Annotated in this window: 51 protein-coding genes (1 of these 51 only partly in view); 20 read left to right on the forward strand and 31 right to left on the reverse strand. The window is 61.9% G+C overall.

The window, feature by feature from the left end; genetic code table 11:
* A protein-coding gene (locus PRZ01_RS10535) for a tRNA-uridine aminocarboxypropyltransferase (RefSeq protein ID WP_273596742.1) crosses the window boundary here: on the forward strand, window positions 1–591 show its 3' portion. The gene continues 45 nt to the left of window position 1, outside the view; only the last 591 of its 636 coding nucleotides appear in the window; its start codon lies off the left edge, out of view; its stop codon occupies window positions 589–591.
* Here PRZ01_RS10535 and PRZ01_RS10540 read toward each other — a convergent pair.
* The 3 genes from PRZ01_RS10540 to PRZ01_RS10550 form a co-directional block, all read right to left on the reverse strand.
* The gene (locus PRZ01_RS10540; RefSeq protein ID WP_273596743.1) at window positions 572–871 is read right to left on the reverse strand and encodes an addiction module antidote protein; all 300 of its coding nucleotides are present in this window, start codon (window positions 869–871) and stop codon (window positions 572–574) included. The two genes, PRZ01_RS10535 and PRZ01_RS10540, sit on opposite strands and share 20 nt — an antisense overlap.
* A gap of 141 nt (window positions 872–1,012) precedes the next feature.
* A complete protein-coding gene (locus PRZ01_RS10545) occupies window positions 1,013–2,890 on the reverse strand; it encodes a B12-binding domain-containing radical SAM protein (protein ID WP_273596853.1) in 1,878 nt (625 codons plus the stop codon).
* Between the two features lie 229 nt (window positions 2,891–3,119).
* Window positions 3,120–4,358 (reverse strand): TIGR03790 family protein, encoded by a 1,239-nt coding sequence (locus PRZ01_RS10550; RefSeq protein ID WP_273596744.1) that lies wholly within the window; start codon window positions 4,356–4,358, stop codon window positions 3,120–3,122.
* Between the two features lie 758 nt (window positions 4,359–5,116).
* On the opposite strand from PRZ01_RS10550, the gene PRZ01_RS10555 reads away from it, so the two are divergent.
* Together PRZ01_RS10555 and PRZ01_RS10560 are read left to right on the forward strand one after the other, a co-directional pair.
* Window positions 5,117–5,878, forward strand: coding sequence for a sulfite exporter TauE/SafE family protein (locus PRZ01_RS10555; RefSeq protein WP_273596745.1), 762 nt, complete (start codon window positions 5,117–5,119; stop codon window positions 5,876–5,878).
* Between the two features lie 137 nt (window positions 5,879–6,015).
* The gene (locus PRZ01_RS10560; protein WP_273596746.1) at window positions 6,016–6,834 is read left to right on the forward strand and encodes an HDOD domain-containing protein; all 819 of its coding nucleotides are present in this window, start codon (window positions 6,016–6,018) and stop codon (window positions 6,832–6,834) included.
* A gap of 47 nt (window positions 6,835–6,881) precedes the next feature.
* Here PRZ01_RS10560 and PRZ01_RS19250 read toward each other — a convergent pair whose 3' ends face one another.
* The 10 genes from PRZ01_RS19250 to recA all read right to left on the reverse strand — a co-directional run bounded on the left by PRZ01_RS19250 (window position 6,882) and on the right by recA (window position 16,263).
* Entirely contained in the window at window positions 6,882–7,994 is a 1,113-nt protein-coding gene (locus PRZ01_RS19250; protein ID WP_273596747.1) for a GGDEF domain-containing protein, read from the reverse strand.
* Window positions 7,995–8,114: 120 nt separating this feature from the next.
* Window positions 8,115–8,780, reverse strand: coding sequence for an FHA domain-containing protein (locus tag PRZ01_RS10570; protein WP_273596748.1), 666 nt, complete (start codon window positions 8,778–8,780; stop codon window positions 8,115–8,117).
* Window positions 8,781–8,925: 145 nt separating this feature from the next.
* Window positions 8,926–9,714, reverse strand: coding sequence for a Stp1/IreP family PP2C-type Ser/Thr phosphatase (locus PRZ01_RS10575; RefSeq protein WP_273596750.1), 789 nt, complete (start codon window positions 9,712–9,714; stop codon window positions 8,926–8,928).
* On the reverse strand, window positions 9,711–10,784 hold the full coding sequence (locus tag PRZ01_RS10580) for a serine/threonine-protein kinase (protein WP_273596751.1): 1,074 nt from the start codon (window positions 10,782–10,784) through the stop codon (window positions 9,711–9,713). The genes PRZ01_RS10575 and PRZ01_RS10580 overlap by 4 nt, the downstream gene beginning before the upstream one ends.
* A gap of 11 nt (window positions 10,785–10,795) precedes the next feature.
* Window positions 10,796–11,518: a TerC family protein gene (locus PRZ01_RS10585; protein ID WP_273596752.1), complete on the reverse strand. Its 723-nt coding sequence runs from the start codon at window positions 11,516–11,518 to the stop codon at window positions 10,796–10,798.
* A 137-nt stretch (window positions 11,519–11,655) separates the two neighbouring features.
* Window positions 11,656–12,549 (reverse strand): succinate--CoA ligase subunit alpha, encoded by an 894-nt coding sequence (sucD, locus tag PRZ01_RS10590; RefSeq protein ID WP_273596753.1) that lies wholly within the window; start codon window positions 12,547–12,549, stop codon window positions 11,656–11,658.
* 33 nt (window positions 12,550–12,582) lie between these two features.
* Window positions 12,583–13,743, reverse strand: a complete 1,161-nt coding sequence (gene sucC, locus PRZ01_RS10595) for an ADP-forming succinate--CoA ligase subunit beta (RefSeq protein WP_273596754.1) — start codon at window positions 13,741–13,743, stop codon at window positions 12,583–12,585.
* A 25-nt stretch (window positions 13,744–13,768) separates the two neighbouring features.
* The gene (locus PRZ01_RS10600; protein WP_273596755.1) at window positions 13,769–14,371 is read right to left on the reverse strand and encodes a DUF2889 domain-containing protein; all 603 of its coding nucleotides are present in this window, start codon (window positions 14,369–14,371) and stop codon (window positions 13,769–13,771) included.
* Between the two features lie 114 nt (window positions 14,372–14,485).
* The gene (locus PRZ01_RS10605) at window positions 14,486–15,130 is read right to left on the reverse strand and encodes a regulatory protein RecX (RefSeq protein WP_273596756.1); all 645 of its coding nucleotides are present in this window, start codon (window positions 15,128–15,130) and stop codon (window positions 14,486–14,488) included.
* 92 nt (window positions 15,131–15,222) lie between these two features.
* Window positions 15,223–16,263: a recombinase RecA gene (recA, locus tag PRZ01_RS10610; protein ID WP_273596757.1), complete on the reverse strand. Its 1,041-nt coding sequence runs from the start codon at window positions 16,261–16,263 to the stop codon at window positions 15,223–15,225.
* Between the two features lie 247 nt (window positions 16,264–16,510).
* Here recA and PRZ01_RS10615 point away from each other — a divergent pair, with 247 nt between their 5' ends.
* Both PRZ01_RS10615 and PRZ01_RS10620 read left to right on the forward strand, forming a co-directional pair.
* The gene (locus PRZ01_RS10615; protein ID WP_273596758.1) at window positions 16,511–17,182 is read left to right on the forward strand and encodes a response regulator transcription factor; all 672 of its coding nucleotides are present in this window, start codon (window positions 16,511–16,513) and stop codon (window positions 17,180–17,182) included.
* 45 nt (window positions 17,183–17,227) lie between these two features.
* Window positions 17,228–18,733, forward strand: a complete 1,506-nt coding sequence (locus PRZ01_RS10620; RefSeq protein ID WP_273596759.1) for a sensor histidine kinase — start codon at window positions 17,228–17,230, stop codon at window positions 18,731–18,733.
* On the opposite strand, the gene rodA is transcribed toward PRZ01_RS10620, so the two are convergent.
* From rodA to PRZ01_RS10645, 5 genes are all read right to left on the reverse strand, one after another.
* Window positions 18,727–19,881, reverse strand: a complete 1,155-nt coding sequence (rodA, locus tag PRZ01_RS10625) for a rod shape-determining protein RodA (RefSeq protein ID WP_273596760.1) — start codon at window positions 19,879–19,881, stop codon at window positions 18,727–18,729. The two genes, PRZ01_RS10620 and rodA, sit on opposite strands and share 7 nt — an antisense overlap.
* On the reverse strand, window positions 19,878–22,001 hold the full coding sequence (gene mrdA, locus PRZ01_RS10630) for a penicillin-binding protein 2 (RefSeq protein WP_273596761.1): 2,124 nt from the start codon (window positions 21,999–22,001) through the stop codon (window positions 19,878–19,880). The genes rodA and mrdA overlap by 4 nt, the downstream gene beginning before the upstream one ends.
* Window positions 22,002–22,042: 41 nt before the next feature.
* Window positions 22,043–22,564, reverse strand: a complete 522-nt coding sequence (mreD, locus tag PRZ01_RS10635; RefSeq protein ID WP_273596762.1) for a rod shape-determining protein MreD — start codon at window positions 22,562–22,564, stop codon at window positions 22,043–22,045.
* Entirely contained in the window at window positions 22,561–23,538 is a 978-nt protein-coding gene (gene mreC, locus PRZ01_RS10640) for a rod shape-determining protein MreC (protein WP_273596763.1), read from the reverse strand. The genes mreD and mreC overlap by 4 nt, the downstream gene beginning before the upstream one ends.
* A gap of 156 nt (window positions 23,539–23,694) precedes the next feature.
* Complete coding sequence (locus PRZ01_RS10645; RefSeq protein ID WP_058722426.1) at window positions 23,695–24,738, reverse strand: rod shape-determining protein; 1,044 nt, start codon at window positions 24,736–24,738, stop codon at window positions 23,695–23,697.
* 348 nt (window positions 24,739–25,086) lie between these two features.
* Here PRZ01_RS10645 and gatC point away from each other — a divergent pair, with 348 nt between their 5' ends.
* From gatC to gatB, 3 genes are read left to right on the forward strand one after another with little or no spacing between them, the layout of a single operon-like run.
* Window positions 25,087–25,386 (forward strand): Asp-tRNA(Asn)/Glu-tRNA(Gln) amidotransferase subunit GatC, encoded by a 300-nt coding sequence (gene gatC, locus PRZ01_RS10650; RefSeq protein WP_273596764.1) that lies wholly within the window; start codon window positions 25,087–25,089, stop codon window positions 25,384–25,386.
* Complete coding sequence (gene gatA, locus PRZ01_RS10655; protein WP_273596765.1) at window positions 25,386–26,897, forward strand: Asp-tRNA(Asn)/Glu-tRNA(Gln) amidotransferase subunit GatA; 1,512 nt, start codon at window positions 25,386–25,388, stop codon at window positions 26,895–26,897. The genes gatC and gatA overlap by 1 nt, the downstream gene beginning before the upstream one ends.
* A gap of 1 nt (window position 26,898) precedes the next feature.
* Entirely contained in the window at window positions 26,899–28,356 is a 1,458-nt protein-coding gene (gene gatB, locus PRZ01_RS10660; RefSeq protein WP_273596766.1) for an Asp-tRNA(Asn)/Glu-tRNA(Gln) amidotransferase subunit GatB, read from the forward strand.
* 66 nt (window positions 28,357–28,422) lie between these two features.
* Here the strand turns inward: gatB and PRZ01_RS10665 are convergent, their stop codons facing one another.
* From PRZ01_RS10665 to PRZ01_RS10675, 3 genes are all read right to left on the reverse strand, one after another.
* Window positions 28,423–29,124, reverse strand: a complete 702-nt coding sequence (locus PRZ01_RS10665; RefSeq protein ID WP_273596767.1) for a hypothetical protein — start codon at window positions 29,122–29,124, stop codon at window positions 28,423–28,425.
* A gap of 35 nt (window positions 29,125–29,159) precedes the next feature.
* Window positions 29,160–29,837 (reverse strand): orotate phosphoribosyltransferase, encoded by a 678-nt coding sequence (pyrE, locus tag PRZ01_RS10670; protein WP_273596768.1) that lies wholly within the window; start codon window positions 29,835–29,837, stop codon window positions 29,160–29,162.
* A gap of 105 nt (window positions 29,838–29,942) precedes the next feature.
* The gene (locus PRZ01_RS10675; protein WP_273596769.1) at window positions 29,943–32,198 is read right to left on the reverse strand and encodes a TonB-dependent receptor; all 2,256 of its coding nucleotides are present in this window, start codon (window positions 32,196–32,198) and stop codon (window positions 29,943–29,945) included.
* A 324-nt stretch (window positions 32,199–32,522) separates the two neighbouring features.
* On the opposite strand from PRZ01_RS10675, the gene PRZ01_RS10680 reads away from it, so the two are divergent.
* A complete protein-coding gene (locus PRZ01_RS10680) occupies window positions 32,523–33,323 on the forward strand; it encodes an exodeoxyribonuclease III (protein WP_273596770.1) in 801 nt (266 codons plus the stop codon).
* Window positions 33,324–33,720: 397 nt separating this feature from the next.
* Here PRZ01_RS10680 and PRZ01_RS10685 read toward each other — a convergent pair whose 3' ends face one another.
* Complete coding sequence (locus PRZ01_RS10685; protein ID WP_273596771.1) at window positions 33,721–35,187, reverse strand: coniferyl aldehyde dehydrogenase; 1,467 nt, start codon at window positions 35,185–35,187, stop codon at window positions 33,721–33,723.
* Window positions 35,188–35,284: 97 nt separating this feature from the next.
* Window positions 35,285–36,328 carry an AraC family transcriptional regulator gene (locus tag PRZ01_RS10690; protein ID WP_273596772.1) on the reverse strand — a complete coding sequence of 348 codons (1,044 nt, stop codon included), beginning with the start codon at window positions 36,326–36,328 and terminating at the stop codon, window positions 35,285–35,287.
* Window positions 36,329–36,468: 140 nt separating this feature from the next.
* Here PRZ01_RS10690 and PRZ01_RS10695 point away from each other — a divergent pair, with 140 nt between their 5' ends.
* The 6 genes from PRZ01_RS10695 to PRZ01_RS10720 all read left to right on the forward strand — a co-directional run bounded on the left by PRZ01_RS10695 (window position 36,469) and on the right by PRZ01_RS10720 (window position 42,157).
* On the forward strand, window positions 36,469–37,062 hold the full coding sequence (locus PRZ01_RS10695; protein WP_273596773.1) for an HD domain-containing protein: 594 nt from the start codon (window positions 36,469–36,471) through the stop codon (window positions 37,060–37,062).
* Window positions 37,063–37,092: 30 nt separating this feature from the next.
* The gene (locus tag PRZ01_RS10700) at window positions 37,093–37,998 is read left to right on the forward strand and encodes a sterol desaturase family protein (protein ID WP_276598216.1); all 906 of its coding nucleotides are present in this window, start codon (window positions 37,093–37,095) and stop codon (window positions 37,996–37,998) included.
* Between the two features lie 33 nt (window positions 37,999–38,031).
* Entirely contained in the window at window positions 38,032–38,805 is a 774-nt protein-coding gene (locus PRZ01_RS10705; RefSeq protein ID WP_273596774.1) for a class II aldolase/adducin family protein, read from the forward strand.
* A 148-nt stretch (window positions 38,806–38,953) separates the two neighbouring features.
* On the forward strand, window positions 38,954–40,468 hold the full coding sequence (locus PRZ01_RS10710) for a peptide MFS transporter (protein WP_273596775.1): 1,515 nt from the start codon (window positions 38,954–38,956) through the stop codon (window positions 40,466–40,468).
* Between the two features lie 247 nt (window positions 40,469–40,715).
* The gene (locus PRZ01_RS10715) at window positions 40,716–41,390 is read left to right on the forward strand and encodes a helix-turn-helix transcriptional regulator (RefSeq protein ID WP_273596776.1); all 675 of its coding nucleotides are present in this window, start codon (window positions 40,716–40,718) and stop codon (window positions 41,388–41,390) included.
* A 128-nt stretch (window positions 41,391–41,518) separates the two neighbouring features.
* Window positions 41,519–42,157 carry a Crp/Fnr family transcriptional regulator gene (locus PRZ01_RS10720; RefSeq protein WP_273596777.1) on the forward strand — a complete coding sequence of 213 codons (639 nt, stop codon included), beginning with the start codon at window positions 41,519–41,521 and terminating at the stop codon, window positions 42,155–42,157.
* A gap of 47 nt (window positions 42,158–42,204) precedes the next feature.
* On the opposite strand, the gene PRZ01_RS10725 is transcribed toward PRZ01_RS10720, so the two are convergent.
* Window positions 42,205–43,173 carry a M48 family metallopeptidase gene (locus PRZ01_RS10725; protein ID WP_409993833.1) on the reverse strand — a complete coding sequence of 323 codons (969 nt, stop codon included), beginning with the start codon at window positions 43,171–43,173 and terminating at the stop codon, window positions 42,205–42,207.
* Window positions 43,174–43,256: 83 nt separating this feature from the next.
* On the opposite strand from PRZ01_RS10725, the gene PRZ01_RS10730 reads away from it, so the two are divergent.
* A complete protein-coding gene (locus PRZ01_RS10730) occupies window positions 43,257–43,799 on the forward strand; it encodes a flavin reductase family protein (protein ID WP_273596778.1) in 543 nt (180 codons plus the stop codon).
* Between the two features lie 43 nt (window positions 43,800–43,842).
* On the opposite strand, the gene PRZ01_RS10735 is transcribed toward PRZ01_RS10730, so the two are convergent.
* From PRZ01_RS10735 to PRZ01_RS10755, 5 genes are all read right to left on the reverse strand, one after another.
* Window positions 43,843–45,690 carry a potassium transporter Kup gene (locus PRZ01_RS10735; protein WP_273596856.1) on the reverse strand — a complete coding sequence of 616 codons (1,848 nt, stop codon included), beginning with the start codon at window positions 45,688–45,690 and terminating at the stop codon, window positions 43,843–43,845.
* Window positions 45,594–47,168, reverse strand: coding sequence for a hypothetical protein (locus tag PRZ01_RS10740; protein WP_273596779.1), 1,575 nt, complete (start codon window positions 47,166–47,168; stop codon window positions 45,594–45,596). Before PRZ01_RS10740 ends, PRZ01_RS10735 begins: the two co-directional genes overlap by 97 nt.
* A 2-nt stretch (window positions 47,169–47,170) precedes the next feature.
* A complete protein-coding gene (locus PRZ01_RS10745; RefSeq protein WP_273596857.1) occupies window positions 47,171–48,049 on the reverse strand; it encodes an ABC transporter ATP-binding protein in 879 nt (292 codons plus the stop codon).
* 64 nt (window positions 48,050–48,113) lie between these two features.
* The gene (locus tag PRZ01_RS10750) at window positions 48,114–48,527 is read right to left on the reverse strand and encodes a GntR family transcriptional regulator (RefSeq protein ID WP_273596780.1); all 414 of its coding nucleotides are present in this window, start codon (window positions 48,525–48,527) and stop codon (window positions 48,114–48,116) included.
* Between the two features lie 90 nt (window positions 48,528–48,617).
* Window positions 48,618–49,403: a type 2 periplasmic-binding domain-containing protein gene (locus tag PRZ01_RS10755; protein ID WP_273596781.1), complete on the reverse strand. Its 786-nt coding sequence runs from the start codon at window positions 49,401–49,403 to the stop codon at window positions 48,618–48,620.
* Between the two features lie 169 nt (window positions 49,404–49,572).
* Here PRZ01_RS10755 and PRZ01_RS10760 point away from each other — a divergent pair, with 169 nt between their 5' ends.
* Window positions 49,573–51,360, forward strand: a complete 1,788-nt coding sequence (locus PRZ01_RS10760) for a PglL family O-oligosaccharyltransferase (RefSeq protein WP_273596782.1) — start codon at window positions 49,573–49,575, stop codon at window positions 51,358–51,360.
* 38 nt (window positions 51,361–51,398) lie between these two features.
* Here the strand turns inward: PRZ01_RS10760 and moaC are convergent, their stop codons facing one another.
* A complete protein-coding gene (gene moaC, locus PRZ01_RS10765; protein WP_273596783.1) occupies window positions 51,399–51,881 on the reverse strand; it encodes a cyclic pyranopterin monophosphate synthase MoaC in 483 nt (160 codons plus the stop codon).
* A gap of 105 nt (window positions 51,882–51,986) precedes the next feature.
* Between moaC and PRZ01_RS10770 the strand changes: the two genes are divergently transcribed.
* On the forward strand, window positions 51,987–53,624 hold the full coding sequence (locus tag PRZ01_RS10770; RefSeq protein WP_273596784.1) for a M48 family metalloprotease: 1,638 nt from the start codon (window positions 51,987–51,989) through the stop codon (window positions 53,622–53,624).
* Window positions 53,625–53,647: 23 nt separating this feature from the next.
* On the opposite strand, the gene PRZ01_RS10775 is transcribed toward PRZ01_RS10770, so the two are convergent.
* On the reverse strand, window positions 53,648–54,004 hold the full coding sequence (locus PRZ01_RS10775; RefSeq protein ID WP_273596785.1) for a phage holin family protein: 357 nt from the start codon (window positions 54,002–54,004) through the stop codon (window positions 53,648–53,650).
* Window positions 54,005–54,456: 452 nt separating this feature from the next.
* Here PRZ01_RS10775 and PRZ01_RS10780 point away from each other — a divergent pair, with 452 nt between their 5' ends.
* Both PRZ01_RS10780 and PRZ01_RS10785 read left to right on the forward strand, forming a co-directional pair.
* Window positions 54,457–55,422, forward strand: coding sequence for a TerC family protein (locus PRZ01_RS10780; RefSeq protein WP_273596786.1), 966 nt, complete (start codon window positions 54,457–54,459; stop codon window positions 55,420–55,422).
* 254 nt (window positions 55,423–55,676) lie between these two features.
* Entirely contained in the window at window positions 55,677–56,105 is a 429-nt protein-coding gene (locus PRZ01_RS10785) for an SWIB/MDM2 domain-containing protein (protein WP_273596787.1), read from the forward strand.
* Window positions 56,106–56,201: the final 96 nt, after the last annotated feature.

Genomic DNA, 56,201 nt, shown 5'->3' on the forward strand with positions numbered 1-56,201 from the left:
CCCCTGCCCGCCTGCTTGTGCGCCTGGGTGAGGCCCGTGGCCAACGAGGTGGAGTTGATCGTGCTGCAACACCCGCAAGAGCAGCACCAGGCCAAGGGCACGGTGCGCCTGCTGCAGCGCTGCCTGAGCCGCTGCCAGGTGCTGGTGGGCGAACAATTTGACGCGGCCACGCTGGCCCTCCTGCTTGGCCAAGGCGTGGCCCTGCTCTACCCCATGGATGACACAGCCCGGGGCGGCGCCAGCACCGGGCCCGTGCAGCGCCTGCTGTTGCTGGACGCCACCTGGCGCAAAAGCCGCAAGATGCTGCACCTCAACCCCCTGCTGCAGACCCTGCCGCGCCTGGCTTTGACCGAGCTGCCACCTTCCGGCTACGCCATACGCCGCGCCCAGCGGCCCGAGCAACGCTCCAGCCTGGAAGCTGCGGCGCTGGCCTTGCAACAGTTGGAGCAACTGGGTTCGTCAGAGGGTCATGTCTTGCCTGTGCTGGCCAAGTACCAGCCTTTGTGGGAGGCGTTTGAGGGGTTTGTGGGGCAGAGGCAAGACTGGGTGGTGGACCGGCAAGGCGCTCCGCTCAAACGGGTTGAGCCGTGAACTTGACGCCCAGCGCGCGAGCCACCTTCATGACGGTTTCGAAGCGGGGCTTTGCGCCGGGCGCCAGCGCTTTGTAAAGGCGCTCACGACCCAGGCCTGCGTCTTTGGCCACCTGCGCCATGCCCTTTGCGCGCGCGACATCGCTGAGGGCAAGAAGCAGCAAGTCTGGATCATTCGCTTCAAGTACCACGGTCATGTACTCGGCAATGGCTTCATCGTCGTCAAGGTATCGCGCAGCATCAAAAGCCACGAGCTTGAGCGGTGTCTTGGTCTTGCTCATCAATTGTCTCCAAGTTCGGAAACATCGCGGCTTCTGCCCAGCCCGGCTGAAGACGATGTTTGAGGCCGTGGTGAACGCGTAGCGGACGACCTCAAAGGCTCGAAAATCGCCAATGCCGTCGCTTCAATTTCCCGAGCCAATTCACCCCCGCTGCCCCAACGCCCTCGCAATCCTGTGCCTCGCCACCGTCGTCTTGGGCACCTTCATCGTGAACCAGCTGCGCACGTCTTCATCCAGGCCGATGCCGTGCATATAGTTGTAGATGGCTTTCTTGAGGCCCAGGCCCAGGCGATCGTGGTCAACGCCGGTGGGGTCGATGAAGCCGACATCGTTTTGCGCGAAGCCGCCGGGGGGGAGGTCGATCAAGCTAACGCCGTACTCTTGCGGGTTCTTACCCACGGGTGAATGCACGGTGCAGGCGAAGCGGTGGAAGAAGCCGCTTTGGATGCAGCCTTGCTCGAACAGCTGGCGCACATATTCCAGAGCATCGACGGTGTCTTGCACCGTTTGCGTCGGGAAGCCGTACATCAGATAGGCGTGGACCAGCACGCCTGCGTCGGTGAAGCTGCGGGTGACGCGCGCCACTTGCTCGACGGACACGCCTTTTTTCATCAGCGTGAGCAACCGGTCGGACGCCACTTCCAGGCCACCGGAGATGGCGATGCAGCCGCTGTCGGCCAGTTGCTGGCACAGCTCGGGGCTGAAGGATTTTTCGAAGCGGATATTGCCCCACCAGGAGATGTCCAGCTGGCGCGCCTTCAGCTCGGCGGCCAGGGTTTTGAGGGCTTTGGGCGGGGCGGCTTCGTCAACAAAATGGAAGCCGGTTTGGCCGGTCTCTTGCACGATGGCTTCAATGCGGTCCACCAGGGTGGCGGCCGAGGCGCCCTCGTAGCGGGAGATGTAGTCCAGGTTCACATCGCAGAAGCTGCATTTCTTCCAGTAACAGCCATGTGCCACGGTGAGCTTGTTCCAGCGCCCGTCGCTCCACAGCCGGTTCATGGGGTTGAGCATGTCCAGCAGGGACAGGTAACGGTCCAGCGGCAGGCCGTCCCAGGTGGGCGTGCCGACTTCGGCAAAGGCAACATCGGGCTCAACGAAGTTGACATAACGAACAATTTGATCGGTGTCGTCGCGCAGGAATGTGCGCACCAGTCGAGCTGCTGACCGTTTGCCTTGCAGGTGCTCCAGCAACGCGAGCAAGGGGCGTTCACCGGCGTCGAGGGTCAGGAAGTCAAAGTAGTCGAAGACGCGCGGCTCTGTGAGTTCGCGCAGCTCGGTGTTGACGAAGCCACCGCCCAGCGCAAGTTTGATGTCGGGGTAACGCGCCTTGAGCGTCTGGGCGATGCGGAAGGCGGCGTAGACGGCGCCCGGAAACGGCACGGAGATCAGCACCAGCTGCGGCTGATGTTTCTCAATGACCGCAAGGGTCAGGTCTTGCAGTGTCCTATCGACCAGGTTCAACGGTGCTGCCAGGGCTTGTGCCAGGGGTTCGAAGCTGGGTTGGCTGGTGGCGAGTGATTCGGCGTAGCGAACAAATTCAAAGCGCGGGTCCACGGCGTCTCGCAGCACGTCGGCCAGATCGTTCAGGTACAGGGTGGCCAGATGGCGTGCGCGGTCCTGCAGGCCCAGGGCGCCGAAGGCCCAGGCCAGGGGATCGCCGCCTTCGTCATCAACGTAGACATCCAGTGTTGCAAAGCGCGCACCTTCCGGCAGGAACTGGCGGGTGTTGATGCGGTGCGCCAGGGTTGGATCGCGCCCTTGCAGAAAGGCGATGGTGGGTGTGATGGTGGAGAGATAGCGGTCGAACTGATCGAGAAACGCTGTGATCTGGGGTGCGATTTGGGGGCTGGCGGCCACCTTGAGTTGGGCCTGTTCACGCAAGGCCTGGAGGCCCTTGCGCGAGAAGAGCGCCAACATCAGGGCCAGAGCCAAATCCTCTTGCACCGCATCGACGCTACGCGACCGCAGAAAACCCGTGAGGTAGGCGGTGGAGGGGTACGGCGTGTTCAGCTGCGTCATCGGCGGAATGATCGACAGCACGCGCAGGGCACCCGCGCCGGACAAGGGCGGCGTGGGCGCGAGAAAAGACAGGGGCGATGACATGGCGGCGCTGAGAGCCCCTTTTTGGGGGCGGGGGGCTTGAAAAGACGGCGCTGGGCGCTGGAGGCGCCAGGGCAGCGCGGTGCGCTATTTTGCCAGCCAAGCGATTTTCACGCTGCGCCCTGCAATTGCCGCAGCGTGCCGGCCTTCAACTGCTGCTCAAGGTGCACTGAAGTTGCGCGTTAGTGGCGCAGGGGCCGAGCCAGCGCAGCTGGGTTGCGGTAGCGGGCGGCAAGGGGGCGTTCAAGCTGGTCGGTGGCGTGGCACCCGTGCTGAAGTTGGCCAGGATGGTCCAACTGCCTGAGCTGCCAACGCGGTATTCCAGGGCGTAGCTGCTGTTGGGCCGCAGGGCGCGCGTGGTGATCACGTATTGCGTGCCTTGTAGTGCGATGCTGGGTTTGTCGGTGAAGGGTTGGGCCAGGGGTTCGCCCACAAACAAGCCTTGCCCCGGCCATTGCACAGACTTCCAGTAGGCTTCGAGCACCGTGGCGCCGCGGTAGTACTGGCCAATCAGGGTTGAGGCCTGCGGGAATTTTGCGCTGTAGTTGCAGGGCTCTTCCACGGTGCCATAACTGGCTGTGACGCCGGCGTTCAGCCAGTCCAAAACGGTTGTTTGCCCGGCGGAAGGGATCATGCCGCCAAAGGACGTGAGGTGGTCGGCCACTGCACCGGGCCGATAGCTGTTGCTGGCGATGTTGGGCACGGTCGCCAGCCCGGTGAAATAGAACAAGACGCCGGTTTTGCCGCTGATGGTTTCAGTGCTGGACTGCGCGGAACTTTCGATGTAGCTGAGCGTCAAGCGGCTCGCCCATGCCGCAGGCAGTCCGGCAAAGTCGGTATAGCGAATGTTGCGGGCGGTGTCTGTGGTGCGAATCAGGTAGCCGTCGCCCGTCGGGTAGCTGGCATCCGCCGCGACGCCGCGATCGATCAAGGTCTTGGCGGCGGCCAGGGTGGTGGCGCCCAGCAACATCGAGGGGCGCATCTTGAGATCGCTCCAGGGGCTTTGTGATTCCGAGTCGAAATAGGCGGAGGTGGCCGTGGCAACGCAACCGCTGCCGCAGTATTTGCTGTCGTAGCCAAAGGCCAGGGCGCTGGTGATGCTCATGCTGCAGGTGCCCACCACGCGGGTGGGTGCCGCCCAAGTGACCAGGGTAGCTTGCACGCTGGTGGGCATTTGAGCGTCGATGCTGGCCTTCAAGGTGGCGAAATCGCTGGCGGAAATGGCGGCAGCGCTGGTGTCTACCTTGACCCGCACGATATTGGCTGCCGGGATGCCGCGGGCCGCTTGGTAGTAGGTGGCGACCGCTTCTGACAGCGCGTCGCCGTCGGCCACGATCACGCCGAGCGTGCTGGCGCTCAGGCCCTGGTGCGCGAGGCTGAGCCCCAAGGTGGTGGTGGCGCTGCCTACGGGCGTCGGTGTCGTGGCCGTGCCGTCAGTGCTTGTGCTGCTCGTACCGTTCGCGCTCCCACCCCCACCGCATGCAGCAACACACAGGCAAAAGCACAGTGCAAGCGAGAGGCGAGGGAGGCGGGGGCGGGGAAATCGAAAGTGTTCAAACATGGCACGAAGTGTTCCATCCCGCAACACGGGTTGATGAGGTGAATTGATGGATCGGATTTGCACAGTTTTTCAAATGACTGGCACGAAATTCGCTCAGCTGACACGGGCAAGCCACAGACGCGTGCTGGCGACTTCGCCAAAACGCAACAAAAGTCCCGAATGTGGCAGCGGTTGTTGCGAATCCACATCGTTGCTTTTCTCCAAAAAAGTGCAAAACCACTTTGTATAACTTGCCACTTTTATGGGGATATACAGAGAGTGAGTACTAGCACTTGTCACCAGAACGGTGCAAATTGCCCGTAAAAACCCCAAGTGCGTGCACAGGGGGTCGGCCCCTACTATTCGTTCACGTTATGCCGATGTCGCGAAAGCGAATGGGCAAAGGCGGGCTGAGGAGACAAACTCAAGCGGTAATTCAAGACGAAAAAAGTGACACTGTCACAATCACGAGCGCCTGGAGCTATTCAGGCGCTCGTTTTATTTGTGGCTCACTTGTGGCCCGCCATCGCGCACGATCAACGTATGCTGACGCGGCTTTGTTTCTCTTCTGTTGCGCTGGGGTCCTCTCGCAGACTCCCTCCCCCATGCTTGAATTCGCTTTACTTGCACTGGCCTCCCTGATGGCCGGATTTGTTGACGCCGTGGTGGGCGGCGGCGGCCTTATTCTGGTGCCGACCTTGTTCAGCGCCTTTCCGCAAGCTGCGCCGGCGACCTTGTTCGGCACCAACAAGGCGGCGGCCAGCTGGGGGACGGCATGGTCCACCGCTCAGTATGTCAAGCGGGTGTCCTTGAATTGGCGAGGCCTGTTGCCGGCCGCCGCTGTGGGCGTGCTGGGCAGCTTTGCCGGTGCGTGGACGGTGACCCTGGTGGACGCTGGATTCTTGCGTCGTGCCCTGCCCCTGATTTTGCTGGCGGTGCTGGTCTACACACTCTCCCGTAAAGATCTGGGGCGACATCACGCCCCGCGCTTTACCGGCCGTGCTGAAACAGGCGTGGCGGCCGCGATCGGGTTGTGCATTGGCTTTTATGACGGCTTCTTTGGTCCGGGCACGGGCAGCTTTTTTGTCTTTCTCTTCGTGCGTGTTCTCGGTTATGACTTTCTGAACGCGTCGGCGACCGCCAAATTGATGAATTTGGGAACCAATCTGGCGGCGCTGGCCCTGTTGACGGCCAAAGGCCATGTCTGGTGGCAGATCGGGCTGATCATGGGCGCCGCCAACGTGCTGGGGAGCCTGGTTGGAACACGCATGGCGCTCGCCCGGGGCGCCTCTTTTGTACGCGGCATGTTCGTCTTGGTCGTGAGCGCCCTGATCTTGAAAACGGGGTGGGACGCGTTCTTGCGCTGATGGTGAGTGTGGCATCGGCGGCGTGCCGCGGCTATTCTTGGCCAGCCCGTCCGTCGTGTTGTCGCGTCATCCCGTTTTTCGACTGCCCTGCCTAGAGGCGGCGCGCTACTATTCAATTCTTGGAAGGGACTGTGACCATGCCTGTTGATCCGCAACTCCGTACGCTTGAAATTGAAATTCCGACGCAGCCTGAAGTGCTGGTCAAGTTGTCGCTGTTGATGGCGGCGGAAGACATTGATCTGCTGGCAATGTCCGCCTTGGTCGAAAGCGATATGGCTTTGGCCGCCGCGGTGTTGAAGGCGGTCAACTCATCGCTGTACGGTTTGCGCGGCAAAGTACAAACTGTGCACCAAGCCCTGACCTATCTGGGCATGCGCGAGGTCTCGGGCATCACGTTTGAAATGGGCCTGCGCGCTGCGTTTCCACCCACAGCGGAGCTTGATCCCGTTTGGCGTCGGGCGTCAGAGCGTGGCGTCATCATGGGCCGCATGGGGCAAATGCTGGGCGTCGACCCCTGGGCGGCGCATTCGGCGGGCTTGTTCGAGGAGTGCGGCAAGGCGGTCTTGTATCGCCATGCACCCGCCCACTATCCGGCGATGCTGCGTGCCGCTACGCGGGATGTGGAGTTGATTGAACTGGAACACCGCGCCTTCGGCGTCAGTCATGACGCCTTGGGTGCTGCCCTGTGCGAGAGCTGGGGGCTGGCTGCAGCGGCGGTTGCCAGTGTGCGCTATCACGTTGAAGTGCAGGACACCTTGCTCATGCCCGAGGCTATGCAGCGCCGTGGAGTGAGCGCGATTTCAACCGTAGCTTGGGCCATGCTGCAGCAACCCGACCTGTTGGAGCAGGTGGTGCACGAAATTTCACCGCAGGCATCCTTGGATGAAACCTTGGTGTTGCGGGCCGCACGCCGTGTGGGTGAGCAATTGCAGCAGGCGCAAGAACACGGCCGCTAAATGAAGATCGGCGGCGATGGGCGGCAATCAGTGCCGACCCGCCGCATTCAACTGCGCTCAGTGCTGCGTGCTTTGGCTGCCGCCCGGCTGAGGCGGTCTCGCCCAGTGTGCTTGGCGATGTAGAGGGCCTCATCTGCGGCCTGCAACAGGGCTTGCGGGCTGAGATAAGGATGGGCGGGGCTGTATACCGCCAAGCCGATGCTGACCGTCAGCACGTGCGTTGTGCCGTCGAGCCCAACGCCCACACCGCCTTCATGGCGAATCGCCAGGGCGCGAAACTCTTCACGCAGTTGCTCCAGCAGTTGCTGGCTGTTGTCTAGCGCCAAGCCTGGCAGCATGACGACAAATTCCTCGCCGCCAAGTCGTGCCACCAAGTCGGTGTCGCGTTTGAAGTGTTCGCTCAGCAAGCTGGAAAATTGTTGCAAGGTGGCATTGCCAGCCTCTTGCCCGTAGCGTTCGTTGAAGTTTTTGAATTGATCCAGGTCCAGCACCGCGAGCGCCAAGCATCCCCGTTGCCGCTGGGCGCGCTTGAATTCACGGCGCAGGCCTTCGTCGAAGACCCGCTGATTGGGCAAGCCGGTTAGCAGGTCTTGCCGGCTCAGCTCGCTCAATTCGCGGGATTTTTGGGCCAATACCTGTTGAATTTCCCGTAGGGCCTCGTCATGGCGCTCGGCTTGTTCCCGAAATCCATCGGCACGTTGCCGCTCGAGTCGCAAGCCTTGTCTCAGGGTCTGCACCTGTCCGGCCAATTGCTTGACGGGTTGCAACATCCCGCGTTTGAGCAGCAGGATCAGACACAGGCTTAACAACAAGATGAGCGGAATATCCCGCGCCAGTACCGTGGAAAGCGCCTCAGCTGGCGGTGGTTGGTGAGAGGGGATGCCGGCACTGCTGGGTTCGAATACCAGCTCTTTCGAGTCGCTCAGTGCCTGGGCTTCGAGGTGCAGGGGGTCAATGTGGAGGGCGCTCAGCACGGGTTGCAACGCCGACAAGAATGGCGCGGAGGCCAGCGAGTGCTTCAGCGACTCCGTCAGGCTGACGGCCAGACTGCAACTCAACAGCACCGCCATGGACAAACGCAAACCGACAGCGCGAACGGGGCTGCCGAGTTGCGCCGGTTCATTTTGCAAGTGGGTGTCGGGCGGATGGACTGAGTTCACGACTTTTCAACACAGTTTTGGGCGAAATTCGCTCAAACATTGTGCATGGAATGAGCCGCTTTGCGGGACGTCATCCGACAGGGAAAATCCCTGCCCTAATCAGGGGATATGCTGTGGCGGTCAGCCGTGCACGAATTGCATTTGCGTGCCGGCCAACTCGATCACGTCGCCATTTTTCAAGCCGACCGACTCGCCCGTGAGGGGCATGCCGTTGACGCTGGGGCGGGCAGCGCCTTCCACATGGGCGAAAACGTAGCCGCTGGGCCGCTTGGTGATGGAGGCCACCTGAACCCCTGGTTTACCCACTGTGGTGACCACTTTGGTCAAACTGACTTCACGCCCTGCAGCGGCACCTGTCAGCACCTTGATGGTGGCGGGCAAAGCGGTGGCTGCCGTCGGGAGCGAGGCGAATGATGAAGGCAGACCGAAACCGCTGGGCGTGCCACTGGCTACAGCGGCGCCCGATTTCAAGATCATCGTCTTTTCGTAGTCGCCGTTGTCTTCCAGCAGGAATTTGATCTTGTACTTGCCAATTTCGACGATGTCGTTGTTGGCGAGCAACTGCTTTTTGATGGCTTTGCCGTTGATGTACGTGCCGTTGGTGGAGTTCAGGTCTTCGATGAAGACATCGGCTCCAACCATCTGTAGCACGGCGTGCTCGCCGCTGACGGCCAAGTTGTCAATGACGATATCGTTGTACGGCCGGCGCCCAAGCGTGGTCTTGTCCTTTGTAATCTGGACATCTTTGATCACCACGCCGTCGAGCGAAACCACCAGCTTGCCCATCTTTGACCTCAAATCCTGTTGTCATATTTGCGTCCCCGCGCCCAGCACGGCTTGGCGCCGTTTGAGCGCCACCGGATGGGATGATAGCCGCCGTTCAGCAGCCGTCGACCGGGTTTGCGATGCGTTCGACCTTGTTTGACGTCCCCTAGCGACGCCCAAACGGCCACCAAGAGCGTCCTTCGGCCTTGACCTTGCCTTCGGCGCGGACAAGTACCAGTGCAATATTGTCGCGTCCGCCCATTTCATTGGCCGCGTCAATCAAGGCGCGCGCGGCCTCCGAGAGCGAGGGATGGCCCAGCATCAACTGGCGCAAGGTGTCGTCGTCCAGCATGTCGGACAACCCGTCGGAGCAGAAAAGGTAAAGGTCGCCCGGCTGGCAATCGTGTGGGTGCAACTCGAGCATCACAGCATCTTCGACACCCACAGCACGGGTCACCAGATTCTTGTTGCTGGAATAGACGGCCTCTTCAGGGGTCAACAAGCCCGCGTCCAGTTGCTCTTGTAGCAGCGAGTGGTCGCGTGTGATTTGCATCAACTGGCCGCCACGCAGGCGATAGGCGCGCGAGTCGCCTACGTGGCCCAGCAGCAGACCTTCTTCACGGAATACACCCAGCACCAGGGTCGTGCCCATGCCGGCGTAGCGGGGGTTGGTGTTGGCGGCGTTGAAGATGGCGCGGTTGGCGTTGTCGACGCAGATGTCCATGGCGCGGCGCACGTCCGCATTGCTGGCTTCGGCGCCCGATTCTTTCAGCCAGCGGCCCAACTCGGCGCGCACGAAGCTGGTGAGCATCTGGCTGGCCACCTCGCCGGCGTTGTAGCCGCCCATGCCATCGGCGAGCACGGCCAAGCCGACATCTTCGTCCAGTGCCACCGAATCTTCGTTGTTGTCACGCGCGCGCCCAACATCTGTGGCGCTGAAGAACTCCAAGCTCATTTTGCTTCTGGGTGGTTGGCTGGAGGGGGATTCTGCACCGCTTCTTTAAGATCCAAACGTACAGTTTGTGCGAAAGCCGAGTCCAATTTGACAGATTCACCGCTTGAGTCGCCACTCGGCCCCGCTGTGGGGTGCTGCGCTGCACGGGCAGGCATCTCCAACAATACCGCAGCCAGATCCTGTGCCATCTGCTGGCCACTGCCGTAGCGCAACTCCGGGCGCTTTTCGAGCGCAAGGGCCAAGACCAGCGCCAGGCTCTCCGGCAAGTCTGCCCGGTACAAGCGGACATCGGGCGGCGCCTCGTTGGCGATCTTGTACATCAGCTGGGCCATGGAGTCGGTTTGATGCGGCAGGCGGCCCGTCAACAATTGAAACAGCATCACACCCAATGAGTACAGATCGCTGCGCCCGTCCACCTTCAGGCCGGCCAACTGTTCGGGCGACATGAAGGAAGGCGTTCCCAAGACCAACCCGGTGCGCGTGCGACTGCCGTCGGCAATGCGGGCGATGCCGAAATCCATGATTTTCAACACATCATTGGCGCGATTCAACATCACATTGGCGGGCTTGATGTCGCGGTGCACTACGCCCTGGCTGTGCGCGAAATCCAAGGCCAAAGCCAGTCGCTGGCCCAACCGCAATACCTCGACGACGGACAACAAGGTGCCGGCGCGGGTGAAGTGGCTGAGGTCCTGGCCTTGCACGTATTCCATGGCAATCCAGGTGTCTTGCCCGTCGACGCCAGCGTTCAACACCTGAAGGATATCGGGGTGTTGCAAGTGGCCAGCCGCGCGGGCTTCGCGCATGAAGCGTTGGCGAACATCGGCCAGATCTTCGGCAGCAAATTCACGCTGAAGCGCCAGCCGCTTGATGGCCACAGTGCGGCCGGTTTTGCGCTCGATGGCCAAATGGACCACCGCCATCGCACCCCGGCCCAACTCACCTTGAATGTCATAGTCCGCCAAAACCGGCCCATTGAGCGCCGAATCAGGCACTAGGGCGTTGTGGGCTTCGCCGCCGTCGGTGGCCTCGGGGCCGCGACCCAGCAGTCGTTTCCAAAATCCGCTCATCAGGTGCCTTTTCAAGCTGCAGCACTTGGTGCAGCTTTGCGCGCTGCCAACCATTTACCCAGGACCAGCACCAGCAAAGCTCCAGCGACAGCGACGCCATATTGCTGCGCTGGCGTCGGGCCAGCGTCCCAGTTTGGCAGCCAGCGCGCGAGCGCTGGGTCGCCGATCATCATGGAACCGGCAATCCAGCCCAACAGCATGCCACCCAGGGTGATGACAAGCGGAAAACGGTCCATCAACTTGATCACCAACTGGCTGCCCCAAACGATGATGGGAATGGACACCAGAAGACCGAAGATGACCAGCGGCATTTGATGGTCGCCGCCCGCGCCTTGGGCTGCGCCAGCAATGGCGATGACGTTGTCCAGGCTCATCACGAAGTCCGCCACGATGACGGTCTTGACGGCGGCCCAGAGCTTGTCGCTGGCTTGAATCGCGCCATGTTCGTCCTCGTCTTCAGGGACCAGCAATTTGACGCCGATCCACAGCAGCAAGAGGGCCCCAACCAGCTTGAGATAGGGTAGGTTCAACAGCGTCAGCGCGAAGAAAATCAACACCACCCGCAGCACGATGGCGCCGGCGGTTCCCCACAAAATGCCCTGTGTGCGCTGGGTATCTGGCAATTTGCGACAAGCCAGCGCGATGACAACGGCGTTGTCGCCGCCCAGCAGGATGTCGATCATGATGATTTGACCGACGGCCAGCCAGAATTCAGGGGTTAGGAAATTTTCCATGCAGCGAATGAAGATGAACCTTGGCCACTATACCGAGGGCGTCAAGGTACCCGGCGAGCAGCCATGAAAAAAGGGACCGAAGCCCCTTTTTTTGCACTCGCTCCAGGCGGTGAAGCCCGGGAACTTCGTTGACAGCTTTACAGCAAGCCCTTGAGCAGCTTGGCCATTTCCGAAGGATTGCGGGTGATGGTGAAACCACACTCTTCCATGATCGCCAGCTTGGCATCAGCCGTGTCGGCGCCACCGGAGATCAAGGCACCTGCGTGGCCCATGCGCTTGCCGGCAGGAGCCGTCACGCCAGCGATGAAGCCGACCACGGGCTTCTTCATGTTCAGCTTGCACCAGCGAGCGGCTTCAGCCTCGTCCGGTCCGCCGATCTCACCGATCATGATGACGGCGTCAGTATCCGGATCGTCGTTGAAGGCTTGCATCACGTCGATGTGCTTCAGGCCGTTGATCGGGTCGCCACCGATGCCGACAGCCGAAGACTGGCCCAGGCCGATTTCGGTCAGCTGTGCCACGGCTTCATACGTCAGGGTGCCCGAGCGCGAAACCACGCCGATGCGACCCTTGCGGTGGATGTGGCCGGGCATGATGCCGATCTTGATTTCTTCGGGCGTGATCAGGCCGGGGCAGTTGGGGCCCAGCAGCAGGGTGCGCTTGCCACCGGCGGCTTCCTTGGCCTTCATCTTGTTGCGCACTTCCAGCATGTCACGGACGGGGATGCCTTCGGTGATGCAGATGGCCAGGTCCAGATCGGCTTCAACAGCTTCCCAGATGGCGGCAGCAGCGCCGGCGGGCGGCACGTAGATCACCGACACGGTGGCGCCGGTCTGGTGCGCGGCTTCCTTGACGGTGGCGTAGATTGGGATGTCCGAGAACTTCTCGCCCGCCTTCTTGGGGTTCACGCCGGCGACAAAGGCGTTCTTGCCGTTCGCATAGGCTTGGCAGCCCAGGGTGTGGAATTGACCGGTCTTGCCCGTGATGCCCTGGGTGATGACCTTGGTGTCTTTATTGATGTAGATGCTCATATTCGTATTCCTTGCTGGTCAGCAGTCAGGCGTTTAGGCGACAGCGGCGACGATCTTGGTCGCGGCTTCGGCCATCGAGTCGGCGGCAATGATGGGCAGGCCGGAGTCGGCCAGCATCTTCTTGCCCAGCTCTTCGTTGGTGCCCTTCATGCGAACGACCAGCGGCACGGACAGGTTCACGGCCTTGCAAGCGGTGATCACGCCTTCGGCGATGGTGTCGCATTTCATGATGCCGCCGAAGATGTTGACCAGAATGCCCTTGACTTCAGGGTTCTTCAACATGATCTTGAAGGCTTCAGTGACCTTCTCGGCTGTGGCGCCACCGCCCACGTCCAGGAAGTTGGCCGGCTCGCCGCCGAACAGCTTGATGGTGTCCATGGTGGCCATGGCCAAGCCAGCGCCGTTCACCAAGCAGCCGATATTGCCGTCCAGCGAGATGTAAGCCAGGTCGAACTTGGAGGCTTCCACTTCGGCCGGATCTTCTTCGTCCAGGTCGCGGTAGGCGACGATTTCTGGATGACGGAACAAGGCGTTGGCGTCGAAGTTGAACTTGGCGTCCAGGGCGATCAGATTGCCCTTGGAATCGCAGTTCAGCGGGTTGATTTCAACCAGCGATGCGTCGGTGTCCATGTAGCACTTGTAGAGCTTGGCAAACAGGTCGACGGCTTGGTCCACCGAAGCGCCGGTCAGGCCGATGGCCGCAGCAATCTTCTTCGATTGATCGGCGGTCAGGCCGGTCAGCGGATCGATCATCTCGGTGATGATCTTCTCGGGGGTGGAGTGAGCCACTTCCTCGATGTCCATGCCGCCTTCGCTCGAAGCGATGAAGGCTACCTTTTGCGTGCCACGGTCGGTCACCAGAGAAACGTAGAGTTCCTTCTTGATGTCGGCGCCGTCTTCGATGTAGAGGCGACGCACCTTCTGGCCTTCGGGGCCGGTTTGGTGCGTGATCAACTGCATGCCCAGAATCTCTTCGGACAGCTTCTTGACGTCTTCCAGCGAACGGCCCAGCTTGACGCCGCCGCCCTTGCCACGGCCACCGGCGTGGATTTGTGCCTTCACGACCCAGACCGGGCCGCCCAGCTTTTGTGCGGCTTCAACCGCTTCTTGCACCGTGAAAGCCGCATGGCCACGCGGCACCGGCACTCCGAATTGGCGCAGGATTTCCTTGGCCTGGTACTCGTGAATCTTCATAGGGTTCTCACTTTTATGGGGAGGGTCAGAAAGAGGACGCAGGCGTCGCCAGAGGCTCGGTGGCCGTGGCCACCTCTGCCGACTTGCGATACCAGCGAGGGTAATGAGTCTGGACGATCTCGCCATCACGCCGCAAGGCATGACAGCGATCGATTTGGAATGGCGCACTGCCGTCGGCCCGGCCTTCTTGGGTGTCGATCACCACGCCTGCAAAGGCCTGAATCACCGCAGTGGGCAAAATTTGACACAGTTCGGTCAGGTGCGTGCAGGCCTTGACGCCGCCGACGCGGTCTTTGACACCCAGGCGAAAGCCGTGGAGTAGATTCAAGCCCACCAGCTTTTTGTAGACATCGCCATGCTGGTCGCAGGTGCCGGGATAGGGCATTCCTAGCGTGCGGGAGTTGGCTTCGAGAATGGTGAGGTGTGCGTCGACGACCAAGCTCAGCAGCATGTCGTGGATCGGCTCACCCGCAGGGCGAACGCCACCGGCCAAGGCCATATCTTGTGTCTTGGTATCCACCAACCGGGCTTCAACGTCATACAACTGGTCATCGCGCGCAAAAATTTGCACGTCAATGGCGCGGCGGTGTATCAGACGGCGCGAGGGGGTGGAAGGGGGTGGAAACATGGGCAACAACATCAATGGCGCAGCGCCCAGCCGCCAGAACCACATCCTGACACGGGGCGCAACACAGGGCAGCAATGTAACATGTTGCGCTGCCGCAAGCCTTTCACGAGACTTTCAAGCGTGCAGACCCGCCAACCCTCCGTGGGTTGGACTTGAGCGAGCAGCGGGTTCCACGGCTTCGTCCTTGGCCCGTGCTTGAACTTGTCGCAACACCTGATTCACGAGTTCTGGTGAAAATCCGCGTTGTACCAAAAAACGTGTGTGTTTGACGCGTTCTGACAACTGTTCGGCACTGTTGTTGAATTTTGCCGGCCGGGTGGCTGTCTCGTCTGGGCCGCTGAGGCGACTGCCGAATTTTCGACGCCAAACCTCCATGGCGCGATCAAATTCACTGGCTTTGAGCTCATTCAGATAATCTGGGCTGAGACTCAACCCATGTTGCGCCAACTCTTGTTTGATACGGGTGGTGCCCCATCGACGGCTGCGGGCATTGACGCGCGACTCGACAAACCGTTGCTCATCCAGATAGCCCTGGCTTTGCAAACAGAGCAGCAAGGCGTCTACGGCCTCTGCAATGGCAGGCGGCGAGTCAGCGTCCGCGGGGCCAGGATCGTCCTCATCAACATTTGGTGTGACCTCATGGCGAAGTCGCAAGGACTCGATGCGCAGTAGCTTGCGACGCAACTCCGCCACGCTGTGCTCCCGCTGCGCCAACAGGGCGATGGCCCGGGCCTTCAAAGACAAAGGCTTGGATTTCATTGTTGGCGCCATTCAATACTGTTCAATACAGGTACAGGCCCTTGGCGGGAGGGGGGGGCGTGTCGCGATGCACAAGCCTCGCGAGCAAGTCCTTACGCGCCTTGCACTTCGGCCAAGAGCGGCACGCCCAGGGAGTCGCGCACCTTGTTCTCGATTTCTCGGGCAACGTCAGGGTTCTCGCGCAGGAACTCGCGGGCGTTGTCCTTGCCTTGGCCAATCTTTTCGCCGTTGTAGGCGTACCAGGAGCCTGACTTCTCAACCACCTTGGCAACCACGCCCATGTCGATGATTTCACCCTCGCGGCTAATGCCTTCACCGTAGAGGATGTCGAATTCCGCGGTCTTGAAGGGCGAGGCTACTTTGTTCTTCACCACCTTGACCTTGGTCTCGCTGCCAATGACTTCATCGCCCTTCTTGATGGATCCGATACGGCGGATGTCCAGACGCACGGAGGCGTAGAACTTCAGCGCATTGCCGCCGGTGGTGGTTTCAGGGCTGCCAAACATCACGCCGATCTTCATGCGGATTTGGTTGATGAAGATGACCATGCAGTTGGTCTTCTTGATGGTGGCTGTCAGCTTGCGCAGGGCTTGGCTCATCAGGCGAGCCTGCAGGCCGGGCAGGGAGTCGCCCATTTCACCTTCAAGCTCGGCCTTGGGGGTTAGCGCGGCGACCGAGTCGACCACGATCAAGTCCACGGAGCCGGAGCGCACCAGCGCATCAACGATTTCAAGGGCTTGTTCGCCGGTGTCAGGTTGGCTGATCAGCAGGTCTTGCAGATTGACGCCCAATTTTTGCGCGTACTGGATGTCCAGGGCATGCTCGGCGTCAATGAAGGCGCACACGCCGCTGACTTTTTGCATTTCAGCAATGACTTGCAGGGTCAGGGTCGTTTTGCCAGAAGATTCAGGACCGTAGATTTCGACCACCCGGCCGCGTGGAAGGCCGCCAACGCCCAAGGCAATGTCCAGGCCCAGAGAGCCGGTGGAAACCACTTGAATGTCTTCAATCACCTCGCCTTCGCCCAGGCGCATGATGGACCCCTTGCCAAATTGCTTTTCAATTTGTGACAGGGCGGCTTGCAGGGCCTTGGCTTTTTCGGTGTTGATGGTGGGCTTGACGGGGGCGTCCATGTGTTTCTCCTCTTGGGCTGGCCGGATTATGGCGCAATCTGTATGTTTGTACAGTACTTTTGTTGAGCTGCGCAATGTGGGCGCAAATTTCTAGGTTGCGAATTTCGGCATGAAGTTTTTTCGCAGTGGTCTCATCGTAGGTGGACACTCGCTCATGGGATGAGCCAGCGCAAACCGGTCAAAAAAATTTCCTGGCGCAACTCCCTAGAATGCACCTACAAGAACGCTGTGACATACGGAGACTTCGATGCGCATCCTGATTGCGGAAGATGACCAGGTGTTGGCCGATGCGCTGTTGCGCTCGTTGCGGGCCTCCGGCTATGCGGTGGACCAGGTGGGCAGTGGGACCGAGGCGGATGCCGCACTGGCTTCGCATGAGTTTGATCTGGTGATTCTGGACCTGGGGCTGCCTCGCCTGCATGGCCTGGAGGTGTTGCGCAAGCTGCGCGCGCGCGGGTCGTCCATGCCGGTGCTGATCTTGACCGCCGCTGACAGCGTCGAGCAACGGGTCAAAGGCTTGGATCTCGGTGCGGACGATTACATGGCCAAGCCTTTTTCCTTGCAGGAGCTGGAGGCGCGAGTGCGGGCCCTTACTCGACGGGGTCTGGGCACGGCGTCCAGCATCATCAAACACGGGCCTTTGTCTTTCGACGCCACGGGCCGTGTCGCCTACATCAACGAGCAGATGGTGGAGTTGTCAGCGCGCGAGCTGAGCCTGCTGGAGGTGCTGCTGCAGCGAGCTGGCCGGCTGGTCAGCAAAGACCAGTTGGTGGAGCGCTTGTGTGAGTGGGGCGAGGAGGTGAGCAACAACGCCATCGAGGTGTATATCCACCGCCTGCGCAAGAAGATCGAGCAGGGGCCGATTCGCATCGCCACGGTGCGCGGCCTGGGCTACTGCCTGGAAAAGATCCCGGGTTGATGTTGCACTCCCGCCCGTTGGTCGGCTGCTTCTCTGGGTCAAAAAATGGCTGTTGATTCCGGCCAACGCTCTCTGTTCGGCGAGATTCTTGATTGGATGCTCGCGCCGCTGCTGCTGATCTGGCCGATCAGCGTGGCCTTGACTTGGTTGGTGGCCCAAGGTATTGCCAGCCGGCCCTATGACCGGGAGTTGGGCGAGATGGCCCGCACGCTGGGCCTGCAGGTGGCGTCCACGTCTGCGGCTCAGGTCGCGGGGCGCACTGGCAAGGCGCAGTACGCGCTGGCCCCGGAGGCTGCGGCTTTGCTGCGCGCGGATGAGTCCGACACGGTGTTTTTTCAGGTGCTGGGCCTGCGCGGCGAGTTGCTCAGCGGTGATGCCGCCTTGCCGGTGCCGGCGGATGAAGATTTGATCGTGCCGTGGGAGCTGCACTTTCGGGACGACGAGGTCGCGAATGAGCGGGTACGGGTGGCCTATCTGTGGGTCTCGCCCGAGGGCATGGCGGGCGCCAGCAAGACGATGTTGGTCCAGGTGGCTGAAACCCTGGGCAAGCGCAGCAAGCTGACGAATGAAATCATCAAGGGCGTGATCCTGCCGCAGTTTGTCATCTTGCCCTTGGCGGTGTTGCTGGTGTGGCTGGCTCTGGCGCGGGGCATTGCGCCGCTGAACGAATTGCAACGGCGCATCCGCTCGCGCGAGAGCTCGGATTTGAGCCCGATCGATGAGCGACGCATTCCCGAGGAAGTGGCGCCCTTGGTGCGCGCCATCAACGATTTGCTGGCTCGGTTGGATCAATCCATCAGCAGCCAGAAGCATTTTTTGGCCGACGCGGCCCATCAACTTAAGACGCCCCTGGCGGGCTTGCGCTCCCAAGCCGAATTGGCGCAGCGCGAGATTGATGAAGGGCGCAGCGACCCCGCTGAGTTGAAGCGTTCGCTGCAGCAAATTTCACTCTCCAGCCAGCGTGCTGCGCACATGGTCAACCAGTTGCTTGCCATGGCGCGCGCGGAAGACCAAGAACACGCGGCCCGGCGTGAGGACGTCAACCTGCCGGACATCGCCATCGAGACGGTGCGGGACTTTGTGCCGCGGGCGTTTGACAAGCGCATTGACCTCGGATTTGAAGGGCCCGATCAGGACCAAAGCAGCCTGCGTGTACTGGGCCATCCGCTGCTGATTCGCGAGTTGATTCGCAATCTGGTGGACAACGCCCTGCTCTACACGCCCTTTGGCGGCACGGTGACCGTGCGGGTGGTGGAAGACCCCTTCGGCCAGGTCAGCGTGCTTCAGGTCGAAGATTCAGGCCCGGGCGTACCGGAGTCTGAGCGTGAAAAGGTGTTTCAACCCTTCTACCGGGCTTTGGGCACGAACGTGGACGGCTCCGGGTTGGGCCTGGCCATCGTGCGTGAAATTGCCCAACAGCATGAGGCCGAAGTGTCGCTGGACGACACGCGCTTGCGGCGCCCGGGTCAAGTGGACCCCGATGGCCATGGGCCGGGCGCACGCTTCACGGTGCGCTTTCACGCCCACCCGGCAGACAAACCGGCTCAGTAGCGGATGCGGCGGGTCTTGGCAATGGACATCAGCAAGCCCAGGCCAAAGCCCAGCGTGACCATGGCGGTGCCGCCATAACTGATGAAAGGCAGGGGCACGCCCACCACGGGCAAGATGCCGCTGACCATGCCCATATTGACGAACACGTAGGTGAAAAAGCTCAAGGTGACCGCCCCGGCGATCAGGCGGGAGAACAGGGTCGGCGCCTCGGAGGCAATCATCAAGCCACGCAGAATCAGCGCGGTGAAGCCCCCCAGCAAGGCCAAGGCGCCCACCAGCCCGAACTCTTCGCCAAAGGCTGCAAAGATGAAGTCAGTGGTGCGCTCGGGAATGAATTCCAGGTGGGTCTGCGTGCCCTTCATGAAGCCCTTGCCGGGAATGCCACCGCTGCCAATGGCGATTTCACCCTGAATGATGTGAAAGCCCTTGCCCAGAGGGTCTTTGGTGGGGTCCAGCAAGGTGCAGACGCGGTTCTTTTGGTATTCTCGCAGCACCGGCCATTGCACATCGGGCTGGCAGATCTTGTCTTCGCTCATCACCAGGGCGGTGATGCTGGCCGCGCCGATCACGAAGGCAGGGATGATGAGCTTCCACGACAGCCCGGCGAAGAAGATGACGTAGAGCCCGGCGGACAGCACCAGAATGGCCGTTCCCAGGTCGGGCTGTTTGGCGATCAACCCCACCGGCACCACCAGCAGCCCAAAGGCGGCCAGAAAATCGGGTAGCCGTAGCAGCCCCTCGCGCTTTTGAAACCACCAGGCCAGCATCAGGGGCGTGGCGATTTTCATGATTTCCGAGGGCTGGATCTGTGTCACACCGATGCTCAGCCAGCGCGTGGCGCCCTTCTTGGTCACGCCAAAAACGGCCGTGGCCACCAGCAGCATGATGCCGACGGTGTACAGCGGGATGGCCAACTGCATGATGCGCTGCGGCGGAATCTGCGCGACGACGAAGATGATGCCTACCGACAGCAACATGTTGCGGGCGTGGTCGACAAAGCGCGTGCCGTGGTCATAGCCCGCTGAGTACATGCACAGCAAACCGAGCGCCATGATCCAGGCGAGGGCCGACAGCAAGGGCAGATCGAAGCTCTTGAACCAGGGCCGCAAGCGCTGCCACAGGCTGGGTTTTTCAAAGACGGCGTTCAATGCGAAGCTCCGCTGGACGGCCGGGGTAGGGGCAAACGTGCCGCCGCACTGGCCTTGAGCGCGGGTGGTGGAATCTGGGCCGTCGATGTCGATGCCGATGTTGATGCGGACGCTGCAGAGGCCGCTGCTGATGCAGCCGAGGCTGCTGAGACCGATGAAGCCGCAGGCACGGGCATGCCGGGCAAGGGCACGTCGAGGGGGTTGCGCGCTGCGCCGACGGGTGCGGTGGTTTTGCCCGCTTGTGTCAGCGCCATGTCTTCCTCGCTTGGATATTGACCCGATAGCACGTAGTCGAAAACGCGGCGCGCAATGGGCGCCGCCGAAGTCGAACCCCAGCCAGCATTCTCGACGATCAGCGCCAGCGCAATGCGGGGCTGATCCACGGGTGCGAATGCCACGTACAGCGAGTGGTCGCGTTTGCGTTCATCCGCTTTCACGTCCTTGTATTTCTCGCCGGCACGCAAACCCACCGCCTGAGCGGTGCCGGTCTTGCCGCCGCTTTGGTAGGGCGCGCCCGCGAAAACCTGGCGCGAGGTGCCCTCCTGGGTCACACCATTCATGGCGTTGAGCACCACATCGACCTGTTCACGCTTGAGCGGCAAAGGCTCCATGGCGTCACTGGCCACGCGGCGGCGCTCGTGCTTGACGACGTCTTCGATCTCGCTCACCAGGCGTGGGCGAAAGCGCTGACCGCCGGTGGACAAGGTGGCGTAGGCGGACGCCATCTGTAGCATGGTGAAGTTGTTGTAGCCCTGGCCGATGCCCAGTGAAATGGTTTCGCCGGCGTACCATTTTTGCTGCTCGGGGCGCTTGAATTTCTTGCGCTTCCAGGCGGTGGAAGGCAGGTCGCCCGTGACCTCGCCTTGCAGGTCAATCTCAGTGCGGCGGCCCAGGCCGAAGGGTTCCAGCTGCTCATGAATCAGGTCCACGCCCATCTCGTTGGCCAAGCTGTAGAAGTACACATTGCTGGAGGTGACGATGGCCAGGCGCATGTCTTTGGGGCCAGGGCGGTCGGTTTCCGGGCTGCCAAAGGTGCGCCCGCCGAAGCTGAACGTCAGGTTGTCCTGGATGATGGTGCTGGGCGAGCGCTTGCCGGTGTTCAAGGCCGCCATGGCCATCAGCGGTTTGAAGGTGGAGCCCGGGGGGTAGGTGCCGCGCAGGGCGCGGTTGAGCATGGGCTTGTCGGGGTTTTCGTTCAGGTCGCGCCAGCTCTCGGTGTCGATGCCGTCGACGAAAAGATTCGGGTCGAAGTTGGGCTTGGACACAAAGGCCAGCACCTCGCCGTTGCGGGGGTCGATGGCCACCAGGGCCCCGCGGCGGTCTTTGTAAAGCTCTTCCACTAGCGCTTGCAGACGGATGTCGATGGACAGGCGCAGCGTGTTGCCGGGGGTGGGTGGGCGGTAGGCGAGGCGGCGCACGGCGCGGCCTGCGGCGCTGGTTTCCATCTGTTCGAAGCCGGTGATGCCGTGCAACTCGCGTTCGTAGCTTTGCTCAATGCCGAGCTTGCCGATGTATTCGGTGCCGCGGTAGTTGGCGATGTCTTCTTCTTCCCAATCATCCATGGCCTTTTTCTCGGCCTGGTTGATGCGCCCGATATAGCCCAGCAGATGGCTGCCTACTTCGCCCAAGGGGTAGTTGCGGAACAGCCGCGCCTTGATGTCCACGCCAGGAAAGCGAAAACGCTGCGCCGTGAAGCGGGCCACCTCGGCATCGCTCAGCTTGGTGCGGATGGGCAGCGACTCGAAGTTCTTGCTTTCTTCCATCAAGCGCTTGAAGCGGCGTCGATCCCGGGCTTGGACTTCGATCACTTGCGACAACTCATCGATGGTGGCGTCGAGATCGGTGACTTTGGAGGGGGTGATCTCGAGCGTATAGGCCGAGTAGTTGCTCGCCAGCACGACGCCGTTGCGGTCCACGATCAACCCCCGATTGGGCACGATGGGTACGACGCTGGTACGGTTGGATTCTGCGCGGTCCAGCAGGCTGTCGTGCTGAATCACTTGCAGAAACACCAGGCGCGCCACCAACAAGCCGAAGCAGAACAGCACAAAGCCTGCCGCTGCGACAAGGCGTAGGCGGAAGCGGGACAACTCCTGTTCGACGTTTTTTAGGGGGGTCATGGCGGGCGAGCGGACGGGCAATGGGCGGGGCGAAGGGCCCGTCAGAGCGGCCGGTTGGCGTCGCGGTCCGGGGCGCGGCGTTGGGGCGCCAGCAAGAACACGGTGGCAATCGGCCACAGCATGGCTTCAAACACCGGCGCGAGGGCCAGCGTCCAACCCGGCCACATGCCGCCCACCATCATGCGCACCGCCAGGGACACCGCATGCGCGAGGGCGAGCAGCGGCAACACCTGCAAGGCCTGCACCAGCGGGGTGAAGTGCGCCAGGCGGCGATGCAGGCTGACAGCGCCGTAGTTCAGCACGCTGTAGGCCAAGGCATGTTGCCCCAGCAAGGAGCCGTGATGCACGTCGATCAGCAGGCCGAAGGCGAAGGCCCAGCCCACGCCGACCCGGCGCGGCTGGTGCACGCCCCAGAAGACCAGCACCACGGCCAGCACATCGGGCATCAGGGCGGAGCGGCCGATGGGCACCAGATCGGCGATCAAGGCCAGAAGCAGGGTCAGGGCGATGAACAGAGGGTTGGCCGGCAGCAGCAATTGCCCGGAGCCACGCGGCATGATCATGGGGCTTTGCCTCCCGAGGCGGGTTTGGCCGCAGCGTTGGCCGCTTTGCGGGTCGCCTTGGCGCTGGCATTGGCGGCGGCCTGCGAGGCGGCCGCATCAGCAGCTTCCGCCTGGGCGGCTTCATGCAGGGTCAGGGGCTTGAGGACCAGCACATGGCGGACACTGTCCAGCCGAGCCACGGGGCTGAGGTCCACGCGTGCAAAGCTGCTGTCGCCGCGCCGCTCCACCTGCGTCACCTTGGCCACCGGCAAACCGGGGGGGTAAACGCCGTCCAGGCCCGAGGTCATCAAGGTGTCGCCCACCTTGACATCGGCGTTGGCGGCCAAGAACCGCAGCTCCATGCCACTGCCGTCGCTGTTGCCGAAGGCGGCGTTGCGCTGCTGGGTGCGCGTATTGAGCACGGGAATGGCCGCGTCCTTGTCATTCAGCAGTGTGACTTCGGCGGACAGGCGATAAACCCGCGTCACCTGGCCGAGCACGCCTTCGTCGTTGATCACGGGCGCGCCGAGTTGCACGTCGTTGCGGCTCCCGCGGTCGATGACGAGCCGGCGGGAGTAGGCGTCGGGCGCTTCATACAGCACCTCGGCCGATTGCGAACTCACTGCGACGGCGGGGCGCAATTCGAGCAGCGCGCGCAGCCGTTGATTCTCGGCTTGCAGTTGCTCGACGCGCGACAGCTTTTCGGCTTGCTGAACCAGTTGCCGGCGCGCCAGCCGCTCCGCCTCCATCGCCCGCTGCGTACCGCGAAAGTAGTCTTGCAGCGTGTCCCAAGCGTCCACCGGCGTCAGCAGCAGGCGTTGCACCGGGTGCAGCGCCAGTGCCAAAACTTGCCGGGCCGGGTCCACCATTTTGAAACGCGCGTCCGCCACCATCAAAAAGATGGCCGCCGCGGCGCACAGCACAAGCTTGGTCAGGGCCGAGGGGCCTTGACGAAAGATGGGCGGCGTCGTGCGATCTGGGGGACCGAGGGGCATGGAGAGAATGGAATCAGCTTGGCCAGCCGCAGCGAGCCAAGGTTAGGCCAGATGGCCGGAGCGCAGGAACCGAAGCGACCTTGTGGGGCGCGAGGATTCCGAGTACCGCCCGACAACGCATGGCCTTGGCGCTGTAGGTCTGGGCCTGGCCCGTGCTTACTCGTAGGTGAAGATGGAGCCGAGGCGCTCCATGCGCTCCAGCGCCATCCCGCAGCCACGCACCACACAGGTCAGCGGGTCTTCGGCCACCAGCACCGGCAGGCCGGTTTCTTCGGCCAGCAGGCGGTCCAGGTCACGCAGCAGGGCACCGCCGCCGGTCAGCATCATGCCGCGCTCGGCGATGTCGGCACCCAGCTCGGGCGGGGTCTGCTCCAGCGCGTTTTTCACGGCACTGACGATCTGGTTGAGCGGGTCGGTCAGCGCTTCCAGGATCTCGTTGGACGAGATGGTGAAGCTGCGCGGCACGCCTTCGGCCAGATTGCGGCCCTTGACTTCGATTTCTTTGACCTCTGAGCCTGGGAAGGCCGAGCCGATGTTCTTCTTGATCGCTTCGGCTGTGGGCTCGCCGATCAACATGCCGTAGTTGCGGCGGATGTAGTTGATGATGGCTTCGTCGAACTTGTCGCCGCCGACGCGGACCGAGCCTTTGTAGACCATGCCGCCCAGCGAGATCACGCCCACCTCGGTGGTGCCGCCGCCGATGTCCACGACCATCGAGCCAGAGGCTTCCGACACCGGCAGGCCGGCGCCGATGGCGGCTGCCATGGGTTCTTCAATCAGATAAACCTCGGAAGCACCCGCGCCCAGGGCCGATTCACGGATGGCGCGACGCTCAACCTGGGTCGAACCGCAGGGCACGCAGATGATGATGCGCGGACTGGGGCGCAGCATCTTGGAGTCGTGCACCATCTTGATGAACTGCTTGAGCATTTGCTCGGTGACGGTGAAGTCGGCGATCACGCCGTCTTTCATCGGGCGGATCGCCTCGATATTGCCGGGCACCTTGCCCAGCATGGCCTTGGCTTCGTGGCCGACGGCTTGAATGGTTTTCTTGCCATTGGGGCCGCCTTCGTGGCGGATGGAGACCACCGAGGGCTCGTCCAGCACGATGCCTTTGCCGCGGACGTAAATCAGCGTGTTGGCAGTGCCCAGGTCAATGGCGAGGTCGGTGGAGAAATAGCGGCGCAGGGAGGCGAACATCATGGTTTTGGCGGGCGCGGGGCCAAGCATCTGAGCCTGGGGCTGGAGATCGCTTGAACAGCCACGCGTGAGTCGGGGCAGTGTTTGGTTCTTCGGGGTGCAGCCGGTTTCAAGGCCGGCTGCACCAAGGGGCTCCGCATAGGCACCGGGGCTGCGTGGTCCCGCAAAAAGGACTTGCAGCCCCGGTGCTATGAAGATAAGCAGAGATAATAACTGATCACCCCCAAAATTCTTCATCCCCCGGGTCATATGTTTGCCAGTGCTTTACCGATTCCACGGGCTTTTTGCCGCGTGGTGGGGCGCCGCTTGCCGACCCGTGTTTTGCCAACTTCGGACCTTGTTTAGCCCATGGCTCTGACCTCACAAGACGTAAGCCGCATCGCCCACCTGGCGCGGCTTGAATTGCAGCCCGCTGAGAGCAGCGAATTGCTGACCCAGTTGAATGGGTTTTTCAAGATCGTGGAACAGATGAGCGCTGTCGATACAGGGGGCATCGAGCCCCTGTACACGCCTCTTTCTGCGGTACAGGAGGTGGCCTTGCGCTTGCGCGAAGACGCGGTCACCGAATCGAACCAGCGTGAGCTGAATCAGCGCAGCGCTCCGGCGGTGGAAGATGGTTTGTTCCTCGTTCCCAAGGTCATCGAATAATGACAACGACAAAAGACTCATTGCATGATTTGGGTGTGGCCGATTTGGGCCGCGCATTGGCCGCCAAGCGCGTTTCCAGCCTTGAAGTCACGCAACATCTGCTTGCACGTGTTACTTCCCACGCCGAGTTGGGTTGCTTCTTGCATGTGGACGAAGCGCAGTCTCTGGCTGCCGCCCAGGCTGCGGATGCCCGCCGTGCTGCCGGCCAATTGGGCCCCTTGGGCGGTGCCTTGCTGGGTGTACCCCTCGCCCACAAAGACATCTTCGTGACCCGGGACATGCCCACCACGGCGGGTTCCAAGATATTGGCGGATTACCGCAGCCCCTTCGATGCCACCGTGCTGGCACGTTTGTTCGATGCGGGCACCGTGTCTTTGGGCAAGCTCAACTGCGATGAGTTCGCCATGGGTTCTGCCAATGAAAACTCCGCCTACGCGCCGGTGATGAACCCTTGGGATCACGGCCGCGTACCGGGGGGCTCTTCCGGCGGTTCGGCCGCTGCTGTGGCCGCCCGCCTCGTGCCCGCCGCCACCGGTACCGACACCGGGGGCTCCATTCGCCAACCGGCCAGCTTCACCGGCATCACCGGTATCAAGCCGACCTATGGCGTGTGCTCGCGTTTCGGCATGATCGCCTTCGCCTCCAGTCTCGACCAAGCCGGCCCCATGGCCCGCTCGGCTGAAGACTGTGCCCTGCTGCTGTCCGCCATGAGCGGCTTCGACGAGCGGGACGCCACCAGCATCCAGCAGCCGCCGCAAGACTTTTCGGCGCAGATGCTGCAGGTGCGTGAGGGCGCCACAGCGGCGCAACCGCTCAAGGGCCTGCGCATTGGCCTGCCGCGCGAGTTCTTCCCCGAGGGCCTGGCTGGCGATGTCGACAAGGCCGTGCGCCAAGGTCTGGCGGAACTGGAAAAGCTGGGCGCCACCCTGGTGGACGTGAGCTTGCCGCGCACCGAGTTGGCCATTCCGGTCTACTACATCATTGCGCCGGCTGAAGCCAGTTCGAACCTGAGTCGCTTTGACGGCGTGCGCTTCGGCCACCGTGCAGCTCAGTACGACGACCTGCTGGACATGTACAAGAAGACCCGCGCCGAGGGCTTTGGCGCGGAGGTCAAGCGCCGCATCATGATCGGCAGCTACGTACTGTCTCACGGTTATTACGACGCTTACTACCTGCAGGCGCAGAAGCTGCGCCGCATGATTGCGGACGACTTCCAGCAGTGCTTCACCCAGTGCGACCTGATCGCCGGCCCGGTGGCCCCCACCGTGGCCTGGAAGCACGGTGAAGGCAAGGACGACCCCGTCAAGGCCTACCTGGCGGACATCTTCACCTTGCCCGGTTCACTGGCCGGCCTGCCCGGCATGAGTGTGCCAGTGGGAACCGGCGAGGGCGGCATGCCGGTGGGCCTGCAATTGCTGGGCAATTATTTCAAGGAAGGCATGCTGCTGCACGCAGCCCACGCCCTGCAACAAGCGACCGACTGGCACCAGCGTGCGCCGGGAGGCATCTGACATGACAACGACAGCAAGCAAACTCATCCGCGGTTACGAAGTCGTGATCGGCCTGGAAAACCACGTCCAGCTTTCCACCCAGTCCAAGATCTTCAGCGGCTCGTCCACCGCTTTTGGCGCCGAGCCCAACACCCAGGCCTCACCGGTGGACCTGGCCTTGCCCGGCACGCTGCCGGTGCTGAACCGAGGCGCCGTCGAGCGCGCCATCCGCTTCGGCCTTGCCGTGGGCGCCAAGGTGGCACCACTTTCGATCTTTGCCCGCAAGAACTACTTCTACCCCGACCTGCCCAAGGGCTACCAGATCAGTCAGTACGAGATCCCGGTGGTGCAGGGCGGCAAGCTTGAATTCTTCGTCGGTGAGAAAAAGCACGTGGTGCAACTCACGCGTGCACACCTGGAAGAAGACGCCGGCAAGAGCCTGCACGAGGACTACCACGGCCTCACCGGCATCGACTTGAACCGTGCCGGTACCCCGCTGCTGGAGATCGTGAGCGAGCCCGATATGCGTTCCGGCGCTGAGGCCTGTGAATACGCCAAAACCCTGCACGCACTGGTGATGTGGCTGGGCATCTGTGACGGCAATATGCAGGAAGGCTCTTTCCGCTGCGATGTCAACGTGTCGGTGCGCAAGCCCGGCGAGCCCTATGGCACGCGGCGCGAGATCAAGAACCTCAACAGCTTCCGCAACCTGATCCAGGCGGTGGACTACGAGGTGAACTGGCAGATCGACGAGATTGAAGACGGCCGCGCCATTCAACAAGCGACCGTGCTCTTCAACCCCGACAGCGGTCAGACCCGTGCCATGCGCAGCAAAGAAGACGCTGCGGACTACCGCTATTTCCCCGACCCTGACCTGCCGCCTCTGGTGATCGCCCCCGAATGGGTGGAGCGCGTGCGCGGTGAAATGCCCGAGTTGCCCGCCGTGATGGCGGCGCGGTTCGAACAAATCGATGGCCTGCCCGCCTACGACGCCGCGCTCATGACTCAAAGCTTGGCAGTCGCCCGGTTTTACGAAGCAGCACGCGAGGCCTGCAAGGCGCCCAAGCTCGTGGCCAACTGGCTACAAGGCGAATTCTCACGCCGCTTGAATGCCGAGGAACGTGGCATCGAATCCAGCCCCGTTTCGGCGGAAACCTTGGCCGTACTCATTGCCCGCATCCAGGACGGCACCATCTCCAACAATGCCGCCCGCCAAGTCTTCGAGGCCTTGTGGAGTGGTGAGGGCATGGAAGTGGACGCGGTGATCGACGCCAAGGGCCTCAAGCAGATGAGTGATAGCTCAGAGCTAGAGCGCATCCTCGACGAGGTGCTGGCCGCCAATGCCAAGTCGGTGGAAGAGTTCCGCGCCGGCAAGGAAAAAGCCTTCAACGCGCTCGTCGGTCAGGCCATGAAAGCCACCAAGGGCAAGGCCAACCCGACCGCAGTCAACGATTTGCTGAAGAAGAAGCTGAGCAGCTGACCCCGCGCAGTTTCGGGGTTGGGGGCGCTCCGTTTGCCCATCAGCCCTGAGACCGTGTGAAGGAACTCAGGGCGTGTCGATGGGCCCCAGGCTACCAGGCGTAGCGCCATTCCAGAGCTTTTTGAGCCGGGCGAGTTCGGCGTCGTAGCGGGTGTTGATGCGCACCAACTCGGCCTTTTGGTTTTCAATCAACTGTTGCTGCGCCAGGACGGAGGCGTCGTTGGCATCCAACTGCTGTTTCAATTTGGCGGGCAGTTGGCGGTTTTTGTAAAACTCGGCCTCGTCCGTCAGCGGCTTGCGTTCCAGCGCCAAATCCTTGATGCGGCGCTCAGAAATGAGTCGAGCCTTGTTGGCGTCGTCGAGCGCCGCAGCACGTGCCCGCTGATGGGCTGCCTGGTTAGGAAAGCGCAACATCAAGGTGCGGTCGCGCCGCACGGCGTCTTTCTGCGCAGCACGCTCGGCGACCAGTTGGCGCTCGTGCGCTTCGTGCAGAGCCATCTCCTCAGGCGAGAGCGCGGGGGGCAGGGTGGCGCGTTGAGAGCCGTCGGTATTCAGAATGCGCTGCTCCCGCCCACTGCATTCAGCGATGGGGCGATCGGAGGTCAGCTTGCGACCGTCCAAGGTGGTGCAGGTGTAAATGGAAATCGACTTCTTGGCATCGGGCGCGGGCTGAGCTTCAGCCTTGATCGGCGCCGCGATCGGCATGAGCGCAATCAAGAGGCCGGCCACCCGCAATGCCCAGCGCCCCGTCACGGGCGCATGGCGCATGAGCCTTACTTGATGAATCGCGCCAGTGTTGCGCATCAGACCCCGTATTTGTCTCGATAAGCTTGAACGGCCGCTGCGTGAGCAGTGACCGAGCTATCGTCAGCCGAGCGCAGATACTGAAGCAAATCCGCCAGCCCGGCAATCGCCACGACCGGCATTTTCAGCTGCTGCGTGACGTATTGCACCGCCGAGTGCGGCAGATCCACACCGTTTTCGGCGGCCATTTCTTGGCGATCCAGCGCAATCGTGACACCGCAGGGCGTGGCACCGGCTGCGGTAATCATGGCGATGGATTCACGCACTGAGGTACCCGCTGAAATCACATCGTCAATGATGAGCACGCGGCCCTGCACCTTGGCGCCAACCAAGGTGCCGCCCTCACCGTGATCTTTGGCTTCTTTGCGGTTGTAGGCAAAGGGCTTGTTGTGGCCCAAACGTGCCAATTCGACGGACAGGGCGGCGGCCAGCGTGATGCCTTTGTAGGCGGGGCCGAAAATCATGTCGAACTCCAGGCCGGAGGCGATCAGGCGCTTGGCGTAGAACGCTGCCAGGCGGCCCAGCTTGGCGCCATCATCGAACAGCCCGGCATTGAAGAAGTATGGGCTCAGTCGCCCGGCCTTGGTCTTGAATTCACCAAAGCGCAGCACGCCGGACTCGACCGCGAAGGCGACGAAATCTTGGGCCAGTTGATCGGGGGATTGGGCAGTGCTCATGGGGTCGAATCTCAGATGGTTTGACTTCATTGTAGAGGCGCAAAAAGCCCGGTCTGCGTGGGCGCAGGGCCGGGCTTTAAAGGCACATCCCGTGCAGCTAACGCGTCAGAACAGGGCTTTGAACTGCACGCCGTAGGTGCGTGGGTCGTTGATGAAGCCGGTCAGGTTGATGAAGTTGATGCCGCCGGTGACGCGAATCTGGTTGGTGATGTTGCGCACGAAGCCGGCCACTTCGTACTTGCCGTTGTTCCAGATATAGCCGGTGCGCAGCCCGCCTTCGGTCAGCGCCTTGCCCGTAAATTCCTTGGAAGTGAACAAGAAGAAGCTCACCTCGCTGCGGTAGGCCCAGTCGGTGTAGACGTAGAACTCGTTGCCGTCCTTGGTCGGGATACCGTAGCGGGCGGTCAGGTTGCCGACCCATTTCGGTGCGTTCGGGAGTTGGTTGCCATTGACAAAGTATTGCCCGCCGCCCGCAGCGGGACTGGTGACAATGCAGCCGTCGCCGCAGCCACCCACGGTCAGGCCGCTGTCACGGATGGTGGCGTCGTTGTAGCTGCCACCCAGCGTGAGGACCAGGTTGTCGATGGGCAGCAGGTCAAGGTTGAGCTCCACGCCCTGGCCAGTGGCCTTGTTGGCGCTCTTCACGGTGTTGGAGTTGCCGCTGCCACCCACTTCGGTCAACTGCAGACCGTTGACGTCATAACGGAACACACTGGCTGACAGCCGTGCACGGCGGTTCCAAAAGTCACCCTTGATGCCGAACTCATAGGAGGTCAGTGTTTCGGGCTTGGCAATACTCATCGGGCTGAACGCCGAGGCAGGCAAGATGGCCGCACCCCGGAAGCCCGTGCCCACGCGCGCGTAGACATTGGTGTTCTTGTCCAGTGCATAGGTGCCCGAAAGATCCCAAGTCCAGTTGGAATCGTTGGTTTTGGCGCTCAGGCCGTTCGATGTATCCAGGGACACATCGGCCGAGTCAGTCGACAAAGTCTTCTTGTCCTGGGTATAGCGCAGGCCACCGCGCAACTTGAAGCGTTCGGTCAGGTCGTAGTTGACCGAGCCGAACACCGCATAGGCGGTGTTGGACTGGTGGGTACGTGCCGAGGTGGTGGGGCTGTGGAAGATGGTGTCGTAATTGATACTCTCCACGGTATAGCGCTCGTCAAACAGGTACAAGCCACCTTGCCAGCGCAAGGGGCCTGAGGCGTTCGATTCCAGGCGGAATTCCTGGCTGAGTTGCCGGTGATCATGCAAGGCGTCCGACGTTTCAGAGGAGAAGGGAATCGTGCCGGGGCCGAATTTGCCGTCCGGCGCATAGGGGGCGCCATAACCACCATCCACATCGCCACGGCTGAAGGGCTGAACGGCTTCAACCGCCGTGATCGAGTGCAGCGTGGCCTCGCCCAGATTGAGCTTCAGGCGCAAACTGGCGCCGCTGGCATGGAGTCGCTGCTCGTTCGTGCCGTCGATGGACATTTTGGCCGGGTCAAAGCCGTCCACCAAGTCGTTGGTGCCCGGCTTGATGATGTTGGCCCTGAACAGGCGAGGGCTGCCTTTCAACTCGCGGTTGTGGAAGTTAACCAAGGCGCTGAAGTCCTTGCTCGGTTCGTACAGCGCTTGCACGCGCACCGCGCGGTCGTCATAGCCTTCCGTGGCCTGAGTGCCTGTGCTTTGGGTGTTGTGCACCCAGTCATCGCGGTGCTGGACCTGGGCCGAGATGCGCAGGGCAAACTGCTCATTCACCGGCACATTGAAAGCGCCTTCCACATTGGAGGTGCCATACGTGCCGTAGGACAGGTTGACATAGCCTTCTTGGGTCTTGCCCGGCTTGACCGAATCAAACTTCACCACGCCAGCGGGCGTGTTGCGGCCAAACAGCGTGCCCTGTGGGCCAGCGATCACTTCAACTGCCTTCATGTCGAAGACCGGGAAGCCTTTCAGAATGGGGTTCTCCTGCACCACATCGTCGTAGATCAGCGAGACGGGTTGGGAGGCGTTGAGCCGGAAGTCAACGTTGCCGTAGCCACGGATGTAGAAACGCGGAAAGGCGCGGCCAAAGGACGACTCGATATTCAGGCTGGGCACGCGGCCTGACAAAAAGCGCACGTCTTGGCCACCGGAGTTCAGTACATCGAGTTTTTCGCCGCTGATGCTGGAGACAGCGGTTGGCACATCCTTGATGTTTTCAGTGCGCCGCTCGGCGGTGATGGTGACCGTTTCAAGCTGGGTTTTTTCCAGCGACTTTTCTTGCGCCTGCGCCAAAGCCTGGCTGGCTGGCCATGCTGCCAAGGCCAGTGCAATCGACAGTGCCAAATGACCTGGGGCGGCCAAGGCGGGCGAAGACAAGTTGAACTTGTTCATGCGTGAACTCCAAAATTTGGGGCGGTTGAATGCAATGTTGAGTTGGGGCGCGCAAACGTTTGACAGGTTGCTGCGGCGCCGGCCAAGCTTTGCAATCTAGCAAGCAACGTGCCGGAATATTGGGTTGCCCTGCCAAACTAGGGGCTTGGCCGACACAATGTTGTCAAAAAGCAGCAAGTTTGGAGGCGATGCCTGCATTTTGAGCGTTAGGCGGGCAGGGCTGAGCGGACTGGGCGTGGATCTTCCAAACGCCCCGTGGGCCGACTCGGCATGTGAACTGCGATACTTTCAGCCCCCAACGATCAGCAGGAACGGACGTCACACATGCGCTTCATTACCGCCAATCTGAACGGCATCCGTTCGGCTGCCACCAAAGGTTTTTTCGACTGGTTGCCGCAGCAAAACGCTGACGCGCTTGGTGTGCAGGAAGTCAAGGCGCAGGACGAACATGTGGCCGGCGTATTCTGCACTTCGGGCCCCTTGAAAGGCGACTTTCACTACGCACAGAAGAAGGGTTACTCGGGTGTCGGCCTGTACACCCGCGAGTCCCCCAGCGACGTCATCGTCGGACTGGGCGTGCAAGAGTTCGATGACGAAGGCCGCTACATCGAAAAGCGTTTTGACAAGCCTGGCCGCAAGCTCAGCCTGATCAGCTGCTATTTCCCCAGCGGCAGCAGTGGCGAGGAGCGCCAGCAAGCCAAGTTTCGCTTTCTTGCCGCCATGCTGCCGCATTTGCAGGCGCTGAAGGCCGAGCGTGAATTCATTCTGGTGGCTGATGTCAACATCGCCCACAAAGAGGCCGACCTGAAAAACTGGAAGGGCAACCTGAAGAACAGCGGCTTTCTGCCCGAAGAGCGCGCCTGGATGACCCAGTTGCTAGACAGCAGCAAATCCGGCGGCGGCTTGGTGGACGTCTACCGCGCCCTTCAACCTGACACCACCGACGCTTGCTACACCTGGTGGAGCAACCGCGGCCAGGCCTACGCCAAGAACGTGGGCTGGCGCCTGGACTACCATTTGGCAACTCCAGGCCTCGCCGCCCTGGCCCAGCGCGAGTCCATCTACAAAGACCAGAAGTTCAGCGATCACGCCCCGCTGACGATTGATTACGACTTCAGCTTGTAGGCTTGGCTGGCATTCGTTGAAATCTGACCCGTCTGGCCTGCATTGGGTGGGCCATGAATACGTGGCAGATGCAAGAAGCGAAAGCGCGCTTGTCTGAACGGGTGAAACTCGCGGAAGCTGAGGCTGTTTCCTGAACGTCGCCAGCGCCGACCGGTGTGGGCGCCCTCTCAATCGGGCTGGCAGCGATCGCGAAACAGCCCCATGTGTTCAAGACGCAGTGGTTCAGTGACCATGCCACTATGCAGTGGCTGTGCGCGCCGGGGATGTGGCTGCTGCGGCGCCAGAACCACAGACATTGGCCTTGTCACTGCTGGCTTTGGGGGCGCGGCCGTGGCGGCCCGCCGCAAGCGGCAATTTTGAGGGCTGGACGCGGGGTGTTGGCCCTTGCGTTGCTCCTTCAGCGCGTCAAAAACGCCAGCATCTTGTCGGCGAATTTGCCGTAGGGCGGCATCATGAATTTCATACTGGCAAAGCGCGCCTGGTAGAAGACCGGGCGCAGTTTGGAGAAGGTGTCGAAGCCCTCGCGGCCGTGATAGTGGCCCATGCCAGATTCGCCCACACCGCCGAAGGGCAGGTCGTGTTGACCGACATGGAACAGGGCGTCGTTCACCGACACACCACCTGACATGACCCGATCCAGCAGCATTTGCACGGTGCCGGCGTTGTTGCTGAAGGGGTAGATCGCCAGGGGGCGGGGGCCGGCGTTGATGGTCTGGACCACTTGTTCGAGTTGGTGGTAGCCGTGGATGGGCAGCAGGGGGCCGAAGATTTCGCGCCGCGCCAGTGCACAATCGGCAGGCAGATTCAACACGATGTGGGGTGTGATCTTGCGTGTGGCTTCGTCGTGGGGTGGGCCCGGGATCAGCGGGATCAATTGGGCGCCGCCAGCGCGCGCCTCTTCCATCGCATCCAGCAGGCGCCGGAAGGCGCGCTCGTCGATCACGCAGGTGTAGTCCGGCGAGGCCAGGGTGGGGTAGCGTTGGCTGACGATTTGGCGGGCTTCCTGGACGAAGTCGGCGATGCGGGATTCAGGCATCCATAGGTGGTCGACGGTGGTGCAGATTTGCCCGGCATTCAGGCATTTGACAAAGAGGATGCGCTCGGCCGCCAGGCGCAGCGGAAAGTCTTCACACAAAATGGCCGGCGCTTTGCCGCCTAACTCCAAGGTCACCGGGCACAGATTGCGTGCAGCGGCGGCCATCACGGCTCTGCCGGTCTGGCCCGACCCGGTGAACAGCAAGTGGTCGAAGGGGAGTTTGGAAAACGCCACGCCCACGCCGCCGGTTTCGTCGAAGAACTGCAATTTCTCGGGCGGAAAGTAGGCCGGCATGCGCTCGATCAGCAGCCGGGCGAGATGGCGCGAGTTTTCGCTCATCTTGACCATGGCGCGGTTGCCGGCGGCAAAGATGAAGGTGAGGGGCACCAGGCTCAAGTTGATGGGAAAGTTCCAGGGCACGATCACACCCACCACGCCCAGCGGTTGCGGAATGACGCGGTTGCGTGCGCCGAAGAAGTTGCGCAGGTCCACGGCACGACGCTGGGGCTTCATCCAGCGCTTCAGGTGTTTGATGACTTGATCAATGCCGTCGATGGCGGGGAAAATTTCTGCCAGCAAGGTCTCATGGACGGAGCGGTGGCCGTAGTCGGCGCTGATGGCCGTGCACAGGTCGTGCTTGTTCTCACGGATGAAGCGCTGCAGGGTTCGCAGATCGGCCCGCCGCTCGGCCAAGGTGGGGACCGGCGCGGCGAAGTAGGCCGCACGTTGCTGTTTCAAGGCAGCTTGCAGGCTCGCCTCTGTGGCGGAGGCTTCGGTGGCGGTGATTGCCGCGATGGAGACGGCTGGGGTTTGGAGGTTTTGGCTCATCGGGAGTCTCGGGCCTGCAGCCGCGATGGCAACTGCGATTCTGCGAGGATGCGGCAGAAACGCCGGTCTTGCAGCGGCTTTGCAAGACAAAATATTGTCATTTGGCGACAGTGCGGGAAAGTCCCGACGCCCGGGCGTGCTGCCGGCGCAGCTGGGTGGGGGACAGCCCAAACCAGCGCTGGGCGCTGCGGGTCAGTGCCGACGGAGCGGCGTAGCCCAGCAGGTCGGCGAGTGCACTCACCGAGGGGCCGTGGGGGTGGGTGATCAGCTGCTCGAACAGCGCGCGGCGCTCCTGGTCTTTGAGCTGCTCGAAGCTGGTGCCCTCGGCGCTCAGCCGCCGCTGCATGGTGCGGGGATGCACCGACAGCATCTTCGACACCTGCTCATGCGATGCCTGTCCGGTCGCCAGCAATTGGCGCATCAAGGCCCGGACCCGGTCTGAAAACGCGAGTTCGGGCTGACTGAATTGCTGGTCCAGATAGGCTTGTGCCAGTTTGCGCAGCAGATCGTTGCGTTTGGGCAGGGCTTGTTCGAGCATGTGTGCGTTCAGGCGCACCGCCGCACGGTTTTGCTCAAACAGGCATGCCGTACCCAAGGACTGCGCGTATTGGGCGGGGCTGCCCTGACGAGGATGGGGCATGAGTACCGCGATGAGGGGGATGGCGCTTTGGCTGAGCAGGCGCAGACACCGCACGATCACCCCCAATGCCAACTCGACAGCCTGGGCGCTGGCCGGTGGATCGGGCAGGTCGAAGTGATAGCAAAGGTCCAGCTGATCGGGCTGACCCGGCACAGCCTCGACTTTCAAACGGGCCGCCGAGCTGTGCACGAAGACGTAGCGCGTGGCCAGTTGGATGGCCTCTTGCAGGTTGGCCGCGTGCTCCATCACCACGGCCAGCGGGCCGAATTTTTCCGGACCCTGGCTGCTGGCCAGGCGCAGTCCGAAGTCCGGGCAGGCCGATGCGGCGGCCGAGTGCTCGAGCAACTCGATCATGGCGCGGTAGGGGATCAGATGGTCCGGGTCGTCCAGCACCTCGCGACTCAGGCCAAACCGCCGCAAAAGACGCGCGGCATCCAGGCCTTGTGCCTGGGCAAGCGCTTCATAACCGGAAAGGCCGGCGGCTCTGATGAGGTGGTTCATCGTGGATTAGGGTGTTCCAAGGGTGCCATCCCAGGGCAACTATTTGTCGCCAAATGATAAGCGTTTCTGGAGGCTCCGCCGCAAAATGCCAAGCAAGACGCCGATCAAAGAATCTGCGCGCCCCCATTTTGGAGACCGCCATGAATGCTCACGCCCAATTCACCCGCATGGAAGACAGCACCGCCGCCGATTGGCGCTTGATCGGTGGTGAGTTTATGCAGTTCGCCAGCCACCTGCCGGACCGGGTGATGGCACACCTCAAACTGCTGGAGAACGACTACGGCGGTTTTCCCATTGACCGCTACACCCACTGCCTGCAAACGGCTACCCGTGCGTTGCGCGATGGGCGTGACGAAGAGTATGTGGTGTGCGCGCTGCTTCACGATGTGGGCGATACGCTGGGCACGTTCAACCATGCCGATATCGCGGCAGCCCTGCTTAAACCCTTTGTGAGTGAAGAAAACCACTGGATGGTGGCGCAGCACGCGATTTTCCAGGGGCACTATTTCTTTCACCACCTGGGCATGGACCGCGACATGCGGGATCAATTCAAGGCGCATCCTGCTTATGAACGCACGGCAGAGTTCTGCGCGCTCTACGACAACCCGGCCTTTGACCCGAAGGGTGAAACGCTGCCCTTGAGTGAATTCGAGCCCATGCTGCGACGCGTTCTGGCCCAGCCCAGGCAGTCGCTCTACAAGGCCGCGCTGGCTCAAAACCAGTCATTGGCCTGACGCCGGTCAGAATACTGGGTAGGGATCATCATGTCTCAGACACAGTACATCCAGCTGATCGCGCTGTTCCTGGGTTTCACCTTGCTGGAATTTTTGTTGGGCCGGGCGAAGGGATTCAAGGCGACGGCGTCAGACAACCTCCTGGACCTGGTCGGCTTCGCGCTGCTGGCGGCGGTGACGCAGCCGGCGGTGTTCTGGTTGGTCCAGGTGATCGGTCATGCCGTGGCACCGGGCGCTCAGAATGCCTGGGCCGGCTTGCCTTGGATCGCCGGCTTTGCGCTTTTTTTGGTGGGTGACGACATGCTGCAGTATGGGTGGCACCGCGCCTCTCACAAACCGTTGCTGTGGCCCTTGCACCGAGCCCATCATTCGGCGCAATACATGAGCGCGCGCATCATCTATCGCAACAATTTTTTCTATTACTTCGGCATGCCGGCCATCTGGGTGTCGGGCCTCCTGATCTATCTGGGCCTGGGGCCCATCTACATGGTCTATATCGTGATCAAGCTGGCGGTGATCACGGGGGCGCACTCCGCTGTGCGCTGGGATGAGCCGCTCTACCGCATCAAAGCGCTCAAGCCCTTGATGTGGCTGGTGCAGCGCACGATCTCGACCCCCGCGACCCACTTTGCCCACCATGCGATGAGCAATGCCGACGGCATCGGCCATTACACGGGCAACTACGGCAATTTGCTCTTCTTCTGGGACGTGCTGTTTGGCACGGCGCACATCACGCAGCAGTACCCGGCCGAGATCGGTTTGCGCGACGATCAGCTGTTTGGCAAGGAGGCGTGGTGGGCTGAATTGTTCTACCCCATCTTTCGCTCCAAACGGCAGCACACGGCCTTGACACCGGGCGGCAAGCCTTACGACCACCCGACCGACCGGGCACCTTCACAGCAGCCTGCGGCGTCACAGGTTCGTATCACCGGCTAAGGATCCCCGCCCCAATTCACGAAAGCTCCGAGCATGAATATCAACGAATCCCTGCATATTTCATCCCTGCAAGGCAAGGTCAGCGAGGCTGAATGGAAGCTGCGCTGCGACTTGGCGGCGGCCTACCGATTGGTGGCGCTGTACGGCTGGAGCGATCTGGTGTTCACCCACATCAGCGCGCGCATTCCAGGGCCGGAACATCACTTCTTGATCAACCCCTACGGCGTGATGTTCGATGAAATTACCGCGTCGAGCCTGATCAAGATTGATCAGTCCTGCAACAAGCTCAGCGAGTCGCCCTACCCGGTGAACCCTGCCGGCTTCACGATCCACAGTTGCATCCATCAGGTGCGCGACGATGCCGCTTGCGTGCTGCACACGCACAGCCGCGCTGGCGTGGCGGTGGCGGCGCAGAAGTGCGGTGTGCTGCCGATCAGCCAGCAATCCACCTTGGTGCTGAGTTCACTGGCCTATCACGACTACGAGGGCGTCGCCCTGCGAGCCGAGGAGCAACCGCGCCTGCAGGCTGATCTGGGCACGCGGCGCTTTTTGATGTTGCGCAATCATGGCCTGCTGACGGTGGGCAGCAGCATCGCCGACGCCTTTTTGTCGATGTACATCTTCGAGAGCACCTGCCGCATCCAGATCGACGCCCAAGCCGGCGGTGAGTTGCATCAGGTCAACCCCCAAATTCTCGAAGGCATTGCCAACGTGATGAAGGTGGCCAGCGCAGGTATGGGTGCGGAAATTGCGTGGCCCGCCCTGCTGCGCAAGCTTGAGCGTTTGGATCCCAGCTATCGCACTTGAGAGTCGAAGCCCCCTCTTTGGTGAAGATAACGGGGGAAAACCCCAATCATCTGACGTCCGACATTTCGCCGGACCAGCGGTGACAATGCGCCCTCGCCGCGCGGCCACAAGTCGTGCTGCTGTGCACCAATTTTCCGAGGGTCTTTCAGTGATCAACTCCGCTACCACGCCTGACGCCCGCACTGCGGGCGCTGTGCTTCATGCTGCGCCTGGCAAATTGCGCCAACCTGCCGGTTTGAAGGTGATTTTCTTTGCCGAGATGTGGGAGCGCTTCAGCTACTACGGCATGCGCGCCTTGCTGGTGCTTTATCTTGTCAACGCCATGGGTTACAACCGCGGCGATGCCTTGGCGCTGTACGGCATGTACACCGGCCTGGTGTACTTCACGCCGATGATTGGCGGCGCTATTGCCGACAAATACCTGGGCAATCGCCGTGCGGCGGTGATCGGTGGCTCGGTCATGATGCTGGGCCATTTCGCCATGGCCTTCCCCGCCCTGATGCATTTGGCGCTGGGCCTGCTGATCGTCGGCAACGGTCTGTTCAAGCCCAACACGACCACCATGGTGGGCGAGCTGTACGAGGGCGAGAACGATCCACGACGTGCCGGTGGGTATTCCATCTTCTACATGGGCATCAACCTGGGCGCATTTTTGGCGCCGCTGGTGGCTGGCTCGTTGGGTGAAAAACTAGGCTGGCACTTCGGCTTCGGTGCCGCCGGCGTGGGCATGGGCTTGGGCCTGATTCAAATGCTATGGGGTCAAAAGACCCTGGGCCGCGCCGGCCTGAAGCCGCATCAAGAGGCCTTGGGCCTGCGGGATGCAGGCCTTGTGCTGAGCTGGAGCGCCGCCTGTGTGGCCCTGGTGTTTGGTGTGATCAAGGTATGGGCCGTGGTGGGCCCCTGGTACGGTGCATTGCAAGGCACCGCGCAAGTGGCGCTGGCTGTGAGTGTTCTGGTCGCCGTGCTGTGGGCCATTGCCCGCCCGGCAAAAGACAGCGAACTGCCGCCGATGACGGGCCAGGATTGGGGTCGTGTGCTGGGCGTGGTGATTGTGATGGTGTTTGTGATTGCCTTCTGGACCGGCTTTGAGCAGGCGGGCGGCACCATGAGCCTGTTTGCCGACCAGCAGACCGAGCGCGAGATGTTCGGCATCACCATTCCGACCACCTGGTTCCAGTCCATCAATCCGCTGACCATCGTGTTGTTGGCCCCCGTGTTCGCCATGATTTGGACCCGGCTGGATCAAAGCCGCTTTGCCATCTCTGACGTGGGTAAACAAGCCTTGGGCATGATCGTGCTGGGCCTGGGCTTTTTGGTGATGACGCAGGCGCAATCCATTGCCGACGCCAACGGCAAAGTCGGTGCGCAGTGGCTGGCATTGGTCTATGTGATCCACACCGTGGGTGAGTTGATGCTGTCGCCCGTTGGCTTGTCGATGGTGTCGCGCATTGCGCCGGCGCGTCTGGCGGCCTTGTTGATGGGGGTGTGGTTCTTGTCCTCTGCCGCGGCAAATTATTTGGCTGGCACCTTGGAGCACATGCTGGAGGGCACTGGCATCCCGCTGTACCCTTTCCTGGCGGGTCTCTCCATTGGCGCGGGTACCTTGCTGTTTGTGCTGACACCCTTGTTGAATCGCCTGATGGGGCTGCGTCGGCCAGTTTGATTCAGGGCATTGACGCTGCAAAAAGACCGGGTTTTGCACCCGGTTTTTTTGATTGTGCGGCAGGTGTTTCGGGGTGAAGCATTCCTTTGCTCCCTGTAAAGCGTGACAAAACGCACGTAAATTCACGTGAATTGATCACAAAATAGTGCTCTGAAGATTTACGACTGCTGGGCCCCCGCGCGGCCTACCCTTGTCTGTCTGCGTGTCACGGCATCTGCCATGGCGCCGGTATATGGTGGAGGCGGGCATGGATACAGCGACAGGAAATTTCGCGGGGGCGCTTGCGCCGACGCCGGGTCAGCTTGAGCGGCGCCAAGCCGACTCGCTCAGCAGCCATTGGATGAGCCTGGTGCTGGAGGAGTTGGACTACGGCGTTTTGCTCCTCAATGCAGCGGGCCGTGTGCTGCACTGCAATCTGATCGCGCGGCGCAGCCTGGACGACAGCCATCCCCTGGAGATCGTCGGCAATCAGGTGCGTGCCCGCGATCCGCATGATGTTGCGCCGCTTGCCGAGGCTTTGCTGCACGCCGAACGCGACGGCCGGCGCTGCCTCTTGCGTTTGGGCGAGGGCGGCGAAAGGTGCCAACGGGCCAATGTGGTCGTGGTGCCGTTGAATCGTGATGTTTCCCGTGCCGCCGTTTTGCTGGTGTTGGAACGTGGCCAGTTGTGCGGCGATCTGGCGGCGCAGTGGTTTGCCTTGCGCTATGGGCTGACGCCCACGGAGACCGAAGTGCTCAAGGCACTCAGCGCAGGAATACGCCCCAATTTTGTGGCCGAACAGCAAGGCGTGGCCATCTCGACGGTGCGCACGCAGATTCAAAGCATTCGCGCCAAATCGGGCGCCGACAGCATTGGCGAGTTGATGCGCCAGCTGGCCATGCTGCCGCCGCTGATGTCGACGCTGCGGATGGAGGTCGGCTAAGCACGGATTGAAGGGCGGCTGGAGGGCAAATCCTCACGCTCTTTTGTGGCAAGCCTGCCACGGCGGAGGGCACCGACTCTCGTAACATCCGGGCGCGACCCCGGCCCTCTGCCGTGGCGCCCTCTCGCATGGATACTCAATCGCTGGCCTTGTCCTCAGAATACGCCGACCTTCCCGGCAATTTGCGCAGCCTTGCCTTGCGTGGCGTGGCGCGCAATTACCGTCGCGGTACCGTGCTGATCGAAGAAGGCTCGCAAGGTGACGCCATTTATTTGGTGCTGTCGGGTAGTTTGCGCGTCTACGGCTGCGACGCCCGAGGGCGTGAAGTGACCTACGGCATCTATGGCGTCGGCGAATATGTGGGTGAAATGAGCCTGGACGGCGGCCCCCGTTCTGCCAGCGTCATCACCGAGCAGGCGTCACGCTGCGTGATGCTCACCCGGGCCAGTCTGCTGGAACACATCACCGCGCACCCCGAATTCGCCTTTGAGCTGTTGACCAAAGTGATCCGTCGCGCTCGGGCCGCTACCTTGTCCACCAAGCAGTTGGCGCTCAACGACGTGTATGGCCGCCTGAAGGCCTTGCTGGACAGCGCCACCTTGACGGGGGACGAAGTCCAACTCACCCACCAGGCCATGGCCCAGCGCCTGGGTTGCTCGCGGGAAATGGTCTCCAAACTGGTCAAGGACCTGGAGCTTGGGGGCTATTTGACCCGGGTGGCCAACGGCCGTTATCGCAAGCTCAAACCGCTGCCGGCGCGCTGGTAAACACGTTCTTGGCGCTCGGGGCGCAGCATCTAGATCTGGGCTGGGCTTTAGCGGCTTGGCAGGGGCGGCGCCACCTCAAAACGCTGGGTCGGCTTGGCCGCACTGGCGTACAAGCCTTCCACCTTGGGCAAATTGGCTTGAATGTCGCGGATGCGTGTCGGCCCGGCCGGGTGCGTTGAAAGCCATTGGGGTGGCGCGCCATTCGAGACCTCGCCCATCTTCGTCCACAGGCTGACGCCGGCCTGGGGGTTGTAGCCGGCCCGCGCCGCCAATTCCATACCCACCAGATCAGCCTCGCTTTCGTCCTCGCGGCTGAAGGTCAGGGTCAGCAATTGCCCGCCCATGTTCAACAAGGTGTCGCCCACGCCGCCCAGGCCCAGCAAGCTCGAAATGAGGCTGGCCCCCAGGCGCGTGGCCTGCGTCTTGGCCATGCGCTCGCGGGCATGTTCGCGCAGAGCGTGCGCCACTTCATGGCCCATGATGGTGGCGACCTCATCGTCGGTGAGTTTGAGTTTTTCGAGAATGCCGTAATAAAACGCAATCTTGCCGCCGGGCATGCAGAAGGCGTTCAGTTGCGGGCTGGCAATCAGGTTCACCTCCCAGCGCCATTGCTGGGCACGCGGATTCCAGGGGACGGCCTGCGGAATGATGCGCTTGGCGATCTCACGCAGACGGATCAGCTGGCGGTTGCTCATGGGCGCGAGCGCGTGCTGGCCGGCGGCTTCTTTCATCATCTGCTGGTACTGCTGTGCGCCAGCCGCCTCGACCTGTTCGGCGGGCACGAGCTTGGCCAGGGCGCTGGTGTCGCCCACCTCCACGCCGTCCCGGGCCCAGGCGGCAGAAGCCAGCGCGGAGGACATGCCCAGCCCTCCCAGCAAGCGGGTGAACAGGCGGCGCGGGTGCTGTGTCTGGGCGCAGGGGCCAACAGGGTCCGAGTGACAGTCACAGCGCCCGAAGCCGTAGTGCGGCGCGCTGGGCAGATGGGGGGCGGCGTGGGGATTGAAAGAATCGCTCATGGGTCGGCAGCTTAATGCCTGTGGCTGCACTCCAAAACCCCCAAGGGTACAGACAAAGGCGCGACAAGGGCGACAATGCAGTCATGCCTCAAAAGCCTAACGTCATATTGCCTGTGAACCCACCTCCGGGGCAGCTGCAAGCGCAACAACAGGCGCAGCATGAATTTCGTGCCGCTCTGGGCATGTTCGCCACCGGCGTCACCATCGTCACCGCCCGTGCGCCCGACGGCAGCCTGGTCGGCTTGACCGCCAATTCATTCAACTCGGTGTCGCTGTCGCCCCGGCTGGTGTTGTGGAGCCTGGGCCGACGCGCCGGCTCGATGCCGGTGTTTGCCGCAGGCTCACACTACGCCATCAATATTTTGGCGGCAGACCAAAAGGAGCTGGCCCAGCGCTTTGCTACCCGTGATATCGACCGCTTTGCGGGCGTGGCCTGGCGCGAAGGCGCGGGTGGTGCGCCCGTGCTGGACGGCGTGGCTGCGGTGTTCGAGTGCGCTAATCGAAGCCGTTATGAGGAAGGCGACCATGTCATCTTCGTCGGCGAGGTGGAAGATTGCAGCTGGCGCCAAGGCGCTCAGCCCTTGATCTTCCATGGCGGGCGGTACTTCACCGAGCTGCCCATTTGAGCGGACTCCGCTGAGTTCTAGTTAAGCCGGGGCGGCACAGGGTTCAGATTTGTACGCGGGTGCCCAGCTCCACTACCGCGTTGTCGGGCAGGCAGAAAAACTCGGCCACGCTGCCGGCGTTGCGGCTCATGGCCGCGAAGAGATGTTCACGCCAGTCGGCCATGCCCGCGCCCGGCGTTGGTATAACGGTTTCCCGGCTCAGAAAGTAGCTCGTTTCGAAGGCGGGAATCGTCAGGCCTTTGGCCGCGCACAGCGTCAAGGCATGCGGCACATCGGGCTGGTCCATGAAGCCGAAATGCAGCTTCACCCGCCAGAAGCCGGGCGCCATCGCCTCGACTTCCACACGCTGGCTGTCGGGCACCCACGGCACCTCCTGAAACATCACGGTCATGATGACATTGCATTCGTGCAGCACCTGGTTGTGCTTGAGGTTGTGCAGCAAGGCCTGCGGCACGGTGTGTGGGTTGGCCACGGCATAAACCGCGGTGCGGGAAGCGCGGTTGCAGTTGTCGGCCGCCAAGCTCTCGACGAAGGGCTCCAGCTCCATGCCGTCACGCTGAATACTCTTCATCAGGAGGTGGCGGCCCGTGGCCCAGGTGCTCATGACGACGAACAGCGCCAGGCCCATCGCCAGCGGGAACCAGCCACCGTCAAGCAGCTTGATCGCACAGCCCGCCACCAGCAAGACGTCCAGCGTCAGGAAGAACAGCGTGGCGGGTACCGCAACAGCCATGGGCAGGCGCCAACCGTCCCGCACCACGAAAAAGGTCAGCACCGTGGTGATCATCATGGTCAGCGTGACCGCCATGCCATAGGCCCCCGCCAAGGCGGATGAACTGCCAAACATCAGCACAGCTGCCACCACGCCCACCAACAGGGCCCAATTGACGCCTGGCACGTAAATCTGCCCCATCTCGCGGGCGGAGGTGTAGCGCACCTCCATGCGCGGCAAAAAGCCAAGTTGGATGGCCTGCTTGGTCATCGAGTACGCCCCTGAAATCACGGCCTGCGAAGCGATCACCGCCGCCATTGCGGCCAGCACCACCATGGGCACCAGGAGGCTGCTCGGGAACATTCTGAAAAACGGGTTGGCGATGGCATCGGGTTCGCTGATCAACAGCGCGCCCTGGCCCATGTAGTTGAGCACCAGAGACGGAAACACCAAGCCCGTCCAGGCCAGCCGGATCGGCTTGGCGCCGAAGTGGCCCATGTCGGCATACAGTGCCTCCGCCCCGGTCAATGCCAGCACAATTGCACCCAAGGTGGCCAAGACTTGCCATCCTCGGTGGGTCAAAAAGTCCCAGGCCACCAGCGGGTTCAAGGCCGCCAGCACCTGCGGTTGCGCACGAATGTGCTGCAGACCCGACAGGGCCAGCACCACAAACCACAGGCCCAGCACGGGCCCGAACACCTTGCCGACCGAGTGGGTGCCCAGGCGTTGAATCAGAAAGAGCGCGAGCAGCACGCCCAGCGACACCGGCAGCACAAAAGTCTTGAGCGCCGGGTTGATGACCTCCAGCCCTTCGATTGCGCCCATCACCGAAACTGCGGGCGTAATCACGCTGTCGCCATAAAACAAGGTGGCACCGAAGACGCCCATCAGCAGCAAAAACTTTCGCAAGCCCGGTCGGCCATTGCCCACGGCCCGCGTGGCCAGTGCTGTGAGCGCCAGCCCGCCGCCTTCACCCCGGTTGTCGGCACGCAGGATCAGCACCACGTACTTGAGTGTGACGATCAGCATCAAGGCCCACACGATGGCCGAGATGGCGCCGGTGATATTGGCCGCATTGAGCGTCACGCCCGTGGCGGGCTGAAAAATCTCCTGCACCGTGTACAGCGGGCTGGTGCCGATGTCGCCATACACGACGCCCAATGCGCCCAGCGCCAGCATGCCCAGGCCTTGTCGGGCGGGTGTGTGAGCGGCATCGGCGGCGGCGCCGTGGCTTTCGGCGGACGAGAGCGGGTTGGGCGTTGGCATATCAGGTACAACCGAGGTCTGAGCTCCGCACCATTTGCGGCAAGGCGCGAGCATCGCACAAGTGTGTGTACTGCGTTTGCGCTAGAAGGGCTGAATTTTCGGCCCTGGCGCCGCAATGAATCGACCGGCTTGCCTCTTTCAGGCCCAGCGGCCGACGGGCATCGCTTGCGGGCTGCCCGACACAAATCGCGGCCAACGCCCCAGGATTGCAGCGCTGCCAGCAGCGCCGATAAGAGGATCAGGGCTGGAAACACCAAGCCCCAAAAATTGCTGCTGGGCGCCGGCAGGCGTGACCCGTCGCGCAGCAGCAGGCCGCACAAAGGCAGGCTGGCCAGCAGCACATGCAGGCCGTTGAACGACGTCAATGGTGCGCCGCCGCTCTGCCGCACGATCCACAACACCAGCAGGAAGGCGCCGCCCCATTGTGCAAAAAATTGGATCAAGACGCGCCGCGCCATTTGCGTGTTCAACGCCGTGCCGCGCGGCATGCCTGGCAGCAACATCAGCAACGTCTGTTCTCGCCGGTTGCGGTGGAGGTTGGCCGCCAGGCCCAGCAAGGGATTGATCGCCGAACCTCCGATGGTCAACTGAATACCCAGGGTGCCGTGCTGCCAGGCTTGCTGCCAGTTCCAGAGCGGCGACGGCCAGGTGAATGCACGCCAGAGCCCGAAGGCAAGGGGCCCGAACAGCTTCGGGTTGTATTTGCTACCCCCGGCCTGCTGCAACAGCAACGCACGTGCGCGTTCTTGTTGACGATAACTTTCGAAATGAGCGGCTCCCCCGGCTTGAAGCAAACGCGTGACGCACCAGGGCAGCACAAGCACCGCGACAAGAGCAAGTGACGCGGGCTGGGTGGTGTACCAAGTTTGCAGGCCTTGCCACAGGGTTCGCCACGGCGTGGTCGCGGTCCACCAGCCCGCCGTGGCCACCCCCAGCCAGATCAACAGGCTCAGGCGGATCCAGCGCATGCAGGCGGCAATCAGCAGCATCAGCAGGCCCGCGCCCAAGCTCCAGGCCAGCGCCTCGCCGAAGTTCTCCCTCACGCTCACGCTCAGCAACAGGCCGATCACGCTGCCGGTCAGCAGCATGCTGCCGGCGGCCACGCCACGCAGCCGTGGCAGATGTGCGGGAAGCAGATGCGCCCGGATGGGATGGTTTTGCTGCCGCAGGCTGGCAAAGAGCACGCACCACAAGGTCAGCAGGCCGATGCCTGAAAAGCCGCCGAGCAGGCGCGGCACAAGCGCAGCCGAGCCTTGTAGAAAACTGAGGGTCAGAGCGATCAACACCATGCCGCTCAGGAGGCCCGGCAGCAGCCAGCGCGGCCCCAGATTGCGATGCTGTTGCCAGACCGTGAGCAGGATGGACCGATAGGCTGGATGGAGTGTGCCCATGTTCAAGTCAACTCCATGAACAGGTCTTCGATGTTCACCGTTTGCAATGCCGCTGAAGGGGGCGGCTCGCAGCCGGCGGGCAGGCGAATCAACCAGCGCTCAAGCCCATCGTCCAGGACATGGTTGCGCAGCCGCTGCGCCTCCAGACATGCCGTCAAGGCTTGCAGTTCGGGCCGGCTGCCTTGCACGCTGCGCACGGTTTCAATCAACTCGTCGAGGGGGGCCTGGCAGGTGATGCGCCCCTCGCTCATGAACGCGAGGTTGAAGGCCACGCGCTCCAGGTCGGAGAGGATGTGGGTGGAGAACACCACCGTGGTGCCGCGATCGAGCACCTGCCCCACCAATTCGCGCAAGAAGTCGCGGCGGCCGGCGGGGTCGAGGCTGGCGACCGGCTCGTCGAGAACGAGCAAATCAGGCTCGTGCGCCAGCGCCCGGATGATGCTCAAGCGTTGTTGTTGGCCGCCCGAGAGGCGGGCGATGGGCTTGTCGGCGGTAATGTCCCAGCGCGACATCAGGCCTTCGACCTTGGCCTCGTTCCAGCGGGGGTAAAAGCTTTTGAAATAGGCCAGCAACTGCCGTGCGGTGAAGCCCTCGAATAGATCGCTTTGCTGAGGCACATAGCCGATGCGCGCGCGGCTGGCGTCATCGATGGTGCAGGCGGCTTGCCCGAAGAGTTGAACCTGGCCGGCCCGTGCCTCCCGCAATCCCAGCAAGACCTCCAGCAGGCTTGTTTTTCCCGCACCGTTGCGGCCCAGCAAACCCACCACTTGACCCGGCAGCAAAGACCAGTCCAGACCCGTCAGCACTTGTTGCCGGCCGTAGCTCAGGGTCACTCCGGTGAGTTGTGCGGTGATTTCGGGGAGGTCTACCGCCGGGTGCACTGCCAAAGGTGCTGCGAAGACGGGCCGGTATGGGACGCTGAATGGGCCGTGGAGATGCTGGCGCTCATGGGGTGTCTCCCTCGTCAAGAATTTGTTTGAACAATTGCAGGGCTTGTTCGGGCTTGAGTTCCAACTCACGTGCCTGCCGGGCGGCTTGCTCCAGGCTGGGCCGCAAGAGTTCGACGCGTGAGGTGGTGGACTGCGCACGCTTGTGCTGGGGCGCGATGCGCATGGCCAAGCCGCGCCGTCGTTCAAGCAGACCCTCGCTCTCCAGAAGGCTGTAGGCCTTGGAGATGGTCATGGGGTGCACCGCCAGGGCTTGCGCCAGCTCTCGCACGGACGGAATTTCTTGGCCCGCCACCAACTGCCCGCTGGCCACGCGGCGGCGCAGTTGTTCCGTCAACTGGCGATAGATGGGTTCGGTTGAGCCCGTGTTGACGCTGAGAAAGTTGGAGTTTGGCTTCAAGTCGTCCACCATGTGTATCGGTATAGTCGTACACGCGGACGGACTGTCAATCCCTTTCCAACCCGCCCATGAGGGGCGGGTTTAAACAAGATTCAAAGGGGTTCAAGGACGACGAGCGGATGCTGGCTCGGTTGACTGCACTTGGGGCAATAAATTCAGGTCAAGGGGGAGACCTTGCTTTTTGTAGATTTCGTGCCAGCCCTCCACCCAGCGGCCGTCGCGCAGCCAGCGGTCGACCACCTGGCGCAAAGGTGCCTCAAAGCTGGCTTTGCTGGGGTGAAGCACTAGCACCAATTGGTCTTCAAACAGCGGTGGTTCGATTTTGCGAACCTGCTGATCCAGGCCGTTAGCAACCAGGTAGGCGAGTGCGTATCGTTCTTCGTCGATGACGGCGGGGGCGCGGCCTGCCATCAACATCTTGTACAGGCTTGGGCGCTGCCCGATGGCCTTGGCGTCAAGTTGGTGTTCGGTGGCAAAGCGCTCGCTTTGGCTGTTGCCGTTCAAATAGATCAAGGGCTGTCTGAGCCAGTCCTCCCTCTTGCGGGTCGGGGCACTCTTGAGAACGAAGAGGTAGCCGCGGGTATTCATCACCGGGCCGATCGTGATCATGTTTTTTGGATAAATGGCCTTGACGATCGAATTTGCGCGAAGAATTTCCAGATCGACATTTCCCGCCAACAACTCATTGCGGGAACGGACGATTGGGAAGACGAAGGTTTTCGGCTCGAACCCCGCTTCTTTCGCAATGCTGCTGATCATGCCGAGAACCGGCGCATTGGCATCGCTGGCTGCAATCCGTAACTCAGGCATTGCGGCGCGGGCGCAGGCACATAACGCCAGCAGGGCGCTCAAAGCGATTGCAGCTCTTCGGAACTGACGCCACACCATGGACTTTCTCAATTATGTGTTTCCGCCATGCTGACTTGAGGGGGGCATGACGGTTGTCTCAATATTCATGCGGCTATGCCCTGTAGTTAGAAGGTTAGCAGCTTGTTCGCTTTTCGTCTTGGTCTGCATGCCACAGGGTGTGCGTTGCCCATGATGCGATGATTCGACCATGTCCCGTCGAACTGCACCCATGCTTACCCGTCCCCACGCTCTGTTGCCGGTGCCCTGGCCCGCCTTTTTTGTCATGCTTCTGGCCTGTGTTGTGCCACCTTTGCTGGCTTTCAACCTGTCGCCTTCAGCCACCTTGTTCAACCAGTTGGCAGCCCTGGCGGGATGGGGCAGCGTTTTGATATTGTTGGCGGGCGCCGCGCCGCGCCTGCGCCCCAGTGCGGCCCTGGTGGCGATGCTGATGCTGGCATTGGCGCCGATGGTTTCGCATTTCTGGACCGGCCTGCCTTTGTCATTGGCGCTCTCGAACACGGCCTTGCTGGGGGGCGCCACCTTGCTGCTGATGGCCGGGGAAGGCGCCAGCCCGGGTGCCCGCTTGGCGTGGTTTGAAATCTTGTGTTGGGGTTTGCTGCTGGCAGGGCTGCTCAGTGTGGTGGTGAGCGTGGTGCAGGTGTTTGTGCCGCAATGGGCCGACGGCACCGTCATTGCGCGCAGCGGGGTGCCGGGGCGGGCGGTAGGCAATATGCGTCAGCCCAACCATCTGGCCAGCCTTTTGATGTGGTCATGCGTGGCGGCCGTCTACCTGGTGGAGGCCGGCACGCGGCGCCTGCCGTTGGGCCGGGTCTGGGTTTTGGGTTTGCCCGCCGTGCTGGCGGCGTTGATTTTTGCGGTGGTGTTGAGTGGCTCCCGTACCGGGGTGATTGGGGTGCTGATTTTGGCGATTTGGGGTGCCCTGGACCGCCGCATGCTGCGCGCCTCGCGCCTGGCTTTGCTAGCCACCCCTGTCATGCTGGGCTTGTGCTGGGGCGGGGTGGCCCTGTGGTCGGCCAGCAGCGGCCATGCGTTGGGCGTGGAGTCGCGCTTGGCCGAGGGCGCAGGGTCGCCGGCACGGCTGGCTATTCTTGCCAACAGTTGGGCGCTGTTGAAGCACAACCCCTTGTGGGGGGTGGGCTGGGGTGAGTTCAATCTGGCGTGGACCTTCAGCGAGTTTGCGCAACGCCCGGTGGCATTTTTCGACCACTGCCACAACCTGCCCATGCAGTTGGCGGTGGAGTTGGGCCTGCCGGTTAGCTTGACGATCTTGGGCTTGCTCAGTTGGTCTTTGTGGCGTGCGTTTTGTTTGAGCACCCAGGCCTCGGACGTTGGGCTGGCGGTGATGCGCCGATGCGCCTTCATGCTGGTGCTGATGATTGGCCTGCACAGCCTGCTGGAGTACCCGCTCTGGTACGCCTACTTTCTGCTGCCGACGGCATTCGCTTTTGGTCTGGCGCTGGGCGATGACGATGAACCGCAAGTCACGGCTGTTGCCACCCCCTCGTCCGCTGGTGTGGCCTTGGCACCGCTGTTGGGCCTGGGCGGTATGGTCTTGGCGCTGGGGGTCGTCTTTGCCGTGTGGGACTACCACCGCGTGGTGGTGATCTACGCACCGGGCGCAAACGCTGCGCCGCTGGCCGAGCGTATCAGCCTGGGCCAGCGCTCGGTGTTTTTCTCAACCCAGGCCGACTACGCCGCAGCCACCAGCCTTGAGTCTGGCCCCGAGGCGCTGGCCGCAGCCCGGCGCAGCGGCCATCAGCTCATTGATGCGCGTTTGATGATGGCCTGGGCCAAGTCGCTGCATGCGGTGGGCGACGATGACAAAGCCCGTTATGTGGTCGATCGCTTGCGTGAGTTCCACAACGCCAGCGCCGCTGGTTTTTTGGGTGAATGCGAGGTGCCGGAGTTGACATCGCTGCAGCTCTTTCAGTGCCAGGCAGGCCCGCAAACCCTGGATTGGCGCGCCCTGCGTTAATTTGCGCTAAGGCGCCGGTTACGCGGGTAGGTCGGCGTTCACGGCGCCGACCAGTCCCCCGACTTGCCGCCATGCTTTTCGACCACGCGGATCTGGCCCATGACCATGCCGCGATCGACCGCCTTGCACATGTCGTAGATGGTCAGCAGGCCGATTTGCACGGCCGTCAGCGCCTCCATTTCAACCCCGGTGCGCCCGAGCGTTTCAACCTGAGCGCTGCAGTTCACGATATTGTTGGGAGCATCCACCTTAAATTCCACGCTCACCCGGGTGAGGGGCAGTGGATGGCAAAGTGGGATCAAGTCCGCCGTGCGTTTGGACGCTTGAATCGCGGCGATGCGCGCAATGCCAAGCACGTCGCCTTTTTTGGCCGTGCCGCTGGTGATCAGCGCCAGCGTGGCGGGCAGCATCTGGATCTGCCCGGTGGCGCGGGCAATGCGGTGCGTGACGTCTTTGGCGGCAACATCCACCATATGGGCTTGGCCTTGGGCGTCAAAATGGGTGAGTTGTGCGCGGGTCATGGCATTGAATTTCTGGGTTCAGCAACAATCAAGCAGTGATTGGGAAACGATACTGGCCGCATCATAGTGAGTGCTGCTTTGCCAGCACTTGTCGGAGATTTCTCTTTGTTGAAGCAAAACCGGTTTTTTAGTGCGTCCGGCTTTCATGGCCGGTCGCGCCGCGCCATGCCGTCGAGATTCGTGGTCAGCACGCTGGCTGCTGTACTTTGGGTGACAAGCCCGCCGGGGCTTCAGGCGCAGGTTAATTTGCCCACGCTGGGCGACTCGGTTTCGCAAGATCTCGACGTGGGCGCAGAGCGCCGGTTCGGCGATCAGATCATGCGGCAAATCCGCCCTGATCCGGACTTCATTGACGACCCCATCCTGCTGGAGTATGTGCAGAACATCTGGGCGCCCTTGGTGGCGGCCGGTGTCCGCTTGGGCAATATCAGCGACGAGACGCGGGATCGTTTTGCCTGGGAAATTTTTCTTGTGCGCGACAAGAGCGTCAACGCTTTTGCCTTGCCGGGCGGCTTTGTCGGGGTGCATCTGGGCCTGATCGCGATGACGGTTTCACGCGATGAGCTGGCCTCGGTGCTGGGGCACGAAATGTCGCACGTGACCCAGCGCCATATTGCGCGGCGCATTGCTGGTGATTCACGCAACAACTTGCTGGCCACAGCCGCCATGATCGCAGGCTTGATCGTCGCCGCGCGCAGCGGCAGCATTGATGGGGCCAATGCGGCCATCGTGGGCAGCCAAGCGGCTGCGGCTGCGGCCTCTTTGAGTTTTTCGCGCGATATGGAGCGTGAGGCCGACCGTGTGGGTTTCAACGTGATGTCGCAGGCGGGCTTTGCGCCAGCGGGCATGCTCAGCATGTTCGAGCGGATGGAACAGGCCTATCACCTGATGGATGCGGGCAACTACCCCTACTTGCGCTCTCACCCGCTGACCAGCGAGCGCATTGGCGATGCGCGCACGCGCTTGGGTACCGAGGCTTTTGTGCGGCCCCTTGGCTTGGCCGAGCACGCATTGATGGCCGCCCGCGCCCGCGTGTTGATGGACCCGCGGGCGGAGGCCTGGGCGCAATTGCAGAACCTGGACGCCGGTGTTCGCGACACCAGTACCAAGGCGGGTGGTAAGGGGTTTGAGCAGCTCGGTGCGCGCTATGCCGCTGCCTTGGCGTCGATCAAGATGCGTGATTTTGGGCGTGCTGAAAATGCGTTGCGCAGCGCTGAACTCACGCTGGACTTGCTGGGCGAAGACGCGCGGGCGCGGCGTGATTTGCGCTATTTGCGAGCTGAGCTGGCGCAGGCCAAAGGCCAGGCGGCGGACGGCTTTGCCGCACTCGCCCCGCTGGCCGGCGAGCGCTCACGGGCGTTGTTGCTGCAGCGCGCGCAACTGGCCATGGTAGACAGCACCGGCCTGGCGTCGGCACGCCAGGTGGCTGAAGACCTGCAAACCTATGTGAGCCTGGTGCCCCATGACGCTGGCGCCTGGGCGCAATTGGCGCAACTTTGGGACCGCCTGCAGCAACCCCTTCGAGCCGTGCGGGCGCAAGGTGAGGTGCGCGCAGCCATGGGTGATTTGAATGGCGCGATCGATCGCCTGCGTTCAGGTTTGCGGCAATCGGGCGGGCGGGATGCTGACCAGATTGAAGCGGCGGTGATCGACTCGCGCCTGCGCGCCCTCACCTATGAGCGCCGCCAACTGCTGGCCGAGTTGTACCCCCGCGGCGCGCCACCGGGGGCCGAGTTGCCTTGAGGAGGGGGTAGCACACCTTTGCCTCAATCAACCGAGGGAAACAACCGCTCCATCACTACGTCGATCATCATGCCGCACAGGCTGTAGATCAGCGAGCCGATCAGCGCCGCGGTGAAGTTGGCCACCACAAATCCACCCATCAAATAGGCGGCCGCCCAGAACATCAAGGCGTTGATGACAAACAAGAAGAGCCCCATGCTGATTACGGTAACCGGCAAGGTCAGCAGGACCAGAACCGGCCGCAGCAAGGTGTTGAGCAGGCCGAGCACCAGGGCCGCGATCAGCGCAGATGTGAAGTTAGCGATCACCACGCCCGAATAGAGATGCGCCACCAGCAGCAAGGCACCGGCCAGCAAGCCCCAACGAATCAAAGTTTTCATAGACCTCTTCCCCTTATTTTTCATGGTTGAGTCTGGCCGCAGGCTTCAGTTGCCGCTGTAAGACGCAGATGCAAGCGTAATGCATCCGCATGACCTGACTTGGCTTGGTGATTCGATGAGCTGTCAGACGGCGTTGCGTGCCAAGTGTCACACCGGTTGGAGGCTTATGTGTGCCAGGCGCTGCTTGGCGAACCTGTCAACGGGCATAATGCGAAGCTTCCGAAAGGGGAGTAGCTACGTGGTGTGTTCAAGCCCTGACACACCTCGGCGGTCGCCCGTCAACACGGTGCTTGAGAAAGCATCCGGGCCCCGCGACTGGGTTTGAGCGTGCATCGCTCGGTACCTGTTTCGCAAGACTTTTCGACCTGTTCCTGATGCGCGTCCCTTCCAGAGTTTGGTTGGGCTGCGTGCGGGCTTGTTCGGTCGTTCCTTGTGCAATCAGGAGACTCTCAATGAGTACGGTAGCGCCTTTGTGGCTGTGGTTTTTCTTTGCGGGCTCGGTGCTCGCCGCCCTGTTCGTCGATTTCGTGGTGCTGCGCAAGCAAGGTGCCCACGAGGTGTCCGTCAAGGAGGCCGTCCAATGGTCCGCGGTCTGGGTGGCCCTGAGCATGGCCTTCAATGGTTTGTTCTGGTGGGCGGTGAAAGACTCAACCGGCGATGTGGCGCTGGCCAACGCCAAGGCCCTGGAGTTTTTGACCGGCTATCTCATCGAGAAATCGCTAGCGGTCGACAACATCTTTGTCTTCCTGATGATCTTCACCTACTTCGCCGTGCCCGTGGCCTATCAGAAGCGGGTGTTGATGTTCGGCATCATCGGCGCCATTGTGCTGCGCACCGCCATGATTCTGGTGGGGGGCTGGCTGATCGCTGAATTCCACTGGGTGCTCTATCTCTTTGGTGCGTTCCTGCTGCTCACAGGCATCAAGATGTGGTGGGCTGCGGGACAGGAGCCCGACCTGGAAGCCAACCCCGCGCTCAAACTGCTGCGCCGAACGCTGCCGGTGAGTGCTAACTTTGACGGCGAGCGGTTTTTCACCGTTGCACAAGGCAAGAAGATGGCCACACCGCTGCTGTTGGTGATTGCGCTGGTGGGCATGACGGACGTGATCTTTGCGGTTGACTCGATTCCGGCGATCTTTGCGATCACCAGCGATCCGTTCATCGTGCTGACGTCCAATATCTTCGCCATCCTGGGCTTGCGAGCCATGTACTTTTTGCTCAGCGCAATGGCCACCCAATTCCACTTGCTCAGTTATGGGTTGGCGGTCATCCTTGTCTTCATCGGCAGCAAGATGATGTTGATCGATGTGGTGAAGATTCCGGTGTTTGCCTCGCTGGGCGTGGTTGTCATGATCCTTGCCATCACCATGGTCTGGAGCGTGCGCACCGCGCCTAACATCCAATCTGACCGCTCTTGAAGGGGTGGCGTGAGCCGCTGACGTGTCTGTAAAAAGGCCTGCAGTTCACCCCAAGTGATGCGGGTGCGCGACACCCAGGGTAAACAAGGGTCATTTCCTTGTGCGATAGGGCCCGCTTCCTCTATGAAAGCCTTCTCAATGCCAGAGGGGCGCAGTACCATTGCCCTCGCTAGGTGCTAGAGAGAATTGAAGGCTTATGCGGTCTTCACCCAGGCCCGGCACATCAACAACGTTTTGTGATGGAGAGAATTGAAATGGCAACTGCGAAGAAGGCCGCGCCCGCTACAAAAGTGGCAGCGGCAACCAAGGCCCCAGCGGCTAAAAAGGCAGCCGTGAAGGCTGCGGCTCCGGCGAAGAAAGCAGCCCCCGCGAAGAAGGTTGCAGCCGCTGCCAAGGCTCCTGCAGCCAAGAAGGCTGCGACGCCCGCCAAGAAGCGCACGCCCAACGCTGCTTTCATGAAGGCACTGACCCCGAGCGCTGCATTGGCCGCGATCGTCGGCGCAGCCCCGCTGCCCCGTACGGACGTGACCAAGAAGGTCTGGGAGTACATCAAGAAGCACAAGCTGCAAGACGAAGTGCAAAAGCGCGTCATCGTGGCCGATGCTGCGCTGAAGGAAATCTTCGGCAAGGCCAAGGCCGACATGTTCGAGATGACCAAGCTGATCAACAGCCACCTGAAGTAATGCGTCAGCTCGACGCCGGTCTTTCGGGGCTGGCGGGCGATGCAGGTCTGGCCCGGCCTTGTTGCCGGGCTTTTTGCTTTTTGGCCCAGTCAGGCC

Source organism: Roseateles koreensis, assembly GCF_028595305.1.
Lineage (GTDB): Bacteria > Pseudomonadota > Gammaproteobacteria > Burkholderiales > Burkholderiaceae_C > Paucibacter_A > Paucibacter_A koreensis.

Coding starts and splice junctions, on each gene's coding strand:
- PRZ01_RS10690 (WP_273596772.1), bottom strand. CDS start 36,328: ATGAACCACCTCATCAGAGCCGCCGGCCTTTCCGGTTATGAAGCGCTT.
- PRZ01_RS10545 (WP_273596853.1), bottom strand. CDS start 2,890: ATGACGCAGCTGAACACGCCGTACCCCTCCACCGCCTACCTCACGGGT.
- PRZ01_RS10785 (WP_273596787.1), top strand. CDS start 55,677: ATGGCAACTGCGAAGAAGGCCGCGCCCGCTACAAAAGTGGCAGCGGCA.
- mrdA (WP_273596761.1), bottom strand. CDS start 22,001: ATGACCCCCCTAAAAAACGTCGAACAGGAGTTGTCCCGCTTCCGCCTA.
- gatB (WP_273596766.1), top strand. CDS start 26,899: ATGACAACGACAGCAAGCAAACTCATCCGCGGTTACGAAGTCGTGATC.
- PRZ01_RS10725 (WP_409993833.1), bottom strand. CDS start 43,173: ATGAGCGATTCTTTCAATCCCCACGCCGCCCCCCATCTGCCCAGCGCG.
- sucC (WP_273596754.1), bottom strand. CDS start 13,743: ATGAAGATTCACGAGTACCAGGCCAAGGAAATCCTGCGCCAATTCGGA.
- PRZ01_RS10675 (WP_273596769.1), bottom strand. CDS start 32,198: ATGAACAAGTTCAACTTGTCTTCGCCCGCCTTGGCCGCCCCAGGTCAT.
- PRZ01_RS10570 (WP_273596748.1), bottom strand. CDS start 8,780: ATGGGCAAGCTGGTGGTTTCGCTCGACGGCGTGGTGATCAAAGATGTC.
- PRZ01_RS10700 (WP_276598216.1), top strand. CDS start 37,093: ATGTCTCAGACACAGTACATCCAGCTGATCGCGCTGTTCCTGGGTTTC.
- PRZ01_RS10755 (WP_273596781.1), bottom strand. CDS start 49,403: ATGGTGTGGCGTCAGTTCCGAAGAGCTGCAATCGCTTTGAGCGCCCTG.
- PRZ01_RS10760 (WP_273596782.1), top strand. CDS start 49,573: ATGTCCCGTCGAACTGCACCCATGCTTACCCGTCCCCACGCTCTGTTG.
- mreC (WP_273596763.1), bottom strand. CDS start 23,538: ATGCCCCTCGGTCCCCCAGATCGCACGACGCCGCCCATCTTTCGTCAA.
- PRZ01_RS10740 (WP_273596779.1), bottom strand. CDS start 47,168: ATGGGCACACTCCATCCAGCCTATCGGTCCATCCTGCTCACGGTCTGG.
- mreD (WP_273596762.1), bottom strand. CDS start 22,564: ATGATCATGCCGCGTGGCTCCGGGCAATTGCTGCTGCCGGCCAACCCT.
- PRZ01_RS10735 (WP_273596856.1), bottom strand. CDS start 45,690: ATGCTGGCGCTGGGCGCATTGGGCGTCGTGTATGGCGACATCGGCACC.
- PRZ01_RS10665 (WP_273596767.1), bottom strand. CDS start 29,124: ATGCGCCATGCGCCCGTGACGGGGCGCTGGGCATTGCGGGTGGCCGGC.
- moaC (WP_273596783.1), bottom strand. CDS start 51,881: ATGACCCGCGCACAACTCACCCATTTTGACGCCCAAGGCCAAGCCCAT.
- PRZ01_RS10715 (WP_273596776.1), top strand. CDS start 40,716: ATGGATACAGCGACAGGAAATTTCGCGGGGGCGCTTGCGCCGACGCCG.
- PRZ01_RS10685 (WP_273596771.1), bottom strand. CDS start 35,187: ATGAGCCAAAACCTCCAAACCCCAGCCGTCTCCATCGCGGCAATCACC.
- recA (WP_273596757.1), bottom strand. CDS start 16,263: ATGGACGCCCCCGTCAAGCCCACCATCAACACCGAAAAAGCCAAGGCC.
- PRZ01_RS10705 (WP_273596774.1), top strand. CDS start 38,032: ATGAATATCAACGAATCCCTGCATATTTCATCCCTGCAAGGCAAGGTC.
- PRZ01_RS10680 (WP_273596770.1), top strand. CDS start 32,523: ATGCGCTTCATTACCGCCAATCTGAACGGCATCCGTTCGGCTGCCACC.
- PRZ01_RS10605 (WP_273596756.1), bottom strand. CDS start 15,130: ATGAAATCCAAGCCTTTGTCTTTGAAGGCCCGGGCCATCGCCCTGTTG.
- PRZ01_RS10750 (WP_273596780.1), bottom strand. CDS start 48,527: ATGGTGGACGACTTGAAGCCAAACTCCAACTTTCTCAGCGTCAACACG.
- PRZ01_RS10575 (WP_273596750.1), bottom strand. CDS start 9,714: ATGAGCTTGGAGTTCTTCAGCGCCACAGATGTTGGGCGCGCGCGTGAC.
- PRZ01_RS10555 (WP_273596745.1), top strand. CDS start 5,117: ATGCTTGAATTCGCTTTACTTGCACTGGCCTCCCTGATGGCCGGATTT.
- PRZ01_RS10620 (WP_273596759.1), top strand. CDS start 17,228: ATGGCTGTTGATTCCGGCCAACGCTCTCTGTTCGGCGAGATTCTTGAT.
- pyrE (WP_273596768.1), bottom strand. CDS start 29,837: ATGAGCACTGCCCAATCCCCCGATCAACTGGCCCAAGATTTCGTCGCC.
- PRZ01_RS10540 (WP_273596743.1), bottom strand. CDS start 871: ATGAGCAAGACCAAGACACCGCTCAAGCTCGTGGCTTTTGATGCTGCG.
- gatA (WP_273596765.1), top strand. CDS start 25,386: ATGACAACGACAAAAGACTCATTGCATGATTTGGGTGTGGCCGATTTG.
- PRZ01_RS10780 (WP_273596786.1), top strand. CDS start 54,457: ATGAGTACGGTAGCGCCTTTGTGGCTGTGGTTTTTCTTTGCGGGCTCG.
- PRZ01_RS10695 (WP_273596773.1), top strand. CDS start 36,469: ATGAATGCTCACGCCCAATTCACCCGCATGGAAGACAGCACCGCCGCC.
- PRZ01_RS10580 (WP_273596751.1), bottom strand. CDS start 10,784: ATGAGCGGATTTTGGAAACGACTGCTGGGTCGCGGCCCCGAGGCCACC.
- PRZ01_RS10585 (WP_273596752.1), bottom strand. CDS start 11,518: ATGGAAAATTTCCTAACCCCTGAATTCTGGCTGGCCGTCGGTCAAATC.
- PRZ01_RS10560 (WP_273596746.1), top strand. CDS start 6,016: ATGCCTGTTGATCCGCAACTCCGTACGCTTGAAATTGAAATTCCGACG.
- PRZ01_RS10645 (WP_058722426.1), bottom strand. CDS start 24,738: ATGTTCGCCTCCCTGCGCCGCTATTTCTCCACCGACCTCGCCATTGAC.
- PRZ01_RS10720 (WP_273596777.1), top strand. CDS start 41,519: ATGGATACTCAATCGCTGGCCTTGTCCTCAGAATACGCCGACCTTCCC.
- PRZ01_RS10600 (WP_273596755.1), bottom strand. CDS start 14,371: ATGTTTCCACCCCCTTCCACCCCCTCGCGCCGTCTGATACACCGCCGC.
- PRZ01_RS10730 (WP_273596778.1), top strand. CDS start 43,257: ATGCCTCAAAAGCCTAACGTCATATTGCCTGTGAACCCACCTCCGGGG.
- PRZ01_RS10775 (WP_273596785.1), bottom strand. CDS start 54,004: ATGAAAACTTTGATTCGTTGGGGCTTGCTGGCCGGTGCCTTGCTGCTG.
- PRZ01_RS10615 (WP_273596758.1), top strand. CDS start 16,511: ATGCGCATCCTGATTGCGGAAGATGACCAGGTGTTGGCCGATGCGCTG.
- gatC (WP_273596764.1), top strand. CDS start 25,087: ATGGCTCTGACCTCACAAGACGTAAGCCGCATCGCCCACCTGGCGCGG.
- sucD (WP_273596753.1), bottom strand. CDS start 12,549: ATGAGCATCTACATCAATAAAGACACCAAGGTCATCACCCAGGGCATC.